The following is a 57,671-nucleotide window of genomic DNA, read 5'->3' on the forward strand; positions in this document are numbered from 1 at the left end:
TCTACGATAAGCAGGGCAATGTTAAGAAAATGATTACCTGTTGCGATGTTGGCTCTTCTCAAGCAGATACATGGAGAATGGTTTACGGGCACGGACTATCCGGGAAACCTGCCGTATCTGTACAATGCCAAAACAGGGAAAATTACCAAGAAGTTTCCCGACGCGGATCATCCATTCTACTTAGCCGAACGGACTACGAAAACGTTTGATCCGTACTACTTGCCCTATGGTGAAATGGTAAAAGACGCAAAAGGGAACGAATACTACAAGATGGGCATGCGAACTATTCACGGAAAAATACTGAGCAAGCCATTTTTCGATGAATATTTCGGGTATGGTGAAGGCTGGCATCGAGTAAAAATAAATGGACAGACGCATTTTATCAGCAATGAAGGCAAAATTATGCTGAAGTCTTCTCGTAACTATAAAGTTGAATCGAATATGCACAGTGGAGCATTTATTGTCTCAGGCAAGCTGGGGAACGAAGAATTTTATGTGCTGATGAATAAAAAGGGACTCATAGTTTCCAAAAAGTATGCGTTTATCCACCCGACATCCGATGGCCATTTTCTGGCTGTGACGAAAACCAACAAGCAATATACCTTTACTAAAATAAATGCAGCAGATAAAGTCGTCTCCCCTCAACAATATGTGCTAAATAAGCCAGAACAAATAAAAGAGCTCAAGCAGACGGGACAATTATTCCATACGGATACCCAGGTCATTGCGAACACAGCTAACAATCAAAGCTTCAACTTTCCACATCAATTGCTGATCACTCCTACGAATGAGACAGTCGCCATCGAGTACACCATCTCGGGAACCAAAAAGATTGGCGTGTATACGCATGACGGCAAGCTGATCTATGAGGAGATTATCAAATAAGTAGGTACCAGTGAGCCTGACTTCTCTTAAATTCTCATACTAACAAATAAAAGCACGACAATCTCCTGAAACAGGGGGATGGTCGTGCTTTTTCCTATTAAGTTCCTAGTACTCCTAAGTGATTATTCCAATCCAGCAGGCTTTTCCCTTCCATCTAACGGATACCAGCGAAGCACATCACGCGGAGGGCTTGCCAACCCTTCCTCCAACAAGACACACTTCCAAATTTCATCCCCCGGCCCATCGGTTGTATCGCCGTCATTGATAACAGGACCATTCTCGTATACATAGTTCGATATATTGCGCAAGAAACTCGCGACCTCATTCGGATCGTAGGCATCCCCATTAAATACCGCCTCATGATCGATCACATCCAACTGCTGCATGCCGACGGTATCCATCAAGAGCCATCCCTCTGGAAGATTGAACAACCGGACATTGGACCATAGCTCCAGCGGAAGGAGCTGGATTTGCTCATAACGTTGATTCAGCTCTTGCATCAGCTCGGCAGACGCGACGCACTCCCCATTCGGATTAAAAAAGCAAAGGGCTTCTGGCATTTTCAACAGCGACTCAGCGATGGCAGTGACCGTCATCAACTCCGGGAGCGCTTCATAATCTTCAGGCAGCACAGGAGCCTGATCGTCCGACTCCCCTAGCACGAAAGAAGAGCGAATACGGATAAACGCTCCGTGCTCAGATGCGGCTTGCCGCCCTTCGGGATATCCCCACGACTGCTGAGCTGCCCGCTCCAGGCTATTCGAGAACGTAAACGGTCCGAAAAAGCCCATCGACCAAGCGCCAAACAGCATCGTATCTTCTGCTGGGTCTCCCATTGCATCCGGCCAAGGCTTATCGACGACATCGACCTGAATATATCCGTTTACTTCTGGACGATACGGAATAAGCAAGCTAGGGCCGCTAAACACCCATTGGTCGAACGTTTCCATGATGTTCGCAATTTCGAATTGATTTTTGAGCATATCTGCTATTTTGTGAATCGGAACCGCCGTTGACAGCAAGACGGCAACTCCTTGAGAATACATACCTTTTGGCATATCGTCATCTTCTTTCCAATGTGGTTTTATGAGTCATGGCGTCCTTTATGTAACGGTAAAACCGATTGCTTGAAGCTCCTTCATCGCCATTTCCAGATCAACTTCTGGATTCAGCCCCATCATCATTTCTTTAGTGATGGAAGTATTCGTAAATACATGACCAACTACATCAAGTGGGACCTTCACCTCGTAGTAGGCCTCCGCCCACTCTACATAGTCTTCTGGATGATCATATATCATCCCAAGCAAAAAATCTGATCCGTCATCCAGCCCTTGCGGATTATGTACGTCTCCCGTTTTCCATACGTGATCGGTAGATTCTCGCCAAAGGCAAAATGTAACTTCCTCCTTGGTTAACGCTTCGTCATCGAGTCGATGAAGCAAGGCAGGAGGGATTTGCTCATAGATACCAGGCCAGACTTCGTATTCTTCCCTGGTATGTGGACTCATTTCCGATTCATGATCGAATCCTTTTACAATAACACCCTCAGGGGTGAACAGGATGTAAAGATCGTCGCCTGAACCGTTGCTAACGCTCGCGAATGTCGTGTTTTCATCCCATTGCGGATCGAACTGATATCTGCGCAGCCACTCCTCTTCACACAATACAATATCCAGTGCGCTCAGGATAAGCAGACGCTGTTTTAATACTTCGGGCTCCAAGAAAGGCTTAGGCCAAATGCTCATGTTAGATTCTCCTTTCATTCCCAAGATACTGTCAATAACCCGTCTAAATACATCATTGGTAGGTAGCCCCTACCATGAACCAATCGAGAGCTTCTGAAAATTCATGTGGAAGCTCTGACACCTGGAGAAAGGTACACATCTCGCTTACGATCCGTTCTCTGTTTTGCCCGTATTGCTCTGTAAGTCGAGCTAGCTGCTCCCAATCACTGAGCTCCTTTTGAAAGGCAGCTCGGTCCAATGGCCGACCATGCGATTCCACGAAAAGGATTGCTTCAGACTGGTACGCTTGCTTCAACAGGCGCAGAAAACAGGAGGCTGTATAACTGCGCGGTCCTCCATAGACAGAGGGACCCAAGGCATCCCCTAGGAACAGCGTTTGATCTTCTTTTACGAACACATAGCACGAATCTTCCGAATGATCACCTCCGACATGATTCACCTGACATGTCACGCCACCAAGGTCGATCGTGATCGATTCATCGAATAGGATATCCGGCTCGACTATTCGGATCAAGTCCCGGTTCATTCCGTACTCTTTTCTGATGTTCGCCATCGTGCTGGCATTGATGATCTTCTCCTTGCAGAGTTGTTCCATGACTTCATCCGACCATTCCAGCCCCATCAACTTACTCAATGAATGTGCGGTTTTTGCCTGCGCGATGGTAGGTAGATCCCATGTTGACATTCCAAATGTATGATCCCAGTGCCAATGAGTCAATATGAGCAGATCTGGAAGACGAACACCTAGCCTTTGCAACTCCTGACGAAACAACGCGGCATGCGCCGGTGAATTTCCAGCATCGATCAAGAGGGTTTTTCTTGCCCCCGTAATGGCTGCTAGGATCGGGCGATCTGTGTCATGACTTGCATGCATAATCAAGATATGTTCGGTAATCTGTTCGATCGTGGCCATTTCCTTCTCCCCTTTCCAAATACGCCAACAGAAATATTTTCCATGTTATCACACACCAGTACCTCCTCGCACAAACAAAAACGTCAGTGTTACCATGCGTTTTTGTAGATACCCCTGCGATACAAAAATCTCTGACAAAATCATCACTCCCCTCTTAGAAACAGAGAAAGAGATAACAGAAGAAATTCTTATGAACATCAGTCAAAAGAGGCAAAATGTAGTGCAGTCATCAAGCGTGCCAACAATGAACCTGAAAATGAAAAAGTCGTACGCGGTCCGCACGAGGGATTTATTGAAGACATCAATCTGAATCTACAGATGGTCCGCAAGCGAATTGCGAGCCGGCAGTTGGTCATTCGCTATTATAAACTTGGGACAGATACAAAAAGTCGCACAGCCTTAGTATACCTGCAAAATATTGCGAACCCTAAACTTATTCAGGAAGCTGATAAAAGGATTCGCTCCATTTCTGCTGACAATGTAGCATATTTAGGGATGGTAGATGAAAATTTGGAAAGCAAATCATATAGTCCTTTCCCTCAATTGCTTACTACTGAAAGGCCTGAGAGGGTGGTGAACAACTTGATGGAAGGGAGAGTAGCCTAAAAGCTCTTGAGGAAGCAAGGGATTGCTCTTTTTGACGGTGATCGTATGAGTGGCGAGTTAAATAAAGACGAGTCAATCTTATATTTGCTAATGCTAGGCAAAAAAGGGAAATCTACTGCTGGATTTACGCTGAAAGTAAACAACTCAAAGCAAGCTAAAGTGGCAGAGTACATATCAATCGATGTTAAAAGAGCAAAGAGTAAAATGGACATAATCGTTGGAGAAAATCGAAACATAACCGTACAACTTCGGGTAAATTTGCATGTTATTGCGTATGAGTACGCACAAGATCATCTACGAGAACAACGCATTTTGAGAGAAATAAATCAAAGGTTATCAAAGAAATTTACCCACCAAGCAAAAATTGTCCTCCAAAAAATGCAAAAAGCTAATCATGACGGACTGGGAGTGTAGATGTAAAGATTTCCGGTAGCGGGTTATTAGATTAATGCTTACGAGTCTGTATTGGCAGCTTTGTTGACGATAGCCCCGTTCTGTTTTACTTCATTTGGAGTCCAATGTCACAGGCATCGAAGATAAAATCCTCGCGAAGGCGTATCTACACGTTCCTGTTAAAATATAGTGTTTCGGGATTGGGAATGAGGTGAAAGAGGCAGCCGCTAAAAAACGGCTGCCATTCACTTATCTACTCGTGGATACCTTCCACATCGCCAAGCATTGCGCCAGCAATCGTCAGAAAATCTTCGAAACCGACTTCAAAGTGACCATAGCGGAAGTGATATCCCCAATTTCGATTCCCGCGCGTGAAGGTAAGCTGATCCAATAGAGAGGCAATCTTCACTTCGCGACACGGAATATAGCGGATATTCCGACGATATGGCACAAAGGATTCGGACATCGGATATTCGTAGATTTTGTCATCTACAACTTGTCCAATAGCGGTAAATGCTTGAAGCACTTCCCCCTTAGACAAGTCTGTTCGTGGAGAATAGTATATCAACCAATCACCGGGAGACATCCGACGCAACGGTGCCGACTTGCCATGGCAGAGCTGGGCGAATCCACCCAGCACCCCCCGTTTTACATGTGAAGCAGATACAACTCCAATCCAGTAGCGACTTTTCTGGATTGTTACCTTGATCGGCATCGTTCCTATCCCTTCCTTCTTTAAAATTTATACGTTTCTTGCTAATTACAACGTTTCGTCTTCAGAATAGATGACGATTGTGCATTTCAAGAACGTATAGTATTTGGCATAAATGTTCCTTCATATATCATCTCAACGTGACTATATAAAAACGTTACTGACAACAGTATGTCAGTAACGTTTTATCATTTTTCCAATGGTTTTAGTTCTACTCTCTCCAAATACAAAACCGAATTTATTAAAGATTATTACGATCACCTTGTAAATGGGAGAGGAATGAGCAAGCGATAATGTGTTTCAAGATAGCTACTGTCAAAAGAAAATAAAGTATTAGACACTAGTCAATATTACATCGAGAAAACTTGGATAAGATACCGAAAAGGATTTTATCCTCCATACTAGGAATTAGTATAAACAAATATTCGGATATTTAACTTCAAACATTCCAGGAAAGGCAGTGAATGAAATGGCCATACATACGTTTCAACCGCAACGGTATTACATCAATTTCGGCTCTTATGAACCGGCGCTGGTTATAAACGACGGCGACACGGTTATCACCTCTACCATCGATGCAAGAGGATGGGATCACATGGGAGAAAGCGTTGCCCCCAGAGGAAATCCGATGACGGGTCCCTTCTACGTGGAAGGCGCACAACCAGGTGATGTGTTGGAGGTTAAGCTGGAATCGATGACGCCAAACCGGGACTGGGGATGGACAGCCAATGTGCTTGCGCCTAACGTAGTCGATCCGCTGACAGCTACAACATTGCCCACTCTGGAAATCGTCCGCTGGCAGGTGGATGCTGCGCAGGGTATAGCGAGGTTAGAGCAGCCGACACCCGGTTTAGAATACCTGAACCTGCCGATTCGTCCGTTTCTCGGCTGTTTCGGTGTAGCCCCTTCCCGAGATCAGGCCATATCATCGGCGACAAGCGGCAATTACGGCGGGAATATGGACTACAAAGCGTTAGTTGCCGGTGTCTCTGTCTACTTTCCAGTGTTTGCGGAAGGCGCGCTTTTTCATCTTGGCGATGGACATGCGGTACAGGGATGCGGCGAAATTGTTGGCACGGGTATAGAAATATCGTTAGACGTCCGTTTTTCCGTCCGTGTGCATAAGGGCAAGACGATAAAATGGCCGAGGGTGGAGTCCGACACTCACTTGTCTTGCATCGGCAACGCCAGACCGCTCGAACAAGCGCTCCAGCACGCAACTACTGAAATGCTCTCCTTGCTAGTCGAAGACTATGGACTCTCGGTAAATGAAGCAAGCCTGCTGCTCGGCCAAGTCGTCGAATATGAGGTGGCCAACGTGTTCAATCCCGCTTACAGTGTCGTCTGTAAAATTCCAAAAGCCTATTTACCTGTTCGCAAATCCTAGCCCGCTCAAGGATTAAGAGAGGACGGATAGCCCCCTTCTTCCCATACCACCATATATGCAGTCCACATACGGCGGTAGTCATTGACAGAGGAATTGATATTGGAAGACTTAATTAGAGCCTCTATCATTTTTTCGAATGGAAAGTAATTGAATCTATTCCAATAACGCGTGGCTGGTTAAACTTAAATTGGAACGGATCAAAAAACAGCGAGTGCTGTTTCAGCACCCGCTATTTTTTATGGAACCATCCATGACAGTAAATTGGACTGTAAATACGTGATGATACCGATTATTACAACCAAGAATAAACTGTGTTTCACCGTAAAGCGGAATAAATCAGATTCTTTTCCGGCGAGTCCTACCGCAGCACAGGCAACGGCAATCGACTGCGGCGAAATCATTTTACCCGCTACCCCACCGCTCGTATTGGCTGCTAGGGCCAACACAGGTTCCATTCCCACTGATGTTGCTGTGACTTTTTGCAGGTTTCCAAACAGCAGGTTGGAAGAAGTATCTGAGCCAGTTATAAACACCCCTAACCAGCCAAGGAACGGAGAAAAGAACGGAAATAACGCCCCTGTGCCCGCCAACGCCATCCCCAGTGTGGTACTCATTCCGGAAGCGTTTGCAACATAGGCAAAACCGACAACAGTCGCAATCGTGAGCAGCGGAAATTTCAGCTCGATCAATGTCTCGCCAAAAGTGGCAAGCCAATCTTTCCAAGAGATGCTAACGATGAATTTGGTAACAATGGCAGCAAGCAATATCGCTGTTCCGGCTGCTACCAATACTTCTAATTTGAAAAGAGCAGCAATCGGTTTTCCATTCCCATCGATAATCAGATTATGCAGACCAGGGACCTCAGGCGTGAAGCTCAATGCTTTCCCAATCGGATTGAGCCAGTTAAATAAAAGGTTAGCCCCTTCATATTTGCCGACCAGCGCTTTTTTCACAGTCGGAATTCCCCAGATAGAGATAAAGGCGGTCAATACCAGGAAGGGAGACCATGCCTTGAAAACTTGTCCGGGTGTAAAGAGAGCTTTGCTGTTCTTGATAGCTTGTGCAGAGGCAGCTACTTCCGCGGTAGCTGCTTGTTCCCAGGGAAAACGGAAAATCGTTTTCGGTTTCCAAACCTTTAAGAACAAGGTTAACGCAACCAAAGAAACCAGTGCAGATAAAATGTCAGGTAGCTCCGGCCCCATAAAATTAGATGTCAAGTATTGTGTCAAGGAGAAAGAAATGCCGGAAACTAGGATCGCCGGAAGCACTTCAAGAGTCTTTTTAAATCCAGACATGATTACAACCAGATAGAAGGGAACAAAGACAGATAGGATAGGCAGCTGGCGGCCGACCATTTTGGATATTTCCATGGCTGGAACGCCAGTGGGACCTTCCATGGCGATAATCGGAATTCCAATAGCACCAAAAGCAACGGGTGCCGTATTGGCAATTAAGCAAAGACCCGCGGCATACAAAGGATGAAAACCCAAGCCGACAAGAAGCGCAGCAGAAATCGCTACAGGAGCGCCAAAACCGGCTGCCCCTTCAAGAAAGGCTCCAAAAGAAAAGGCGACAAGAAGTGCCTGCAGACGGCGGTCTTCCGTGATTGATAAGACAGAGCTGCGGATAATATCAAATTGCCCTGTTTTCACCGTGAGCTTGTACAAAAATACGGAGGAAATGATGATCCAACCGATGGGCAGAATACCATAAACGGCCCCTTGCACCGAAGACATTATCGCTATTCCCGCGGGCATGCGATACACCAATACAGCAACTAGGATCACCATCAGTAAAGTGGTCAGCCCTGCCATATAGCCCTTCATACGTTTGATCGCAAGCGCCCAGAAAAAATAAAGAATGGGAATAAGCGCAACAAGCGCAGAGATTACGAGACTCCCCCCAACCGGAGTAAAAACTTGCGTCCATGTCATGGTTTCCACCTCTTTTTTATTCTTTTTATTTGAAAGCGGTTTCGAAATTTTAAATGTAAAATGGCTTGATATCCCCCTTACGAACTTGTATTTACCAGACAGTCAAAGTGTCACCATCTGATATGGTCATCTGATGTCTTCTTTTCGACAGTTCTCATTATATGTACCCTGGTTTTTTTTGACAAGTATTTTTTGAATATTCGAAACTAGTTGTTTTAAAAGTTGAATTATGTACCCTTTCCCTCGTAACCTATGCCAAAAAGGATGCAGCCTTGACAAATAACTGACAATTCAGGTAGGATGAACTCATCAGATGACCCTAAGAAAGTAAAGGGTGAATGCAGAATGAAAGCGGTGCCACAATTCAAAGTACGCAAAACGTACGAAGAAGTATCTGACTATATCAAAGATCAAATTATCAATGGCGTTTACAAACCTGGAGATCGACTGCCTTCTCTTCGCGAATTCAGTGACCTTTTTGGAGTCGGTCAGTCAACCATGCGAGAGGCAATCAGTGCACTCAAAACGTTGGGTCTTGTGACCATTCGTCAGGGTGAAGGTACGTTTGTCACCCGCTTAAATCCAGAAGAGGTATTGTCTGGATTTGAACCGATTCAACCTGTCACGGAACAAGACATCATGTCACTCTTGGAGGTTCGGAAGATCATTGAGACGGGAATCGTTCAACTAGCCGCCGAGAGACGGTCTGATGAAGATTTGCAACGTATCGAGGATGCATTGAAGGAAATGGAAGCAGCAGTTTCAAATGGAGATTTAGGAGAAAAGGCCGACTGGAAATTTCATTACGAAATCGCCAAAGCATGCCATAACTCGGTTCTGGAATCAATCATGCAATCCATATCTGAGACCATGAGCAAGGCATTAAAAGCAAGCCGCGAAAAAATGTTTCAAACGAAAGGAAATCCGGAACGGCTCCTGGCTGAACACAAGGAAATTTTCAAGGCTATCGCTAACAAAAATTCCAAAAGAGCCGAAGAATCCATGCTCTACCACCTACTTGGCGTAGAAAAAGAAATGTTTGATTAAGATCAAGCATTTTCTTTTTTAAACAAGTCATCAGATGACATCATGATCATATATTTGGATGGATCATGATGGCTAATAAATTCGAAAGGAAGCTGGATGAATGAAAGTATCAATGTTTATTACCTGTCTATCGGATGCTTTTTATCCTGAAGTGGGCGAAGCAATGGCACGACTTCTGGCTAGATATGGCATCAAGCTGGATTTTCCCGAACGGCAAGTGTGTTGCGGCCAACCAGCTTTTAACAGCGGGTATTGGGATACCGCTAGAGAAGGAGCAAAAACAATTATTCATACATTCGCAGACAGCGATTTTGTGGTTGCTCCATCCGGTTCTTGTATCGGGATGATTCATCACCACTACCCTACTCTTTTTAAAGAAGATCCGAAATATCTGGCACTTGCTCATGATCTCATTGGTAAAAGCTATGAGTTCTCGCAGTTTCTTGTTCATGTGCTCGGGGTGACTGATATTGGTGCCCTCTTCCCCCACCGCGTCACCTATCACCCCTCCTGCCACGGTAGCCGTTTACTTGGCGTAAAAGACGAGCCTCATATTCTGCTCTCCCATGTAAAAGGTTTGGAGTTTGTGCCCCTTCCTTTCGCGGAGGATTGCTGCGGATTCGGAGGAACTTTTGCCATAAAGGTCTCCGACATCTCCGGTGCAATGGTTACAGAAAAAGCAGAACATGTGCTAGAAACCAATGCAGAGGTCCTGGTCGGCCTTGATATGGGCTGCCTAACAAATATCTCCGGGCGTTTGCACCATGAGGGACATCCGATTCGCGTAATGCATCTGGCAGAGCTATTGTATGAAGGAGTGAAAGGAGTATGAGCGCAAAAGCATCCTCAACCGCAACTTTAAATGAACGCGCACAAATTGCACTAAACGATAATTTTTTGCGAAATGCCGTAAAATTCACAACAGAAAAACTAAGAACAAACAAAGTTACAGCAACTGACGAGTTGGGCAACTGGGAAGAGTGGCGTGAACAAGGACGGCAAATCCGCCTGCATACAATTGCACATTTAGACTACTATCTGTCGCTGTTCGTAAATAATGTGCGCGCGTTAGGTGGGCATGTACATTTCGCCTCTGATGCCAAAGAAGCTATAGAAATCACAATGAATATCGTGAAAGAAAAACATACTCGATCCGTTGTCAAATCAAAATCGATGCTTTCTGAAGAAGTGCATATTAATCAAGTGTTTGAACAACACGGAATCGAAGTGGTAGAAACGGACTTGGGAGAATATATTATTCAACTCGCCGGTGAGACTCCCTCCCATATAATCATTCCCGCCATTCACAAAAACAAAGAGCAAGTAGCAGAGCTATTTTCAAACGTGGCTGAAAAGCGCTTACCAGCAGATACTGCTGTTCTGGCAGGCTTTGCCCGATCAAAGCTGCGGGAGAAATTCCTTGAAGCCGAGATTGGGATGACCGGATGCAACTTTGCTATCGCGGAAACAGGCTCCATCGCATTGTTTTCCAATGAAGGAAATGCCCGCATGGTAAGCACGGTTCCTAAAACACAGATCACCTTCATGGGCATGGAAAGAATCATTCCCTCTTTGGAAGACCTTGAAGTAATGGCTACCTTGCTGCCGCGTGCCGCTACAGGGCAAAAGCTGACGGTATACATGTCGTTGATAAATGGGCCTCGCCGCTCAGATGACTCCGACGGACCAGAGGAGTTACACGTAGTAATTATTGACAACGGCCGTTCAAAGCAGCTGGGAGATCCCGAATTTCAGGAGGTTTTAAACTGCATCCGCTGCGGAGCATGTCTAAATGCTTGCCCTGTCTATCGACATGTAGGCGGACATGCGTATGGTTGGGTGTACAGTGGTCCGATTGGCGCCGTACTGACTCCTCTCCTGCATGAAGACAAGGAATTGGCGAATGCATCCAGCCTATGTGGGGCCTGCTATGAAGCCTGTCCCGTTAAAATACCGCTGCATGATATGCTCGTCTACCAACGCAGACGAAATGTGGAAGAAGCTTTGACAAAGAAAGCGGAACAACTGGGAATGAAAGCCTTTAAATTTATTTCTTCCAACCACAGACTGTTCCGTCGAATTCTGCGAATCAGCCAACTGGGACAAAAGCCTTTTGTCAAAGGTGGAGTGATCACAGCCAAAATCGGACCTTTAAAGGGTTGGAATACCTATCGTTACGCACCAAAACTTGCCCAACACTCCTTCCGGGATACGTGGAAAGCGCTTGTCACTGAACTTCAGTTTGAATTGCAGGAAATGGGTCCGGAAATGAAAGATCGTCTAACCGACATCCTGAAAAAACGGGGGAACACACATGAGTCACAGTGAAAAAGAAGCACAATTCTTCAACACGATCGCAAATCGGTTAGGCAGAAACCGGATGACCACTCCTCCCCCACAACCCGTTCGCGGTGTTCCGGACTTTTGGAAAATGTACCATCTCAGCTCTGATGAAAGAATAGACCTATTTATTAAAAATTGGGAGATGCTTGGTGGTGTCGCTAAACGCTTTTCTTCTCCAGAAGCTCTTTGCTCATATATCGCTGAAGTAGTCCAAACCTTTGAAGCAAAACGAATCATTCACGAAGACCACGTCCTTTTTCAAAGCATGTACCAGGACAGCTCGTTCAATGGTGTAGAGATGACGATATGGCGGAAACAGGAAGAATCTGATTTGCTGAGTAAAGCGGCGCATGCTGATATTGGGATTTCTATTGCAGATTTTGCCATTGCCCATACTGGCACAGTCGTGATGACTTCGGCAGCGTCAAAAGGCCGCTCTCTCAGCTTGCTACCCACCATTTTTATGGCTGTCATTCGAACTGAAAATATCAAAACACGTATGGGTGAAGCTCTACAGGAAATCAACAAATGGAATGACGGCAAAATGCCTGCGGGCGTTCACTTTATTTCCGGTCCCAGCCGTTCCGCCGATATTGAGAACGACTTAACTATTGGCGTTCATGGTCCAGGAATTGTTCACGCACTTATCCTTGAAGAAGAGATCAAAGGATAAACGGAATCACATACGAATGTCCGATGGATTTCAACTGGCCACCATCGTCCGAACCACCAGAAGGGTGGGGGTTCGCCTCCCCCTTTTCTATCATGCTCCCATTAATCTCAAAGCTACTTTTCTGAATTAGAAGGTTTTCTCCGCCTTAGGAGTATCATAAAAGCTGTTGACGATTACCTGTAAATGGAATATCCAGTGCTTCTGTATATGGTACACCTCTTTTGGCGTGCGAGCTCTCCTCTCTCATCACGTTTGTTCCCAACAGCCAAGCGTTAACAAAGATATGAAAAGCATAGGTAGGATCAAATTAGAAAAAATTACGACTTCGGTTCCGTATTCATGAGGGATGAACCGCTCTTTTTTCTATAAGCCCTTGACTTTCACATTAGCGTGAACGTTTAGACTACATCCAGAAAGAGATCTCATTCGCTCAAGGAGGAACAAAAATGAACTACTACACAGGGAAAAAAGCAGTCGTAACTGGAGGAACACATGGTATGGGCTTGGCTGTGGCAAAAGCTTTGCTGACAGGCGGCGCCGAGGTCATCGTCTCTGGTCGTAATCCGAAAAATGCCGAGGAAGCAAAACGTGAGCTGGGCGAACGGGCACATGTTGTGGTGTCTGATGTATCGAGCATGAAGGATGTGCAAGCATTCGGGGACTATGTTGAAAAGCATTTTGGCAAGATCGATTTTCTCCATGTGAATGCAGGTACTTCTATTCTGGAACCGTTTTTGGAAGTCACTGAAGAGACCTACGATCGGATTTTTGAGGTAAATACGAAAGGGGCATTTTTCACCGTCCAGCGCTTGGCGCCGCTAATTCATGAAGGAGGTTCCATCGTATTTACATCTTCCGTAGCGGATGAAGGCGGCTACCCTGGCATGAGCGTATACAGTGCATCTAAAGCGGCATTGCGTTCCTTGGCCTCCGGGTTTGCGGTGGAGTTGCTAGACAAGGGTATTCGCGTCAATGTCGTGAGTCCCGGTTTCATTGATACGCCTTCCATGGGAGTTGCCGGTTTCACGGATGCAGAACGCGTTACCTTCCAGGAGCTTGGTGACAAGATTACACCCATGAAACGTCATGGTTCGTCAGAAGAAGTGGCGAAAGCGGTGCTTTTCCTCGCCTTTGACGCTACCTTTACGACTGGTGCGAGGCTAACTGTGGATGGTGGCATCGGGCAAAACTTGCATTCCTTGTAAAAAGACGGCCCCGGAGCAGCTGATCGCTTCGGGGCCGTGACCATGAACTAACTCGTAACCTTTTTACCACGTGTAATAGCTATTTGCCTCTCCAGCGTTTTCTTCCACTCTTGGAGTGCCTCCATCTGTTCGTTCACTTTTCTGAGCTTTTGTTCGTAGATCGCCAGCATTTCCTCGCAATATTCGTAATCGTCGGGAGCTGCCACTTCCCCTCTGAAGACCGTCCTGATTTCATCTGCGGTCAACCCCAGCTTCAAGTACAGTTGAATCATTTTGACACGTTTGACTGCCGATTCATTAAAATAGCGGTAATCGTTTTCCAGTCGTTCTGCCTGTAGCAAGCCCTTTTCTTCATAATGACGGATCGACCGGGTACTGACATTCGTTAATTGGGATAATTCGCTTATTTTCACGGAGCATAGATCCTCCTCGTAAGAAATTGCTATCCCAATTATATGCCAGAATGTCAATGTATCCATATCGTTTTTGATTACGAATCTATTCTTGTATTTTCGTTGATCTTTGACCTGCTTTTGACGAAAAGCAATGTTGCTCCCATCAGCATCACAAATAAACCTACTACGGCAAAAGGCAGATACTTATTCAACTGGTAAAGACTTGTGCTGAGAATCGGTGCGATGACAGCGGAAATTCCTTGGACCGATGCCACAAGCCCCGCAACTCCTCCTTGCTGTTCATGATCAACGGCAAGCGAAGCTCCTGCCATAAATCCTGGCATCATGAGCCCAGTTCCTACACCAAACAAGAAAAATGCCGCGGCATAGACGATCACATGGATGAAGAAAAGAAAGAGAGACAAGCTGATGATTAAGAGCACCGCCCCGAAAAGTATGAGTGATCTTGGTTGCCATTTAGGATTTTTCATTTGTAGTCCTTGTGTGACAATCATCGCTATGCCAGAAATCATAAGTCCTACTGATAACATTCTGGCGGTTTCCTTTGTTGTTAAAGACAACTGATCCTGAAAATAAAACCCTCCAACGACTTGTAAGGTGATAATGCTGAGCATCGTTGCCAAACCGGCAAACAAATATAGGGGAAGGCCTTTTTGAAAAGGACTCACCTTGGGAGGTTTTTCGTGAATGATGGGTTTTTGAGCCGGAATCAAGAAGTACACGATGCCCAATGCGACCAGCGGCAACAGTGCGCCTATGTATAACGGCCAAATCAGACCGATCAGTGCAAAGGCTGCAGCAATCGCTGGACCCAGAACAAGCCCCATCCCATTGGCTGCACCGATTAAAGCCATTCCTGCCGCCCTACCCTTTTCGTTAGTTACATCCGCTATGTACGCCTGCGCAGCAGATGGAACTGCCGGGATAAACATACCGATCAATCCGCGTGCCACAATGAGCAATCCAACGAGAAGCCCGCCACTTATTACCTGTGATAATCCTGCATACATGGTCGCTGTGAACAGGACATAACTCATAAACATTCCGAAAAAACCAATGACAATGACAGCTTTCCTTCCTTTCAGATCGCTTAACCGCCCCCAGACAGGTGCCATCACAGCCATTGCAATTGAACCGAGTGAAATAATGATGCCAGAGTGAATTTCACTGAGGCCTAATTCACGGATAAGCGGCGGCATTACGGGAGCAATAATCATCAATCCCACCATCGCCACAAATACACTCAAAAATATACTAAAACGGATTCGAAACATCGCACATCCTTCTCCTTCCATAGAGCACGCTTTTCATCAAAATCGTAAGAGAAATGCGTGACCGCTACTACCTGAGAACGGAGAGTTTATGCTCCGTAACGGATTTTGTTTGTCGCTTTGTTTAAATAAATCCTTTCCATCCATCGTCACAGCTGACCTCACTTACTTCCTGCGTTTCATTTCATATTTAACATTTTTTATCACGCCTAACAAAATGAGACTACCAGTCAGCATGTAATCACGCTACCGGAAGTCTCATCTGCCCTTCTTCTATGTTTCTTTTCCTACAGCTTTACTACCATTTTTTCTTAGGTGGACATATCGGTTTGCAAGGTGGCGGAAATGTCGGTTTTGGTGGGGGTGTCGGTGGTGGGGTCGTTGGAATAGGAACTTGTTGATCCTGCAAAACTTTTAGACCAATACGCAGAACGATTTTTTCACGAACGGTCGAGAATGTTTTGGTTGTGTCCTTGCACCGCTTACTTTCCAAACCGATATCTAATTCGGTGAATTCCGTGAATAACAGCTCACAATACGGTCTCTCATTGTAAACTTTTCGGTTGCCAAACAAACCTACGTTAATCTTTGCCGCGTGACCTGATTTATTCAAATATTCTCCGTGTGACTCGAAATCTGGTGCCAGTTGCAAAGTCGGTCCTGTAGCAGGAAAGGTCAGATCCGTACAGAAATCGAATGGTATCAGTGCTGTTGTATGTCGTACATCACCGCAAACAGCAGTTCCCGTTACTTGATCGACTGTGGTGTACTCGATATTTTTTCGAATAAAACCGCTGACGAACAGCTTTGCAGACAGCGGGTTAAATGTGGGAACCAGCTCACATTGTTCCAGAATGACACTCTTCAATACCCGAATGATCTCAAGGGCAGGCCTCTCTAAATGGACATTAGCCTCGACACATACGACAACAGCCGTTTCTGCCAACGTTACAGGTACTTTAATCGTTTTAGGAAAAGTGGTTTCGGTTGAAGCCATTCCGAACACTCGGGCATTTTCCACTGTACAGCTGTTTTGCGTCACTTGAGTTTGGCCACATTTACAGCCATCGCCATGTATACCCATTTTACTCTCACTCCTTTATCAGCCACCTACTCTCTTTATATTATATGGACTAGACACAATATGGATTTGGCTGATGCCAAGCGTTATCTGCCCTTTTTTCTAGAAAAGACTGTTTACCTTTTTCGTTATGTATGGAGGCGGAACGGGAACCAGCTGCTTCCGATACCACCATACACGACCGCTAATGGTTGCCAAGCCGCTGAACTCCTTCCATTCTGATTGCGAATGGGTGAGAGGATCTGCTGTGAGGTTGATTTGCCAGTCCCCTGTCTCTACCCATCTATTCGTCGGACAAGCTGGTGCTGTGAGAAGAATTGCGCTTGTTCCTACATTTTCTTTGGGCAAAGAAGGGCGTAATACTGTAGAAGTAAAGGGTATGCGAATCGTTTCATGCTCTACTTTTTGCGAATGGACAGTGACCCCCACCCCCTTGATTTCCAACTCACCTGACAGCCAGACAATCTTTTTGCTATCATCGTGTCGAACGTGCTGGATATGGATCTTACTTTGGCATTCCACTTCCTTCCACTCGAGTTTCCAGGGGACACGTAAGGAATGTACCCACTCTACGTCCCAAATTTCTTCTAAAAAAGCAACCTGCATGAACGATTGACCCGCGTTTTCAACGTAGACTACTTTTGCTTGAATCAGTTCTTGTTGAGAACTGTTGTTTTCTTGCGTACGATCCTTGGCATTCATAGGGGGTGGGGTCGTAGCTGCAACAGGTGGCACTTGTTCGGTAGTCATCTGCTTGACCGGAGGTGGAGGTGCTTGTTTTCGCTTGCCCTTTGGTTTCTTGGAGCGATACATTTTCTGCTTATCTGTGGCACCTTCCAGAGACCGCATCTGTTCCTTCGGTGCGACAAAGAGGAGCGGGAGTGATGCTCTCGACTTTTGCAAGGAGCCTCGCTGGTTTGGCATTGGTCTTTTATTCTTAGGATTTTTCTTGTCGATCGGCATGTCCTCACTCCTTTCCATCAAAATACGCCTCTCTTTATCCATACGTGATCGCCCGTCTGGTTGTATAGACACTTGCCCTTTGGGTATACAATTCGTCTTCCCATGGCAAACCTTATCCCGCATAACCCGCAAAATTATGAATCACCGACCAATCAACTCCTTGCTTACAACAAAAAGACATCCGCCCTTGTAACGGATGTCTTGCTACCTACGATTCTTCATTGCTGAGCTTTTCTTTAATCAGGTAACGGCATTTTACTTGACCTTCCGCCATACACGAAGTACGCTCTACATGCGCGTCTACTAGCGACTCAAACAAGGAGAGCTCGCATCGACATGCTTGGCGATAGCGAATAGCTACCTGTAAGAGAGGGCAATTCGCTTCTTCAAGCGTATACAAACCATCCCCGACTTTTTCCAAGTGAGGCATGTATCCTTCTTCATTTTGTATGCTTGCCAATGTTTTCACTCGCTGGTCAAAACCTTGTCCTCTCATTACCTCCCGATAGTTTTGTAACATCCGTGCCATCCGCTTCTCAAATAATTGATCGACAAAAGCTTCCCCATACAAATCCTGAATGCCCGTCAGCATCTCTGTAGCCAACTCGCTGTAGTGACGCGGAAATAATTGTTCAGCAGTATTCGATAGATGATACACATAGGCTGGTCTGCCTGTTCGCTGACGAACCAATCGAGACTCGATATACCGTTCCCTATGCAAAACATCTAAATGCTTACGTACTGCGACTTTTGTTATGCCGAGATATTTAGACAGTTCCTGGACATCGACCGAACGGCGCTTCTTAAGCAACACCAAAATTTCTCGACGTTTTTCCTGTTCTTGAAAATAAACTGCGTGTCTGTTCATTAATGGACCTGCCTTAGCGGATTGCTTCGTTATACAAACGATTGACTTCCTCCCAATTGACTACATTCCACCACGAAGAGACAAAATCAGGACGTTTATTTTGGTACTGCAAGTAATACGCGTGCTCCCACACATCTACGACCAATATAGGCGTTTTCTTCTCCATAAAAGGAGTATCCTGATTAGGCGTGCTCATCACTTCCAACTTGTCTCCGTTGACGACGAGCCATCCCCATCCTGATCCGAAACGACTGACAGATGCTTTTGTCAATTCATCCTTCATTTTCTCAAAACTTCCGAAATACTTGTCGATTCCTTTCGCAATATCCCCTGTTGGTTTCCCGCCGCCAGTGGGACTCATGATCGACCAATACAAGCTGTGTCCATAATGCCCGCCCCCATGATTTCGAACTGCCATGCGAATGTCTTCCGGGATATCCTGCAAGTTACTGATTAGTTCTTTGACCGAGGCATTCCTGAACTGCGAGTGGTTTTCTAAGGCTTTATTTAAGTTAGCCACATACGTAGCATGATGCTTTCCGTGATGAATTTCCATCGTTTTCGCATCCAAGTAAGGTTCCAGCTCATCATAACGATATGGCAGTTCCGGTAACGTAAAGGCTTCCATTTCCTATTTCCTCCAATCTTGATTGTCGATTACAAGCCTAGTTTACAAGATGAAAAATATTTTGTATACACCCAAATTTGTTTCCTTCATGCAAAATTTATTTCACATGAGGCTTGCATTGCAAACAACACCTCTCTGTTGTAAAATATCGACAAATCATCTTTCCTTAAGGAAACAATTTTTCCTCAAGTAAAATCTTTCGTGCAGGAAGGAATATGATTCCATGAACGTCGTATTGGCAAAGGAACCGCCATATCCAGTTTTTCAGCCCCTGGTGCATCTGGCGACAGGACATTTTTTCGGGTACGAAGCACTTCTTCGCTCCTCTACACAGCACTCACCAGAATTCCTTTTTCGAAAAGCTCGTGAAGAAGGACACTTGTTTGAATGGGATACCATGTCGATGAAAAAAGCGATTGAATCTTACTTTACGAATGTGACTTTCAACGATCATGCCCCATATTTGTTCATCAATGTGTTTCCTTCTACGTTGGTGAACCCCGCTTTCCTATCGTTTGTTACCGAGGGCCTATTTGGATCGTGGAACCGTCGAATAGTCTTGGAAATCAATGAGACCAATGAAGAAGACAAGATGTGGGAGTTAAGATTGTTGGGGAAAAAAATACGTGAGCTGCGTCAGCATGGGTTCCTGATCGCATTAGATGATGTCGGCTCAGGTGCCGCGTCATTAAAAAAGATCGTGGAATATGAACCAGATATCGTTAAGCTCGACAGATACTTCGGCAATCAACTGTCCTCCATGCCCAATAAGCAAAAGCTCGTCTCGCTTTTCGTCCAATACTGCCAAGATCATATTCAGCTTGTACTGGAAGGAATCGAGGAGCCAGAGGACTTAGCTGTCGCTTTGGCACTTGGGGTACCTGTAGGTCAAGGTTTTTTGCTGGGGTACCCCGAACCACTTCAAGCAACACAAAAAAGACGATGATAACTTTCTCATCGTCTCTCGTGTCTGACTATTTTCCTATCGGCTCCAAGGAAGCGTTCAGTGCATGAGCAACATATTCTTCTGCACTATGTTGAATTTGCTCATCCGAAACCCCCGATACCCCTTGGAATAAGAATGGTTTCAAGAATTTCATTCCCGTTAAATTTGCCATCGCTTGCAACGGTTTGATCAATTCGCTGATGGAATAGTAGTTGTATCCATCACGTTGATAAGCTTCCTCGGGTCCGCCCGTAGAAATCGCGAGGAGAAGCTCTTTTCCATGCAGCTTGTTTCCTTCAGATCCGTAAGCCCAACCATACGTCAACACAACATCCTGCCACTGTTTCAACAGGGCCGGTGTGCTGTACCAGTAAAGCGGAAATTGAAAGACGATACGATCGTGCTCTTGCATCAGCTTTTGCTCTTGTTCAACATCGATCTGAAAATCCGGATAGGCAGCGTATAAATCGTGAACCGTTACACTTTCTTCTTGTTGTATTCTTTCCTTCCATGTTCGATTGATTCGAGATTGAGACATGGTAGGGTGTACTGCGATGACGAGAGTTTTCATGGAAATCCTCCAAAAATTTGGTTTGTACATACAAATTGACAAAAGTCTAGGACACTGTCAACTATCCCGCACCTTACAAATGCTGGAATCCAGACTCCGACTTGCTCCCTTCCAGCATTTCGACTGTTTCGTGAATCATCTGTGTGACTGATTTTACCTGATCGACAAAACGAGTAATCGTTGATGGCGTCATGTGAAGAATTTGCGCCAATTGAGTCGGGGTTACCTTTTCCTTTTCGTTAACAGTCAACATGAGATACGCATGAGTAGGAGAAAATCCTATACGCGATATTTCGGTCAAATGTAAGCGAAAGAAAATCCCTCACAAGGAGGGATTACAGTCGAAACATTTGCTGTTCCGCGTATTGTACCAAACGCTTCGTCATCTCTCCGCCGACAGAGCCATTTTGGCGTGCTGACGTATCTGCTCCCAACTCGACTCCAAATTCAGCAGCGATCTCGTACTTTAATTGATCTAATAGTGCACGAGCTTGTCCATACACCAGGGAATTCGAACGTGCCATTGCTGTTCACCTCAGGTTTTGATTGTTTTCGTGAATGGTAGTATGTGCAGATTATGGTAGTGTATTCAAACATGCTCCGATTGTCGATTAATCCAGATCTATAGCCCAACTGACTAACTCTTCATCTTCAATATTAGATGGATTCTTGTAGATATAAGAGTAATTTTTTCTTCCATACGATGCTCCACACCTATCTCTTTCTTTGTATGACATACCAGAGCAATCATCATCCCTAAAAACAATCAGACTCTCGAAGTATTCGAGTGGCATTTACTTACGAGGAATAACAGTCGAATAAGCATTGATGATATCCGGTACATACTCTTCCGTCAATCGTATGCCTCCAAGAATCATTTCCTTTTCTTCCTCTGACACGCTGAAACACTGATCACCGCATTTTTCGCAAGCCATCACCCATCGCTCCCCAAGCTTCTGCAGGCGATTCATATCCCATTGCACGTCTTGCTCACATGTTGGACAGGCTATGATTTTCATCGTCTTTCCCTCCTGTATCCACAGCTTCCTTTTCTTGTATTTTACTAGAATGGACAAAAAAGACACTAACCTCGTGTTAGTGTCTTCTCACATGATCTTTGCGAAGGGTAGATTCCTAAGGTGACGAGAATCCCCCATATATGTAAAGCTTATCTCCCGAACCTGCACCTGTTGCCTGCCAACAGGGCTCTCCAGCACAACAGAATCGTGTGGAGCCGCTAGCAGCAGTTGCCTGCCTATCGGCGATAAGAATGAAATTCTGTTGTTATCCGGGTCAATGTCTGTGGGATAAACCACAGTAAATGACTCCTCAAATTGATCTTCTTCAAATAGCACTTTAACGCTGCTGCCTAATAACGTAATTGCTTTAAGCGATTGAAAGAGTGCGCTGTCTTCTTTTGCCAAAAGGCTTTCAAGTGTTTGCTTGTAACGCTCGACAATCTCATCGATGGCTTGCTTTTCTTTCCCATAATTGCGTACATATTGATCGTAAAAAAGTGAATACTGCTCGTCAAAAAAGACAAGCTGGTTGATCAGATGATTTCTGGTGCCGTTCAAAATACTAGGGTTCATAGTAGATTTCACCCCCCAGTTGCTTTTCATAAACATGTTTGATGAGCGTAATGTTCTTCATCATCGGAAAAACCCTCCTTAAAAAAATAGCCCCCGAAGGGACTCTTATCATTGTATCAATAATTTCAAAATGATTCCATCGACTGTTTAGAAATGCTTTACAAAGGATGGTCAAAACGCTCGCGAACTGGCATGAAGAGTGCTTCTTCCATTTCCGCTGCGGGTAGTGGGTGGCTAAAGTAATACCCTTGGATTTCCTTACAAGCATTCTCTGTGAGAAAATCTAACTGTCCCTGCGTCTCGATTCCTTCCGCAATGACATTCATGTTTAGATGCTTCGCCATGGAAATGATCGTTGCGACGATCGCCTGATCACTCGGATTCATCGTGATATCTGTAATAAACGAACGATCAATTTTTAGTTTGTGAATGGGTAGCAGCTTGAGGTAGCTGAGCGAGCTGTAACCTGTTCCGAAGTCGTCCAGACTAATTTTCACGCCATATTCGTGCAATTCCTTTAAAATTTCTGTGGAAAGCTCTGCGTCCATCATCATGCTTTCCGTTATTTCCAATTCCAAGTACTGCGGTTCGAGTCCAGTCTCCACAAGGATTTGTCGGATATAGCCTACGAGATTGGGTTGGTGGAACTGACGAGAGGACAGATTGACTGAAACGGGAATCAAGGGTCCACCCGCCTCATGCCATTTTTTCATTTGCTTGCAGGCTTCCTTTAATGTCCACATGCCTATCTCAAAGATCAAGCCCGTTTCTTCCGCGATCGGGATAAACACGCCAGGTGACAGGGTTCCTTTTGTCGGATGATTCCATCGGACGAGCGCTTCCACGCCAATAAGCTGATTGATCCCCGTTTGAATCTGTGGCTGGTAGTACAAAACCAGCTCGTCATTCTTTACCGCTTTTCTCAAATCCCTCTCCAGTTCAATACGCATCAACACTTGGTCATCGAGCTCATTGGTAAAAAACTGAAATCCGTTCTTCCCGTTTTTCTTCACTTCGTACATGGCAGCATCAGCATTTTTGAGCAATTGCTCCTCACTGCATCCATGATCGGGATACACCGCGACACCAATACTCGCCGAGACATAATAATCTTTTCCCTGCAAGAGATAGGGGATCTCGATTTCCTTGACCACCCGTTCAGCCAACGTCGAAAACTCGTAATCATCTTCGACATTTTGGCAGATCAGTGTGAACTCATCACCACCCATACGGGCAATCGTCACATCGAATCCTTCCGCGCTTTTTTTGATCCGATCACTCACTTCTTGCAAAAAGCGATCCCCGTACGTATGGCCCAAAGAATCATTGATCATTTTAAAACGATCGATGTCAAGTACCAGCACCGCAAATCGCGTACCCTGTTCGCTATTGCTGCCAATCGCCTCCTGCAAGGCTTGATGGAGCTTTCTTCTGTTCGGCAAGCCGGTTAGTTCATCGTGGAACGCCTGATATTCGATCATCGACTTGGCACGCTGCTCCAGCATACGTGTCTGGTCTTCGTAAGCCTCCAAAACCAATTGCTGGTCAAAGCTGAGCAGCTTTGTAATAGCATGAACCAATTTTTTTGAGTCAGGATAAACGTCTTTCCGATCATCTATTATTCGCATGAGTGTACCTAATAGGTTTTGAAAAGAACCCATGTACCATTTGGGAGGAAGCCCGATTTTTCGATGGACCATCGCAATCTTCATGCGTTTTTCAATGAAGGCAGGATCCATCCGGCCGTCAAACATCTCGATTAAATGATTTTTTAAGGTTTGACGTAATCGTTCAACGGTAGTGTGCTCCATCACAATTTGTTTCAAAGAGTCCACATGGAGAATCGATTCATAAAAAGAAGAAGTAATCTGCTCAATTTCAGTCTCAATGACAGGGCGAAACGCTGCGATTAACTGCAAATCCTCTTCCGTCAAGTTAATCATGTTCATTTGTGCGATAACTTCGGTGTTTCCTTCTATTAATATCCGTGCAGAATCGTTTGCCGGCGAATTCGACGGTTGGCAGCATGCAGCGCTGTTTTCTTTGGACGAATTTGATGACTTCTGCATTTACATAGATTCTCCTTTTCCATAGAACCAACGTGCGTATAGGCTCATGCTTATTCACAAATATACATTCGACATAATTCTACATTGTCCTCCCATGTTTATCCATGGCAATGATGAATCTCCCTCTCGGTGAAAAGGAAAAAGTCTGGACGATTTATGTACAGACTTGAATGTTCCCGCTACTTTTTCATGATTTTCAAATGCGTCAGCTAAACGCTCAATTATTTGCTCCGCTGTCGCTGGATCATCTCGCCAGATCACCTTCATTCTAAAAACGGGAAAAAATAAGCACAGTGGAAAATGAATGTTCCCACTGTGCCATCTCTTCCCGTCTTTTATTGTCTGACCATACCCGGTTGATGCTCACCTTTTCCGTATGGATTATTGCCAATTAATACGATCTTATCATCTTCAGTAACCAGCACATGATAATGCGAGCCTGGTCCTTCGATACCATAGTTGTACGAGGAGGAAATTAGTCTAACGGGAGCCGCCACTTTTTGCTTTTGAAGTGGTTCCCAATCATGCTCGAATATTTGCCCATCCTTGGTAATTCGCAAACGTCCGCTCATCATGGCAATGCCTTCTTCCGATTTGGGTTCCAGCTTCACTTTGATAGCTCCTGCATCTTTTCCTTCGCTCTCAGGGTAAACTTGAATTTCCTGAACCTTGCCTGCATCATTGATTGCCCAAACTGATGCGATATCCTTTGTATAACGGACAAAATACTCCGGTGCTAGCTCACGAATACCTTCCAAACCTGCTATTTGTGCAAATGAAGTGAACGGCTCATCATTCTTCCGTTCTGCGTATAATACCTGGCCATTTTTCGTCACAGCAAAAAACGTATAAAGATTAGCATAAAGCTTGGTCACATCTGCTGCCATTTTTGAATCAATTTGGAGGGTTTCCACTTTTTGTGGGCGCAAGTTCGTGATGACATATACCCCTCCACGTTCTGCGGAATCGAAGCTGAATTCTACCGTCAGGAATTGGTCATCTTCCGTACGCAATAAGAGATGCTCCTCCCCACCAACAAAATCCTTGATGCGAGAAGGCAACGCCAATGTCTCACAATTGCTAAATTTACTGGTCCACAACTGGATTTGTCCGTTCTCATTCAAGGTAACCGGAGAATCCAGGATAGTATCCATCGTTTTTACTTTGGTAGGTCCTTTCACTTCATATGGCACTCGATCTGCGCCAAAACTCCATACAGAACCATCCTTCCGAACGAAGTACGGTTGATCCAGCTCAGTTACTACCTGTTTTACATCACGTAATTCGCCAAATTCTGTCCATTTGTCAAAGGTAACAGGAATTCTCCCCAGCTGTCCTGTCATATTGCTGCCAAATGAATAGACGTTTCCTTTTTTATCGAGAGCAATCACATGGTCGGTACCAGCTTTTACGTCTGTAATATCTGAGAGACCTGCTATTTTGACAGGCTCCTCCAGATCATTTTCCAGATTCGCACCGAGCATTCCAAGGGTATTATGTCCCCAACCCCAAACCGTTCCGTCCGCTTTTACGATCAAATACAATCCTTCTCCACCAACTGCCATCCGCATCGCACCATCTGCATGAGCAGCACGCACAACTTTTTCATTTTCTTTTGCATTGTAGCTGTACATTTCGCCCTTTTCTGTTTGGATCAAGGCGCGATCCGTATAATCGATGGCTACCTGTTTGACTTTCCCGGGGATATCCATGACCTGCAGATTTTCTGTGTTCAGCTCTCCGGATTTGCCATCGAGATAAAGCAGTTTCCCTTGGTCATCTACTAGAAACAAGGAAAAAGCTGAGCTATACATTTCACGGATATTCGAGAGCTTCGTCACCTTTTCGGCTGCTTTCGCTCCTTTTTCCCATTTCGATACAGTACCGTCTTCTTTCAGTAAAAAGAGTACGCCGTCATGAAGGTCGATCTGCTGAATGTTCTTGATTTTGTCCAGACCGGCCAGTTTTTCTGGTGCTTTCTTCTCATCGATCTGCCATACTTCACCGGCGCTCGTGAGGACATAATCCGTCATGACTTGCTTAGCATCTTTGATCCCGGCTAGCTTGTGCGGTTCATACTTCTTGTCAGATTGAAAGCCCCATTTCCACACTTCCCCATCCTCGGTGAAGGCATAAGAAATGCCTGGCCTCCACCCATAGCCTGCTTCATCAAAAATGACGCCTGTTGCAATCGAAGTAATCCCTTCCAGTACCAGCTTATTTTCCAACGGTTTCCAGAATTTCGTCGTTATGCTCGAAAGATCCGCTTTCGCATTATCTTGACTGCAAACCTGTAGCTTCACCTCGGTATTGCCCTTCGCATCAACCGAAGCTTCTACTTTATGGGAAGCTACCTTCGCAGGGGATGCAGCAAAGACCCCACCCGTCGTCAATAGGGAGAGTACCGCGGTATAGCTCAACAGTGCTACCCATTTCTTTTTTCGTACCATCATGAATCTCCTCGCCATCGTCTAATGTAAACAATTGTAAGACGCTGGCAACTCGAATTGCGTCACTGTTTTTCGATTACTTTAGTACGCTTCCCACTGTTTCAGTCCAGATTTCCCTCTGATCTAGCTCAATTCCCATCAGCATGTAATTACTGATATTATCGACGACGAGTGCTAGAATATGAGCTTTTGCTACGACACGATCAGGTTTGACGACACCTAACTCTATCCCTCGCTCCAGTAAGGAGGTAAAGCCCTGCAAAAAATCTTCTTGCATCAGACGCAGCTTGTCTCGGTACTTCTCTTTTTGACTGACAGACAGCAGAAATTGATTGAAGACACGTAAAACCGCATAATCCTCTTCCTCGCTCGGCAATAGCTTCAACCCAGTTTCGATAAGGAGTTCCGCGAAATTGTCAGCTGTAAAATCAGTAACGGTGAAAAAATGGGAGAATGTATAGTTTCCAAACAGTTGATCAAACAAATAATCGAGAAGTGCTTCCTTTGATGCAAAGTGGTAGTAAATCGCAGGCTTCGTGATCCCTACTTCAGTAGCAATCATCGTTAGACTTGTCTTTTCAATCCCATGCTCCGCAAACAATTGAAAGGCTGCATCTACAATATGTTGATGTGTTTTATTATCTTTTGACATGAATGACGTCTCCTTTGGTAAATCAATCCGATACGTTTTAGCCTACTGATTGTTAAGTAAAATTGCAACAGGATACAAAAAGAGCTTTGCCATGGATTTAGCAAAGCTCCACTGTTCATTCGGTAATGTTGTTCTCGGGTCATCAGTAAGGCTTGGACGGACGGGACTGTTGTTCGGCTTCCTTGACAGCCGCTCCAGGATTTGTTGCCCCCATCGGTCCGCCCATCTCTTTGCTATTTCCGCCATTGCCCTGTGCAACTCCAGCTTTCAAACGCTGACCGTACTCTTCGTCACATTGCGAGAAGTAGCCAAGCATTTTCTCTTGAATACGAGGATCACAGGAGAGAAGTGCATCCGTCAGATTGGCAATGAGGTCTTCTCTTTCCCAGTCTTCCATGAGGCGATAACGTTCTCCCGCTTGTTTGAAATCGTTGGTGCGATCAATTTTTTGACGAACGACCTTCCCTTCCACTTCTGGCTGATGATCAGGAGCTGCTTGCTTGGCTTCCTGCAATCCGCCAATCGTTGATGGCTCATAGTTAATATGCCGCTGCGTCCGATCCACTCGATACAGCATTTGGCCGCCTTCCTGATTGGTAGCGACATGCTTTTTGGGCGCGTTGATCGGAAGCTGCAAATAGTTGGCGCCGACCCGATAGCGTTGCGTATCGGAGTAAGAAAAGGTCCTTCCTTGCAGGAGCTTGTCATCAGAAAAATCCAGTCCATCCACTAAAACACCTGTCCCAAAAGCTGCTTGCTCGACCTCTGCAAAATAGTTATCCGGGTTTTTGTTCAAAACCATTTTGCCTACCGGAAGAAACGGGAACTGATCATCGGGCCATATTTTCGTTGGATCAAGCGGATCAAAATCGAGCTCAGGATGATCGTCATCACTCATGATCTGGACGCACAATTCCCACTCTGGATATTCTCCTCGCTCAATCGCTTCATACAAGTCTTGTGTGGCATGATTGAAGTTTTTCCCTTGGATCTCTTCCGCCTGTTTTTGTGTCAAATTCTTTATCCCTTGCGCTAACGGCTGCCAATGGTACTTGATCAGGACCGCATTGCCTTCATGGTTTACCCACTTGTACGTATTTACGCCAGAGCCTTGCATTTGCCGATAGTTCGCTGGTATTCCCCACGGGGAGAACAAAAACGTAATCATATGCATAGCCTCAGGCGTGTTCGAGATGAAGTCAAAGATCCGTTCCACGTCTTGGATGTTTGTGACAGGATCAGGCTTGAATGCATGTACAAGATCAGGAAACTTCATCGCATCCCGAATGAAAAAAACTTTGAGGTTATTGCCAACCAGATCCCAGTTCCCATCCTCTGTATAAAACTTCACCGCGAACCCACGTGGATCGCGTAATGTTTCGGGCGAATGCGTGCCATGATTAACCGTAGAAAAACGCACAAACACAGGCGTTTTTTTCCCACGCTCCGAAAACAGCTTCGCCCTCGTGTATGTAGAAACTGGCTCATCACCTACGGTTCCATACGCTTCAAAAAAGCCATGTGCTCCTGCACCTCGACTATGCACGACACGTTCAGGTGTTTTCTCTCGATCAAAATGCGTGATTTTTTCAAGAAAGTCGTAATTCTCCAGAACGGTTGGCCCGCGATTTCCAACTGTCCGCAAGTTCTGGTTGTCTGTGATCGGATGGCCTTGACGATTCGTCAGGATATTTTCTTCTGCCTGGTTGATGGACTTTCTGCTGTCATCCATATGAATCCTCCCTGTCCAGTTTTTCTCATGTGTGGTTCATAACCATGGTTACCGAATGAGGGATTCTTTATGCGAAAAGACTAAATCGCTTCGTACGCAAAATCATCGTTAAGCACTGGAACTGAGCCACTCTGATTCCATTCCGCTGCCAGTGAGACATCTTCTAGGTAGCCCATACTGATCAGTTCTTGGCCGGAAGCACATTTCTGCAAGTAAGCGGGAAGAAGACCTTGAGCAGATCGAAAGGCTGCCACCGCCATTTCAGCCTCTGGTGACAAACGATACCTCTCTAGTTCGTGAAGCAGCGCACCTGCCGCAATCATATCCTCAATAGCGGGTCGCAATGCTCCATTTCCCCACCGTTCACCGCAAGCAATGACCGTTATCGTTCCTTTCTGCTGCTGTATGTATCTGGCTACGGATAGCGCATTACGCAAGCACGCAGCGACCACCCTCGCCCCTGTTTTCTTTGCCAACACGGTACAGGTCGATCCGTTTGGTGAGGGTAACACCACTCTACTTCCCACCGGAACCGTTTTCAGACAGGCTGGCGAAAGGGAGATTGGTTCGCCGCGTTTTCCAGCGAGCAGCGCTGCTTTTTGTTTGGCGAATGCAATGGCTGACTCATCCTGTACCAGATAAGGATAGACGATACCCCCACGTCCCGTTACGATATCTACACACGTACTGAACGAGAGTACATCGATAATAACGATCATATCCGAGGCTGCTCCGACCTGTTCCACCCCTCCGTATCCCCAATCAAATCGAGCCGTATAGTCTAGTTGCTTGTATACAGGCATTTCTCCCAAACCCTCCACCGTCCTCTATCAAAAATAGTTACTCGTCCCCTTACGTTCGCCGTTACAAATCAAGACAAGAAACAATATCGTATTATTGTCCCACTAGATTACACAAGAATGGAGTGAACATGGATGTCTGAAATCGAATACGACGACGATCAAGGTAATACTGAAAGCAGAAATCACAGACGCCCAAGAAGAAATACGGTGAGAACGACTGGTATTTTGCAAAATAACCTCGCCCGAGCTGTCACTGCTCACCTCGACCTGGTAAACCTGAACACAGAAGAGGTTGAAGTACGTGTGCAAGTATTGAACTGGGGTAACGCCGTTACGCAAACGAATCCAGTTAGCACCTTGCTTGACATTACGCAATTTATCCCTGCGAATACTCGCACTGCTTTCAATGCGCTTGTCCCCGCTTCTTTCCACTATGAAGTTCGCCTTACCGTAGCAGAAAACAACAGAAATGTCCTTCTCACCACTTATGGCCGTACTTCTATCGGCGGCGGTCAAGTTGTTGGTCTTACCGTTCTTGACAGTCAATTCCAAACTGTCGATATCGAAACTTGTATTTAACTATTTTGCAGGAAGAAAATGAGGAATTATGGTGGGACGCCATAGTTCCTTTTTTAATGATTCGCATGCACGAATAGGCGCTGGGGAATATCCCAACGCCTTTTTACTTCTATGTTCTACGACAAAAAAACTGCCCTCGAAAGGACAGTTTCTTTTAAAAGGAGACTTACAGTTTTACTACGTTCTCAGCTTGTGGGCCACGGTTGCCTTGAACAATGTTGAATTGAACTTTTTGACCTTCGTCCAAAGTTTTGAAACCGTCACCTTGGATTGCGCTGAAGTGTACGAATACATCGTCTCCGCCTTCTACTTGAATGAAACCGAAACCTTTTTCTGCGTTAAACCATTTTACTGTTCCGTTCGTTTGCATCTAAAAAAACCTCCAAAAATTCAATTTGAATATGCTAGTCATATTTACCGAAGCAAATAAAGCTCACATATCATGAAGAAATACCAAATCATGTGCTGTGATACGCCTTCATGATATGTGAATTTTACTTACTTAGCAAATATATGAATGTCATAGGACGGAACTGCAAAATTAAAAACTAAACCTTTTGAAAACCTAAAACAATGAAAGCCCTTCCTCTCTTCCATCCTTGCGGCTCCGATGACCGCGCCAGTGTGAATCGGGGATTCAAAAATGTTATCCATCAGCATACAAACACCTCGATGAATGATTAGGTATCAATTTTTCAAGTAGCAACCTCATTCTACCATGGTTGTCCAATAAAAGCAACCGTTCAGCCTTATTCTGGACGAAGCGGTACTCTGTTACAATAGGATTGGGAGGGATTACATTGGAAAATCATATTTTGACAACCATTCAATTATCCGAAATGCTTGAAAAGAAAGTGCCTGTACTTTTATTGGACGTACGCGACGCCGAGAAATTTATTTCCGGCAGCCTCGTTCACGAAAACGCGTCGGCGCGAAACGTCCCTTATCTTCTTATGAAGGAACAGGACAAGCCACTTGATGAAGAAACCGAAAAACTCGCGCAAAATGTGCAGATCGTTACCTTATGTACAACAGGTAACAAAGCTCAAAAAGCTGCGGCTCTGCTTCGTGAGCATGGTTTTCATGCGAATGCATTGGAAGGCGGCTTAACTGCATGGAAGGAACAATCAAACAAAGCGAAATGAGCCTAATTTATCAATGATTCTAGCTAGTTGCCATATATTACTCCTTTATTTCGATTGGGATTGTCTGATATCGTTGTTCATGCCAAACGAAATAAGCCGAGACTTCCTCTTGAAAAGGAAGTGCGGGGGACTTTTTTGTGGATGAGTTATTCCACATTGGGGTGAATCGCCGAACTGGCGTAGGGTTGTTTCCTCAATCCGAATCCGACAACTAACCTCGTAGGCCAAAAAAAGGAGAGATTTGTTTAATGAAACGTTTTGGTTCTGTTACAATCGCGATGACTCTTGGTCTGGGCTTGGCTTTGACAGGGTTTGCTTCTTCTGCTTCCGCAGCATCTAACTGCCCATTGAAGAACGGACAATTCCAATTCAATGCGGGTCAAAATATGGGACAATTCCAAAAAGCACCAAATGCACAACAGTTCTTTAACTTTTTCCAAAAACAAGGCTTTGTTCCTGGCCAGCCACAAGCAGTACAGCCAATGCAACCTGTTAAGCAAGGACAAGCAACACCTGTACAACCTTGCCCGATTCAACCAGGAACTTTCCAACCAGCACCCGTACAACAAGCTCCAGCACAACCAGCACCAGTTCAAACGGCACCAGCACAACCTAGCAATAATGTCACTCAGCCTGCCGCTCCGGTAAATCAAGCGGATGAAGCTAAAACTGGTGATTTTGCGAAACAAGTCGCGGATTTGGTGAACCAAGAACGTGCAAAAGCAGGTCTCAAACCTGTTCAAATGGATGCGGCACTGTCCAAAGTAGCGTTGGCAAAAGCACAAGATATGTCTGCTAACAACTATTTTGACCACAACAGTCCAACGTACGGTTCTCCATTTGACATGATGAAGCAGTATGGCATTCAGTACTCGACTGCAGGCGAGAATATCGCCATGGGTCAACAGAGTCCACAAGAAGTTATGCAACAATGGATGAACAGTGAAGGCCACCGCCAAAACATTATGAACCCTGATTTCACAAAAATTGGTGTAGGCTTCACAAATGGCTACTGGGTACAAGAATTTATTGGGTAGAACACTGCTTGATAAACGAAAAGCCGGTGTCTCGTAATCGAGACCCGGCTTTTTCGTGTACGCGTTACTTTCGCTTCGCTTCTGCCGCCTGTTTTTTGGGGGTACAGCAGCTTTCCTGCTCATTGAGCAAAGCAACATCCTTTTGATTCATTTCTTGCTTCGTTGGGTAAGCAGATACTTGCTGCAGCTCGACATTGACATCAGACGATTGTTTCATCCGTATGGCCCCCTCACCGTTATTGGTGGTACATCCCTAGTATGCACGCGGTTCTAAACGACTCATTCCTAAGGAACACTGGAAGCACATGCAAATGAACCTATCTGCTTATAATATGTTCAAGGTCTTTTAAGGCAGCCGCCGCTGCCGCCACAGGATCTGATTTTCCTCCAACGACCAATAAATCCCCCATGACATCTGTTTCTACCCGTATGGCTTTTGTCGTACCAGATACAGATGCAAATGGATGGGTAAGATCCACCGCACATAAATCTACTGCGACAGATACCGTGCCATTCGCTTCCTTTTGGATCGTTCCGATCAGCTTGGGAATCTTCGAGTGCTTTTTCCACGCCTCGATTTGTAACGAGGTTATTTCGCGAATACTTGCGCGTGTTATATCGGTTAGTTTTACTTGCGCATCAAAAGCAGCGTTTGCCAAGATCGTGAGCTTCGAAGCTGTATCCCATCCATCGATATCATAGGAAGGGTCCGGTTCGGCAATCCCCATCTTCTGAGCGAGCTCGACTGCTTCTGCACAGGTGAGCCCCTCTTCCATCATTTTTGTGAGCACGAAGTTTGTCGTTCCCGTAAAAATACCTTCGACGCGTTTTACTTCACAGCCTGCCAAGTTATACTGCAACAGATCGATCGTCGGCAGAGCTGCTGCTGTTGCTCCACTCACTTTCAATGCGACGCCATGTTTTTTGGCAAGAGCGGCTAAGCCAGCATAATCGACTACAAGTGCGCCTTTTGAAATAGCGATCGCATGCATGGCATTCTCCAAAGCATAACGAATAAAAGTAAGACCGGGTCCGCCCTCTTTTTCAGATGGACCTGCCTCGATGAGCACGTCTGCTTGAGCTGACTTGATAAATTCCAGCGCGTTCCAAGATGGGTTCCTTGTTTGTTTTGTATGAGCATAGTCTGCCCATTTTCCCGAATCGATTCCGTTCTCATCGTAGAGGCCGGAAGCTGAACGAACGACTCCCACGAGTCTGACATCCGCTTGATATAGCTCGCGGTACCTCTCCCTTCGCTGCTCCAGCAGTCGAGCCACCTGCTGTCCTACTGTTCCGAAGCCTGTTAACATAATGTTCCAACGTTTCATGAGTCAATCTCCTTGCTGTTTATGCGTCGCTTATTTCCACCATTTTTTCTACTTTTATCTTGTATCCGGAGCAAATCCTTGCGATTCAGTTTCTTTCCTGTTTTCGCTGAGTAGATCTCTTCCGTATGATCAATAAACAATATTCCTTCCAAATGGTCCATCTCGTGCTGAATACACCGAGCCAGGAAATCTTCCGCTTCGATTGTCTTTGTTTGTCCTTGGCGGTTCAGCGTCTGAACTTTGACATAATTCGCCCGACGAACGATTCCAAAAACACCTGGTATCGAAAGACAAGCTTCTAGCCCTACCTGCTCACCGGATTTTTCCACCAACACCGGATTGATTAGTTCAATCAAGCCGCTACCGCAATCCATCACGACTAAACGCTCCGGGATGCCAATCTGGATCGCAGACAAGCCTGCTCGACCTTTCGCAGCGTAAATCGTTTGGGCCATATCATCCAATATCTTTTCGACCTGCGGAGTAATGGATAGTACTCTTTTTGAAGTTTCACGCAAGACAGGGTCCCCCAGGCGAACGATCCTGCGTTCAGCCATTTGCTTCTCCCTCCCGCATTAGTCAGTTTTCGATTTCAAGGTAGCAAATCAGGTCCTCGCTGTCAAAAGGAACCTCGCAAAATCTGAAATATCCCGTTGGGCAAGGGTGACAAATGCATGTAGATACGCTATCTTTATTGGTAAAGATAGATGTTTGTATATGAAAAGGGAGGCTACCATGCATTCATTAGCATCAACGCTGAACGAAACCATCCAACGAGAAAACCCGCACGTGTATGAAATGCTATCCAATATCGCCAAGCTGATTTATTTCCCTAAAGAGGGGATTCTCAGCCAGTCGGCAGAAGCGAAAGCAAAAGCAAAAAAGTACAATGCAACCATCGGGATTGCACTGGAAAATGGTCAACCGATGCACCTTAAGGTCATCCAGGATAACCTGTCTGCTTACCAGCCAAAAGACATTTACGAATATGCTCCCCCAGCAGGAAAGCCTGAGCTGCGTGCAGCATGGCGTAAAAAAATGATCGAGGAACAGCCTGCACTGGCTAATCATACGTTTAGTAACCCAATCGTTACAAACGCATTGACCCATGGTCTGAGCATCGTATCTGACTTGTTCGCTGACAGCGGCGACAGCGTCATCATCCCGGACAAAAACTGGGAAAACTACGAGCTTACGTTTTCGATCCGCCGTGGTGCGAAAATGGTCTACTACCCATTGTATAACGACGAGATGAAATTTAATGCTGCTGCTTTGCGTGATGCCATTCTCGCACAAAAAGACAAAGGCAAAGCCATCGTCGTACTCAACTTCCCGAATAACCCAACTGGCTATACACCAGGTCCAGAGGAAGGAAAACAAATCGTCGCTGCACTAAAAGAAGGCGCAGAGGCTGGGATCAACATTGTTGCTGTAACGGACGACGCGTACTTCGGCTTGTTCTTCGAGGATTCGATGCACGACTCTCTCTTCGCTAGCCTGTGCGACGTTCACCCTCGCATTCTGCCTGTAAAAGTAGATGGGGCTACTAAAGAGGATTACGTATGGGGCTTCCGTGTTGGCTTCATTACGTATGCATCCCCATCCAGCGACTTGCTCAGCGCTTTGGAGCAGAAGACAATGGGAATCATCCGTGCGACTCTTTCCAGCGGATCACATCCTTCCCAAACGTTCGTCCTGCAGGCAATCACTGCACCGGAGTACAAAGCACAGAAGCAAGAGAAATTCGATATCATGAAAGGCCGCGCCAACCGCACCAAGGAAGTGCTCGACAGCGGTAAATACGATGACGTGTGGACCTACTATCCATTCAACTCCGGCTACTTCATGTGCCTCAAGCTAAAGACTGTCGAAGCGGAAGCATTGCGCCAGCACTTGCTGGAACAGTATGGCGTAGGTACAATCGCTCTCGGTCAAACCGATTTGCGTATCGCTTTCTCTTGCATTGAAGAAGAAAACATTGCGGACTTGTTCGAACTAGTATACAGCGGTGTGAAAGATTTGGAAAAGGCATTGACCAAATAAATGTAGCTTGCTCTATTGAACAAGCGTCTGGACCTCGTGTCTGGGCGCTTTTCGTTTTCTTTCAAAAAGGCCCCGAATACCCAAGAAGTATAAATACGAGGGTTTCCGAGACCTGTTCCATCATGCTATTTTATTAGCTTTCAATCGACGAACGCATACGACGAGGCTGCTGTGTTCCGATAAAAATGGAGGCGAGCACCAGGATCATCCCCACCCCATGCATCCAAGTAAATGCTTCGTTCAAGAAAAAGGCAGCCACGAGAGCAGCGCTTATCGGCATCATTCCGGTGAACAGGCCCGCTTTGGAAGCCTCCACCTTCTCCACTCCTTTGTACCAGAGAAAGAAAGATAAGACGCTGGCCGTAAACGCATAGTACACAAGAAGCCACCATACATGTGCAGGTACGGCACTCCAATCAAACCGCAAGCTTTCCCAGATCGCAAACGGAAGAAACAAGACAAAGCTGATGACATTAATCGCAGTCGTCATTTGAAAAGGCGTAATTTTCCCAGACAGTCTTTTGGCGAAAATCGTGAAAAGCGCTTCGCTGACGACCGCAAAAAACACGAGCAAATTTCCAAGCATGCTTACCCAGTTTTGCTCCCCTCCGCTTCCTGTGAACGTAATGAAGCCGATGCCGCCCACAGAAAGACCGATCGCCACTAAGCTGTTGGCGTGTAATTTTTCCTTGAGAATCCAGAACGAAAACAAAGCGATGCAGGCAGGTACCGTACTCGTAATGATACCGGCGGCAGTAGCAGTCGTCCACTGAACGCCATACAACATGCAAATACTAAACAAAAAAACGCCAAAAAACGACTGCCAGAATAACACCTTGCCTTCCTCACGGCTCCAAGACATTTTCCATTCGCCACGCATAGCGAGCAACGGCAATAGGATGACAATCGCGAGCAAAAAGCGCAGCTCCGAAAACAAAAACACGGGAACATGGGAAACAATTTCTTTTCCGATGGAGATGTTGCTTCCGACCAAGGCCATAGCCATGGCTAACTGTATGTAAGCTAACAGCATGACGTCTCGCTTCTCCCTTCAAGCTCCAACAATTCTCTGCATCTGGCCAAACTGCCTGCGATTACCCTGCGTTTTGCCATTCTTTTTGAGAGGACGGGACTTTTTTTGTCTTTTTCTCTGCTGCCCCCACTAGCCAGGAACCAAACGGCAGTTTTCCGAGCCCATATGATACGGCAAATGAAAGAATGGAGCACAAGACGAATGCTACCATACTCCCCCACACGCCCGTGTGAAAAAGCTGAAGCTCGCGCAAAAACTTCATCAAGTATGTCAAGATCAGCGCATGAATCAAATAAGCTCCGTACGAATACTTCCCAAGGAGTCCTAGCCAATGTGTCCATTTGGACTGCTTTTTGCTCACCCATAGGCAGAGAGCGTACACAGCCAGCAAGCAAGCCATCGTATAGAGGAACATGGACGGTTTCAAGGATGTCGCTTCGTTTAAATTGATTTGGCCTTGCCCTGATTCACGGAAAAGCTCATAGCCAATGACTGCGTACAGGACACCAACTGAAATGATGATCCAGTACCAGTATCTTTTTAGCATGGCACGAAATGCAGGCAACGTGAAGGCGACCAAACCACCGAACAAAAAGTAATAGAAATAATAGAACGCATTTCGATCACGGTATTTGATGAAATACGTATCAAGCCAATTCATATCGAACCGAAAACCGTGCGCCGGGATGTACCGCGCTGAAAACCACATGAGGCCCCCATAAATCAATCCGGTGACACCAAGAGCGAGAACGAGACGAAAGCGGCTTGTCACGAATCTGCGGAAAAGTTCAAATACTCTTTGCCAAAACGGATACAAAAGATAGAACTGAAAAATCATCACGACGAACCACAGATGATACGAGGATGTACCTGTCAGGAAATTTTTGCTTACATTCCAAACGAACGCTGCTCCCTCACCCAAAGGCTTCTCCATCAAGTAAAGATAGACCACCGACCATATTCCATACGGGACCAAAATCTCGGTTATCCGTTTACGCGTGAAGGAAATATAGTTCACTTTTTCAGCGTAGTTGTAAAACAAAACAAGACCCGTGATGAAAATGAATGCTGGTACCGCGAATTTTAGCAAATGAAACATCATTCCGTAGATGATCGACACCTGCTCTGTCAGACCCGGCTCACGGATGTACACACCAATGACATGCTGATAAACCACAGCCAAGAATGCAAAGGCCCGGATCAGATCCAACTCACCAATTCGTTCTTTTCGAGCCATAACCAAATACCAGATCCTTCCTGTTTTTACGAAAAAAAGTGCTACCTTCCATCTTACCGACCAAAAGTCAGTCTGGCAAGCCTCAAATCAAAAAGACTGATACCCTTTGGAGCAGTATCAGTCACTACTATCCACCTTGATCCGGAGATAGATCCGCTAGACTTCGAATCGGCCAAATCAGACTTTGTACCCCACGTGAATACAGTGCTAGATGTGGAGAATCCGTGAGTGGGATCGACAGGTTTTCGGTCATCGCGTTTTCACGAATATGAAAGGATGTCTCCTGTAGCTGCCACGGCTCGTGTACTACATCCGCAAACATCAATTGCTTCGTTCTGCTACACCTGCAAAAGAGCGTGTATCGCTCTGTTAGCCAATGAACCAGCGTTCCCTCTTTGGCCAAAAACTTGTCACTGAGAGGCTGGTAGTTGCCTTCGAACGAGGGTGACTGAGGTAGACCAGATAGTCGTCGAGAGGTAAAATCGATCACATCCCCTTGGCGTTGAAAAGCCATTTGGGCCCGATAATACGGCAGTCGGTACCAAAATTTTGCAATCTTGATCACTAAAGGATTCGACGCATCCAGAGAAAGAAAATACACGCCCGTCTTCCCTTTCCCCTTCACATACGTTCTAACATTGATTTCAGGAAAAGTCGTCGTGAATGGTACGGATGGCATCCTACGCAGACGCACGCCACTCAGCAAAAACGGGATAATACTGATCCAAGCCATGTTATCGTAGGTATCGAGTTCAAGTCCTGCTGGAATCAGTGCTCGAATAGACGCTGGGGAAATTGCCCAATGTAAAAAAAGAAGATGCTCCCACGTCTGCGTCATGGTCCATCCGTTATACTGTGCGGGCGATTTGATTTGGATGATCTTCTGTTCGATACGAATCCCTCCCATTCGTACGTCGATCAAGCGATTCTAACTGGAAGAGGATGAATGATAGGCAAGGGGTACTTTCGTCACTTTGCTCGTCATCTCATCGAGTGAGACGAGATCCGCAGCGGTCACTTCACGAAGAGACGTTTTCCCCAGCGCGAGGATGGCAATTTCCATCTCATCCACAAACGAAAGAAAAAAGTTAGTCAAATATTTCGCGGCTGATTCGGGGTCGAATTTGTTTTTCAAGCTTCCTGGATAGGTGGTTAGCTCTGTCGGTGGTTCCCACGGTATGGCTTTTGTCACCTGATCATGAGTCATCGCCCACAAAACAGCCGTCCCCATAAAGATGCCGTCTGCTCCCAAAGCAATCGCTTTCAAGCACTCCCCCGGGGTATTATATCCGCCCCCGGACAATAAGGTAATTCGTTCTTTTACACCTTTTTTCTTCAAATAGCGTACAGCGCGGGTAAGCGCATAAATCGTCGGCAAACCGAAATCATCCTCCAGGATGGGAGGTCCTCCTTTTGTCCCTGCTTGCCCGCCATCAATACTGATAAAATCTACACCGGCTTGGATGACAATCTCCAGGTCTTTTTCAAGAATGGCACTAGCACAGATTTTGACGCCGATCGGAACGCCGTCTGTTATGGTGCGCAGCTTGTCTACGAGCTTCTTTAGATCCTCCGGCTTTGTTACTTCCGGATGCCGCGAAGGAATGACGATCATTTCTTCATCCTGAACCCCCATGATTTCAGCAGCTCTTCCCTTGATATATTCAGCGGGGATAAAGCTCGCGGCAGCTGCAGTCGCCCCCTGCCCAAAATGGATTTCGATGGCGTCCGCCTGTCGCAAAATTTCCGGCTCCTTTGCCCACTTTCCCGAGTTGTATTGGAGAATCAGATGTTTGGCGAATTTCCTTTCTTCCGGCAGTAATGGACCTTCACCCGTATTCGTCAAACTCCCCACGGCGGCCGTTCCTTTTGCAATCGCGATTTTCACATCCTCACTTACACCGATACCGTATCCCATGGCCCCTGCCATGAGCGGAATGTCCAAAGTTAACGGCTTTTTTGCCATCGGTCCAATCGTGATTTTCATATCCACTTCTGTATCCTCACTCGAAGGCATCTTCGCCAGCTGTGCAGGCGAAAATATCAAGCTATCGAAGTTCAAGAACTTGCGTGGACTTCCGAAAGGACGCTCGATAGCTTGTCCAGCAGCTGCTCGCAAGCTGTTCTCCAGGACGTAACGTGGACTGACTTTGGTCATTGCAGAGACCATCTCAAAAATATTTTCCGGATAGCGGTCTGACATAATGCGCTTCATAAACTTGGCGAGCACCCACTGGGTAAGAGGACGAAAAAGACAGATCAAAAGCAGTCCCACCACGATGAGTGCTGCCATCGATCCTACAAAGGAGCCGATCAAAAACGGAATCCAGTTGCCCGCCATCCTCTTTCTCCTTCCTACTGTCAGAGCGCTGCTATTACTTACTCGGGTTATGAGATAGGAAAATTTTGCCCCAATCCTTCCACTTTTATCCGATGCTCTGCCCTGACGCTGAAGGTACAAAAAAACGTCCAAATTAACTGGACGTTTTCGAGCCAAGCCTTCTCCACAAATAAAAATAACAGGACGTCAGCACAAGCACGACAGCAATTGTCATGAGAGTGTCAAATCGCATGAGATCCTCCTTTTCTTTTCATTGGTACAAATTTACCGTATGTCAAGCAGCGCCAAAGCCATTCTGCCGGACCAAACTGATAGTTGGCAAGCCACCAGCGACTAACGAAGATTTGCACAGTGAAGATTACCAAGCTAAACACCAATCCGAGAGCCAACGCAGGCGTTCCGTAAAAATGTCCAACACGCACAACCAACACGGCGATGATGGTTTGGCTCAAATAGTTGCTTAACGCCATTCTGCCGACCGGTTCGAAATGCTTTAGCATGCGCTTGCCGCTCTCTTTCCGATAAAGAAGCAGCAGTGATGTGATGTAAAAAGCGCATAGACTAAGACCGCTCCATGTAACAAATGTTTGAACGGTGATCCAGATTGAGGCAGGAAATTTTACAACGCCAAACTGAACAAGAGGAATCATTGGTACAAGCACAACACTCAGGCCCAGTGCGAGCCACCAAACGCGGCGGATGGCTGGAATAAAATCTTCCGTCCTCTCGAATACTCCCCGCTTGGCTGCCAAGAATCCGAATAAAAAGAGAGGAAATACCGATAGAATGACAAAAAACTCAAAGGAAAGAACGAGCGGAATTTCGTAACCAACCCGGAATTGCAACCACTCGATCATCGACCCATTGGTATAAGCATCGATAGCTTTTTGAATGAGCAGTGATTGATCTGGTATAGGAACGAGCTCCTCAGGAACGGTCAGAGTCAGAGCAGAGAGGGCCTGCATACCAATCAAAAGCGTCCACGCCCATCTCTTGATCGTACTTTCTTGCCTGTGGTAAAACAGCAACAAAAGAAAACCAGCTAAGGCGTACGTATTAAGAATGTCTCCGTACCAGAGGAAAACAAGATGGACCATCCCCACAATCAGCAGCACGAATAATCTGCGAGTAAACAGACTCCGATAAGGCAACTGTTTGCTCTCGGCGCGATGCATAAACAGAAAAAAACCTACCCCAAACAAAAACGAAAAGATGGTGTAAAACTTCGCCTGTACAAACATGTTAAACAAAAGCCGTATCCAACTATCCATTTCCGAATGGGTATTGACCATCCCTGCATCTGGCAAGAACATGATGGGATATAAAAATGACGGCATATTCACCAGCACAATCCCCAGAAGAGCAAAGCCTCTAATCCCATCTAGCTGTCGAATGCGCTCACCTTCCGCTACAGGTGCTACTTTCACGTTAATGAACCTCCTCAACTGCTGCTTAAGCTTTAACACTTTTAATACGGATGAACCTCGGAAAAAGTAACAAATGCTTCTTCCACAACAAAAAGAGCTTCGCAAAAACGAAGCCCTCTCTACATGCTGCCTTATTTTGATGGGGAAGTTGTTGTTGTTCCTGTTCCTGTGCGGTTTGTCCTTTTCCGAAGGTCGAGCAGAACACCGACAAAACCAGCAAATATCGCTGGCATGATCCAACCGGCACCTTCCTTATAAAACGGAAGGACACCCAAAATATCGTTCCAGCCCTGATTAAAAAACGTAAGATTCATCAAATCTACGACACCAAAACCCGTCACAACTGCGACAGTCGTCATATACACAGACGAATGCGCAGGTATCCAGCGCTCCAGCAGCGCCAGCAAAATGAGTACGATAGCAATCGGGTAAATAGCTCCCAGAATGGGGACAGATACACTTAAAATCTCCGATAGTCCCAGGTTTGCGACCCCCATACTCAGGACACAGAGAATAATCGCCCATCCTTTGTAAGACAAACCTTTGAATCGTCCATGAAAGTATTGGCTGCAAGAAGTTACGAGTCCAATGGATACACAGAGGCACGCAACGGTAAAGATGACACCAAGAATCAGCGTACCGCTTGTCCCAAATAGCTGCCTCATGATTGCTGTCAGGAGTAGCCCGCCATTCTCCGGTCTTCCTAAAGAGGCACCGGATGAACCAAGCAATCCCAAAATGACATAGATGAATGTCAGCAACATTCCTGCTCCGAGACCTGCTTTAATCATATTCGCAGACAGTTGCTTCTTGTCCTCGATTCCCTTGCTCCGCAGTGTATTGGCGATCACGATTCCAAATACGAGTGCAGCCAAAGCATCCATCGTTAAATACCCGTCCAGAAAACCTTGCACAACCGGATTGGTTGCATATTTTCCTGCTGGTACCCCCGTTGGACCAAGTGGTGTGAATAAGCTCTTGACGTAGATCAAAGCAATCATTGTCAACAGTGTAGGCGTCAATATTTTCCCAAAGCGATCAATCAATTTGGAAGGAGTCAGACTGAACCAAAAGACAATGCCAAAGAATACGAGCGTATAGAGGAAAAGACTCCAAGGGGAATTCACGGCTTGCGCCGGCAGAAATGGCGCCATTCCCATCTCGTACGCGAGGCTACCTGCACGCGGGATGGCAAGTGCGGGTCCAATCGACACATAAATCAAAATAGGAAAAATAAGAGCAAAGTTTGGATGAACACGACTTGCCAATTGGTAAAAGCTCCCTGCCTTTGCGATAGCAATCACACCAAGAATAGGAAGACCAACAGCAGATAGTACAAAGCCTGCAATCGACAGCCAAACAAGGGAACCAGCCTCTTGACCCAGATAGGGTGGAAAAATAAGGTTTCCTGCACCAAAAAACATCGAAAACAGCATAAAACTGACCAGCAGCATCTCTTTCTTAGACAAAGTTATCATCGACGTGTATATTACCTCCCATCTTATTGAGAGGCATTCTATCAACTTTTGCGCTCCTTCGCTAGTAGCAACGCCATAGTTGTAATTGAAAGATTTTTCACACTTCATTCGTAATAGAAAAAAGAGGAAACCACCTGCCCATATCTTACCGTTTGAGCAACCTCGACAAGTGGTCTTCCTCTTATCGTTTTCGCATGGAAACAATTCGTTTGTAAAAGGTCTTATCCTCCAGCTTTTGAAAGAGAGAAAGAGAAGGGCGGAAATTGGCCTCAATAATCCACGGTTTGCCATCCACATCAATCCCTAAGTCCAAACCGATCTCCCGGAGTGTCGGATAGGCTCTTCCCAATCGATTCGCTACCGCCGTAGCTATCATGCGGATATCACGCAAGAGGTGCGGGCCTGCTTCTATATTGGACAGCTTGATTGCCGTCTGGATAGGCAAAACTTTTCCACGGCTGCGAGCCACATTTGTCACGACATAGCCCGGACCTGCTAGCTTTGCACACCACCCTGTTATCACCCAAGGCTCCTTGTTGTTCCTGCGCTGGATCATGACACGTACATCAAAAGGCTTGCCGTTGATTCTACCGAGTGGGATACGTGGCTGGAGCAGGTATGTTTTTGGTCGAAACAACGATTCCACGTATCGGATCGTGGCCTCCTTCCCCTCTACGAGACGCTGACGACTCCCGCTATGGACCAAATACTTCTCTTCTCCACGTGCCGTTACTTGAATAATTCCTGCCCCACCGCCGCCTCCCGAAGGCTTCAGCATCACGTGTGTAAACGCTTCTGCATACTGCCATAGCTCTTCAGGAGAGTACACGCGGGTTTTGGGCAAATACTCCTGCAAAAGTTCGTCTTTAACCAAGTGCTTATGCTTGCCCCATTTTCCAACGTTTGGCGGTTTTATGGCAGTGTCTCTCCATTCTTTATCAGATGATGCTCCTCTATTTTCGTGATACGATTCTGTCCGTCCACAAACACGACCTTGGGAACGAGCTGTTCGACCTCGGATTCATCGTACATGCCCATACTCAAAATGATGACGAGATCTCCTGGCGAGAATAAGTGGGCAGGCGGACCGTTCAGACAGATGACTCCGCTACCCGACGCTCCGGGTAACGCGTATGTTTTCCAGCGCGTGGCATTCCGCAAACTGGTTATTTGCACGATTTCATAAGGCTTGATATCTGCCGCATCCATGAGAGCAACGTCAATTGTGATACTCCCCACGTAATCCAGTTCGGCCTGCGTAACTGTCGCCCTGTGAATTTTGCCTTTGCACATGTGTCGCTGCATAAGCGGTTCACTCCTTTCCAAACCGATGACATTAGTCTATGTCCGATGGATTGTCCAGGAAACCTCCTGCGAAAGGAAAGTTAGGGGGTATGATACGCAGCGCGCAAATCGACTCCATAGGTGCGGCATAATTGGCTGAGTTCTTTTGTCAGATTCGGATCGAACGGGATACCGTTTTCCAAACGTTCTTGCTTTTTTCGGCTCTCGATCTCCCCAGGAATGAAAATTTCGGATACACCTTCTTTCGTAGGTACGCTTTTCACCTCACGAATGTAGGCATCCATATTGGCACAAAAATCGGGGAGTGGCATAAATCGTTCAATATCCACTGTCAAGAATAGATGTCCAACATTTTGTGGATCGTCCCAATTGTCATACAGGCTTTTTACATGTGGCCCTGTCGCAGCACCCGTGAGCAGCCCACACAAGATATCGATGAACATCGCCAATCCATAACCCTTTGCTCCCCCGATTGGCAAAAGTGAGCCTAGCAAGGCTTGTGTGGGATCAGTCGTTTCATTCCCATTGGGGTCGATGGCCCAATCCGCAGGAATGGATTCTCCTTTTTTAACGGCTAAGGCGATTTTTCCTCTGGCAGCGACACTTGTAGCCATATCTAGCAAAAAGGATGGTTCTTTCCCTGCCGGTATCCCCACTGCAATCGGATTCGTTCCGAAAAAAGGGCGAATCCCTCCTGTTGGCGCCATGGCTTCGGGGGCATTGGAAAGGACCAGAAGAATCCTCCCTTCTGTTATCGCTCGTTCTGCATAGTACGAACAGGAGCCAAAGTGGTTGGAATGACGAACACCTACTGCCCCGATTCCCATCTGCTGCGACAACTTGATCGCTTCCTCCAATGCCGCAACCCCGACGACCGCACCCAGTTGGTTTTTGCCGTCTACCAGTGCTGTTGCTCCTTCCTGTTTCCATACCACTGGTTCATCATTCAATTCAATCAAGCCTGCTTCGATTCGTTGGATATAGATCGGCAGCCTCGCTAAACCATGGGATTCGATGCCGCGCAAATCAGCATGGACGAGAGATTCTGCGACAAGCCTTGCGTGCTTATGTTTGGCACCTGCCTGAACAAGCACTTCTGTTACGACTTGCTCCAAACGCTTCCAATGAAAGAGTGCAGGGTGCATCTTCTCTTTTTCCCCTCCTTCACCGTTGTTCTGTACTTCGCCTGCTTCCTGATCTGAATATAGATATGTCGCCTGCTGATTGACCGCTACAGGCATTGACCCAGTTCAGGGGACGCCAACAGAAAAAGGAGCTCCCGGAATTGGGGCTCCTTTTTTGCGTGATTCCTATTCATAATTGGCTAGTACCGTAATGATCTGGTCCTGCATCTTGGTAAACAGCTCTTCATCCTCGACATACCCATTGAACATAATCGATACGATGAGCTTCTCTTTGCCTTTGGTCGTGATATAGCCCGACAGCGTGTTCACACCTGTCATCGAACCTGTTTTCGCATGAAGATTATTCGCAGCGGCTGTGTCCTTCAAGCGGCTTTTCAGTGTCCCATCTATTCCCGCTATGGGTAAAGATTCATCATAAGCGGCAAAATTCGATTCCGTGGTCATCCCCTCAAGTACAGATGCGATCTGCCGAGCAGAAATAAGATTGTAGCGGGTCAATCCTGAGCCATCCATCATGTCGAAGGTGGTATTTCCGCCGAGCGAAGCTACGGTTTCCTGAACGACCTCTGCACCATTGGCTGCACTCCCTATCCCTTTCTTTGCAGCTCCGAGCGTCTTGAGGAGCATTTCTGCGTAGTAATTGTCACTTCGTTTATTGAGGTACTGTACGATTTCCTTTAGAGGCAGTGACTCAAATTGTGTCCATTTTACTGCTGCTGGAGGAACTGGCTGAATCAGCACTTCGCTTTTCGGAGCAAACGCAATTCCTTCTTGCTCCAGCGTCTCTTTCAGCACGGTCCCTACGTACTTGGCTGGCTCTTCCACAGGGACTCGCTCGTAATCCCCTTCATGATCAAGCGGGAGGTTCCCTGACAGTCGAATGGTATTTGTTCCACGGTCACGCAGAATAGCAAATGTATTTTCCTCGCCTTTTTGTACGGTCTTGGCTTCATTGATCACTTGCACATAAGCCGTTTTGGGAAGTACGTTGATTTTCACTGGTTCTCCAGCATCGTTAGCGGGCTTGAATTCGATCATGACCGTCCCACGGTTCATGGCAAGAGCCCCTATGGTCGGGTTGTAATAGTAGCTCTCGTCATCCCATGCCCAGCCGAGGCCAAGCCGTTGTTGGTCAAAGTAGCTGTCATCCATCACGAGGTTCCCATTGATACGCGTGATTCCTTGTTGCTTGAGCCACCCTGCTATTTTTTCAATCGACACACCTTCCTGCGCTTTTAGCGCATTCTCTGTGTGCAAGGTAGGGTCACCGTATCCTTTCACATACAGATTGCCTTGTTGTATGCCTGTAGAGGTGATCGGGGCGTCTCCATACACTTCCGTTTTGAATACGTAATCCGAGCCAAACTGGTTCAACGCCGTGGCAGTCGTCAGCAGCTTCAGATTCGAAGCAGGGGTAAGCAGTGTGTCCGCATCCCGTTCGTATAAGACAGGGTCACCTGTTGAATCCAACGATTTGATCATAACTCCGGCCGTTACCCCTGCTGCTTCCGGGGTATCTAGGATGGGATCGATCATAGCAGAGAGTGGGTACGTCTTTTTCTCTGGAGGGCTGAATCCTTCCGGTGCTGCGATATCCGGGTAGGTTGTTAACAAAATTCCGATTCGATCCTGCAGCTCCCTTGCATACTTCGATTTATAAATGCCGTTGATCAAAATCGAAAAAGCGAGCTTATGACCATTTTTTGCCGTTACATAACCCGACATGGTATTGACTCCGCTTAATGAGCCTGTCTTTGCTACCAGGTTCTTTTCCGCACCGGTTCCTTTCATGCGGTTTTTCAAGGTGCCGTCTACTCCTGCGATTGGGAGTGATTTTTCCAATTCCGTTCGATATTCTTGCTCCTGCAAAAAGATGAGTGTTTCGATTATCTGTTCCGGAGTGATCATATTAAATCTCGATAACCCCGAGCCATCTACCTGACGGAAGCCTGACTCAATGCCAGCTCGCTTCATCACGTCTGCTACCGCCTCACTGCCTGCCTCAAAGCTCCCCTCACCTTTCTGGGTAACGCCCAGTGTCTTTACAAGCATCTCCGCATAGAAGTTGTCACTATCCTTGTTGAGCTCCACCGTGATCTCACCCAACGGTTTGGACAAGTGAGTATAGAGCGGTACTCCGCTTTGCAGCACGTTTTTTTTCACTTCTGTCTTCGGATGTAAGGCAATCCCTTGTTTCAGCAACTGATCCTTCCATAGATCGCCCACATACAAAGCCGGGTCTTCCATCGTGACATCTTCAGCATAAGGAGCTGCTTCCATCCCAATCGTACCGGATACGATGATTTCATTTTTTCCGCGCGGACGCTCAATGAGCACATTGCTCTCCTTGCCCGCTGTCGTTTTCAACTGGTTTGTGACTGTTATGTATGTAGTAGCTGGGTTCATGGTCAGGACGGGAGCATCGTTCACCGTTTTTCCAGGGATTGCGGTTAGAGTCGCAACGTTTTTATTTACGGCTAATCCACTGATCTGGGCGCTGTACCCATACGGTTCATCATCCCACATCCAGCTCGTACCCAATCTGGTCTCATCGAAATAGCTGTCATCGAGAAGCAGATTTCCATTGATTCGCTTGATCCCCAAATCTTTGATGGCTTTTGCCATTTGCTGCAAATCTTCTGGCTTCAGACTAGGGTCCCCATAGCCTTTTAAAATCAGATCTCCTTGCAAAACTCCACCGTTATTTACCTTTCCCGAAACAAACACCTCGGTCTTCCACTGATAGTCTGGCCCTAGTTTATCCAGACCTGCAATTGTCGTAAACAGCTTCATGTTGGAGGCCGGGATAAAATTACGTTTGGCATTGTGCGTATATACGTACTTTTTGTCGGTTAGATCGTAGACCGCGATTCCAGCGTACATTCCCTTGCTATTCTCATCGTTTTTCAAATCGGCGAGGAATTTTTCTATGCTGAGTGCAAGAGGACTAGAAGAAGCGGCCTCTTCCTTGGCTAGCGCAGGCGAAGCTGCTACCTGCAACAAGAGAGCCAACACGAAAAACCACGTACCGACACGTCGAAAAGCAAATAAATGATTCATGATAACCTCCTTGTCATAGTCTGGGCGATTTCCACCAACAAATCACAGTACGCCATCATGATAGCACGTATTCTATTTATTCGGAATATTACCATTATACTAAAAGTCTACAGGCATGAAGGATAGCCATTCCGTTCATACTACCTTCAAGACTTCTTTCGTTTGGAGGAAATGGTTTCATGTTCTATCGATTGCTCCTCTGTCTGTCCCTTCTCTGCGCCTTTTCATTCCCCGTCCATGCCCAAACCGACATCGGGCGCGTACAAGTAGATCCCTCCCCCTATTCTTCCCTTGCGGAGCTCGTCAAAAAGTGCGACTTAATCGTCATCGCACAGGTAGACAGTACCCATCGGGCTTATCCCACGGGACGCAACATTCCCCAAGGCAAGATCGTGAACTACACACAAAAACTACAGGTAAAAAAGGCCATAAAAGGCACAGCATCCAGACGAGTAACTGTGCTAAGCACTGGCGTAGAGCCGCTTCCCGATGCCTCCAGTCCGCTCAACCTGCAGTATCCTGGGCCGCTGGCGGAAGGGAATTATTTATTATTTTTACGAAAAGTGAGCGGATCACAGATGTACAGTACAGCAGGTCTCTGGCAAGGCGTTTATCCAATCTATCAAGGAAAAACCATTGCTCTTTCCAACCTTGGCTTTACCGAGTTGAATCAGCTATCACAAGAACAAGTCATCCGAAAAATAACGGCGATATCCCGCTAATGAAATAGCAAAAAACCGCTCTCGTTAACGAGCGGTTTTTTGACGTTACCATCATGTGCTGTCAGTTGCGCATCACGTAGATGAAAATCACCATAGACACAGCACAAGCGAGTACACTGAGAATAAACCCCCAGATCACCCATTTGCTATTCGTCTTGTTTATGTGTTTGTCGTCCATGGAAACTTCTCCTCATTCAAGCATTCACCTTCTATTATAAGGTTGTTTGGCAGGAAAGGGAAACCGTTATTATGGTGAAAACTGTTAAAGACCTTCTCTCGTAAGACGACGAATCCCCAGCACACAACCGCTCGTCACGAAAAGTACACACATGACTACAAACGCCCCCAGCTCTCCTAGCGTCAAACTCTCTTGACTGAGCACGCCCATGCCAATCGTTAAAAGTGACTGAGGAAATAACATCCCGAGCCCCGACACATACAAGCCCAACCCTACAAAAACAGAGCAAACACTAATGCCGACAGGTACAGCAAAGCTCGGTATCCGCGTGGAAAGCCAAAGCTGGAAGGCGATGATGGTGAGCGAAGCCAGCCAGCCTCGCATGATCCATCCGAACACTTCCAGAGGAAACGTAAAATGTGTGTGCAGTCCAGCCATGAAACCTGCACAAATATATAGCACAAAGAAGAAAAGCTGCACAATAAAAAGGAGAACACCAACTACCACCAGCTTCGCGAAAAAAATCGTTGGAATTGATACTGGCGCTGTCAGGATTACATTCCAGTTACGATTTACATGCTCCAGTCTGCACACAAACGAACAGCAGATCGCGATGAGAATGGGCAAGAAAAATTCTCCGTAGAACAAACTCACCTGCGTCCACAGGCTGTACCAGCCATTTTGCAGGATCGCTTGGTTCATCCAGTAGTTCGCAAAGCCGATCAGCGTACTGAAAACAGGTAGCACAAGCAAAACGAGCCATATACGAGAACGGCGAAGCTTTACCCATTCTGCTCCCAAACATCTGAATATCATGCAAGGTCCTCCCTATACGTCCTGCCGGGATATGTGAATACTCCCAGCAAGGAAAAATGCGATGCCCATGAGTACGACGATGATCGGCAAATGAATGCCGATTTCACGGTTGGTAAACAACATGGTTTCGTTCACGTACTGATACGCAACGGGCGAAAAGTCTACATAGTACGACCAGATGAAAAGACGTCCGACTTGTGGCGGAAATAAGCTCGCTGTCATGCCAATGAATCCCCCGATCATCCCGAGGCATAGGCTGAACGCCTGATTTTTGATGGCGAGAGAGACCCATTGTTGCAGAGCAATCACCACGAGGTTTGTCAGTGTGGTCCCTACGACAATGCAGAGTAAAAGGCCAATCGGGACTGGCTCTGCTAAACCATAGCCAATGCCAAATGCCACGATCGCCATAGCCTGTAGAATGACTGCACTCCCCATCAAAACAGCCGCAGAGACGAATTTTGCCGCATAAACCGCTTTTCGGCTAACAGAGGCAGCCATCAGCAGCTTCCATGTACGCCCCTTGTGTTCCATATCACAAATTCGTGAAACAATGACAGCCGAACCGATCGGCAAAAACAATCCGTTCATGGCTGTAATCGTAACCAGTATGGCGCTCCACGTCTGCGCATCTGGATTTTTATTCATCGACGTACTAACAGCCATAAACCCCCATGCCAGTTCGATACTCAAAAGAATAGCGAGCATGAGAAACAAACGCTTATGTCGAATTTTATAAAACTCCAGCCAAAGCGTCCGCATTACAAACTTCCCTCCCTACCAGTAAGAGAGAGGAAAATGCTCTCCAGACTTTGCTTGTGCACTTCAATGCGATAAACATCAATGCCCGCCATCATCAGCGTCCGGTTTGTCTGTGCTACTTCCCTATCTTCCATACCCTCCATGACAAGAAAGCCATCTTGGAGACTTGGAGAAAGCTCCATTTCTTGAAGAACTCTTCTCGCTTTTTCATTATCCTGCGTTTTCATCCAAACATGAGGCTGGCTGTTCCGTTGCAACTGCTCCATACTTCCTTGAAACAAGAGTTTCCCCCCGTGGATAATGCCAATGGACGTCGCTACTTGCTCGATTTCCGAGAGCAGATGGCTGGAAATCAACACGGTCATTCCATACTGATGTGGCAATGATTGAATCAATTCCCGAATTTCCCCGATTCCCGCAGGATCCAGACCGTTTGTCGGTTCGTCGAGGATAACGAGCTTTGGAAAATGCAGCAAAGTCATGGCAATTCCCAGTCGTTGCTTCATCCCGAGCGAATACTGATCTACCTTTTTGTTCTTTTGTTTTTCCAAACGAACGATTTGCAAAGCCTTCTCTACATATTTGTCCGGGACATCTCGCAGCCGCTGCATGACACGCATATTTTCAAGGCCGGTAAGATGACCGTAATAGGAAGGAGCCTCGATCAAGGAACCCGTCTGACTCAAAATTTCAAGTCGGTTTCTGCAAAAATCCTTCCCGAATACAGATACACTCCCTTCCGTCGGCCTGACTAATCCTAGCAGCATTTTTAGAGTCGTCGATTTTCCTGCACCATTTGGACCGAGGAAGCCATAGACCTCCCCTTCTCCTACCGCAAGATTCACACGCTGGACGCAATAGGCTCCTCCATAGTGTTTTGAAAGGTTTTCCGTTCGAATCACCGTATTCATGTTTTCTCGCTCCTATCTGTTGGTCTCTCAAATGAAATCATAGAGTCCCAACCCGTCAATAAGCTGACAGGAATCTTACGACAACCTTAAATCGACTCCAAGTGGGTAGAACAGACAAATCGAGCGAGTATAATGAATACGGGTGATTCAATATGGAAGAGTGGAAACAGAAAAAAGTGCTCATCGTGGAAGATGAGCTTGAAATCAGAAATATGATCGATGGATTTTTGCGTAAGGAAAGATTCTCTCGTATTTTTCATGCGGGTAGTTGTAAAGAGGCGCTAGGGATATTCGCTTCGGACAAGCCAGATGTCGCCATTCTGGATGTCATGCTGCCTGATGGAGATGGATTTGGACTTTTGACTTCGATCCGTCGTTTCTCGCAAATCCCTGTCATTTTTTTGTCAGCGAGAGGGGGAGATGAAGATCGATTGCTCGGACTTGGCCTGGGCGCTGACGACTATATCGTGAAGCCATTTTTATCGCGTGAGCTCGTTCTTCGTCTTCTGGTCATTTTACGACGCGTTTACGCTCCTCCCCAAATCGAACGTCTGCCCGTTTTCCAGCTTGGTGACAGTATAATCGATTTGGAGGCAGCAACCGTGACGAGAGACCAACAAGAATACGCGTTGACTGCCAAGGAGCACGCCCTCTTGCGAAAACTCTATGAAAATCGGGGACGAATCGTCACGAGTGATGCCCTTTGCCAATCCGTCTGGGGTGACGATTACTACGGGTATGAAAACACACTGATGGTTCATATGCGGCGCATTCGCGAAAAGATCGAGCCATGTCCGTCCACTCCTGTATATTTGCTGACGGTAAGAGGACTCGGGTACAAATTACTCGTAAAGGAAGAGTCGTAGATGGATGGAGCCGCACGAATTTTACGTCGTTATACAGGTGCTTCTATCCTAATCGCCGTCTTTTTGCTCATCGTCAATTACATCATTCTCGGTACATTTGTTTTCAAAGGCATAAATGAAGGCTCTCCTCCCATTTACGTCACACAAACTGTCGCAGAAGGTCTTCACGTAAACGGTTCCCACTATACGTTGGAACCAAATGCACGAGAATGGTTGCAAAAAAGCCAGGCTTGGGCCATGCTGATTGCGAACGATGGGAAGGTCCTCTGGGACTACGCCATACCAGACCAATTGCCCCGCACCTTTTCCTTAGCAGAAGTGGCGCAGTTCTCACGAAATTATTTACAAGACTATCCTGTTTTTGTTTGGGAACATGAGATGGGGCTGGTCGTCGTGGGCTACCCGAAGGACAGTCTCGCCAAGTACCAGATTCATTTCCCGATCAGTTGGATAAGTGATTTGCCATATCGATTGCTGGCTTTACTTTTCGGAAATATACTGCTCGCCGCTCTTCTCTCGCTATTCATCGGCTCTCGACTCATTCGGTCAATCCGTCCACTGATTAGGGGGATTCACGCTCTGTCAGAAGATCAGCATACACATGTCGAGGCAAAAGGAGTGTTCAGCGGGATTGCCCGAAGCATCAATCATGCTTCGGCGCTTCTGCAGGAGAAGAACGCTTTGCTAAAAGCCAGAGACGAAGCACGCTCGAACTGGATCGCAGGAATTTCCCACGATATACGCACGCCATTATCGATGGTGCTCGGGTATGCCAGTGAATTGGAAGAAAGCGACGTGGTGCCTTACGAACAGCAACAAAAAGCAAGCATTATTCGAAAGCAAGGGGAAAAGCTCCGGTCTTTGGTCAGCGACTTGAATCTCGTCTCCATGCTGGAATACGAGATGCAGCCCATCCATCCCAAACCAATTCGGCTATCGACACTAGCCCGGCAAATTGTCACTGACTTTTTGAATAATGATTTGGCAGAGACGTTTACCATCGAGTTGGATGTCACGACTGAACAATGCTTCGTGATGGGCGATGAAAAACTCCTTGTCCGCGCCATTACGAATTTGATCCAAAACAGCATCGTGCATAACCCATCAGGCTGTCGCATCCACGTGCAAACGACCCTGTCACCCAACCAGCGCAATGCTCTCCTGACTATCACTGACAACGGAAAAGGCATTGAGCAAAGCATGCTGCCTGACTTGGTGGAATTGCCGTATTCGTCAAAAAGAAAATCTCCGTTACACAATGGTCATGGTCTCGGTTTGCCAATGGTTGCACGTATAGCTGCCGCTCATCATGGACACCTGCTGTTAACAAGCGATACAGGAAAAGGGATGACAGCAGAGCTTTGTTTCCCCCTCTCTTCCTAAAAGAAAGACAGCATAGAGAAAGCACCCCTTGACTCGCCAATGGAGAGTAGACTCTCACAAGCGTGCAAATGAGGTGCTTTTAATGTTCCTGCGTCAATTACTTCACGAGATCGCGCATGATCTCTTCTGCTTTGACGTCAGTGGTTATCAGCTTCTCTTTTTTCATCCAATCAATCAGTGTTTGCCAAGATTCGGCCGTCTGGTATGCGAAAGGCTTTTCCCCCGCATCCATCAACGGAATCAGGGTATCCAAGCTCTTGGTCTCAATGTCTTTTTCCAGCGGGAAATCGGCAGCCTGTTTGGCAAGCAACAGATCGAGTGCCTTTTCCTTATTATTTTTCACATAGTCCTGGCCCTTGCCAATCGCACGCAGGAAACCTTCCACAGCTTTCTGCTTTTTGCCCAAAGTCTCGTCACTTGTTGCCAATACGAGCTCATAATAGTCTGGAACACCAAACTCAAAAGGCTTGAACACATTGACTGGAATGCCGTGCTTCTCCAAAATCAGTTGTTCATGGTTGATATAGCCACCTACCACTGCATCGACCTTTTTGGCCGTCAACGCTGGGACGATGTCAAAGCCGATATCTGTGAAGGTCAATCCGGAATCATCGCCACCACTATGCTTCACAACTTGACGTACGATCGATTCATCCAGTGGAAGTGATGGATAACCGATATTTTTTCCAGCCAACTTTTGCGGAGTATCGATTCCACTGTCTTGGCGCGTCATGATCACGTTTAACGGATGACGAACGAGCGCACCTACAGATACGACAGGAACGCCTTCTGCACGAGCTTGGATGAGCTGTGGTTGATAGCTGATCGCCAAATCCACTTTGCCCGCAGCCGCCATCTTCAACGGATCATTGCTGTCCGAAGGCATTTGCATGGTCACCTTGAGGTTCTCGTCTTTGAAATACCCTTGCTCCTCTGCGGCATACAAGAAGGAATGTACAGCATTCGGATACCAATCGAGCGCAATCGTCAACTCAGTCGGCTCCGTTCCTTTATCAGCAGGGGCTTGCGTCTGACCAGCATCCGAGCTCGCCTGATTGCCGCATGCAGCAAGACCCGTTGCCAATGTAAGTGCCATGAATGCTTTTGTCCATTTGTTGAAAGGTTTCATTGTTGTTCTCCTTTGATTTTCATATGCGGGGAAAAATGACGTTCGATTCGTCCAACTAGCCAAAACAGCAGCATGCCGAGAATGGAGAGTAACAGGACCGAGGCAAACAACGCGGGTGCCTGAAAATTGCCGGATGCCCGTCTCCCAAAGTACCCGAGTCCCTCGCTCGCTCCCAGCCATTCCCCAATCGTCGCCCCAGCCACACTGTAAGTAGCTGCCACTTTCAGACCACTGAAGAAATGGGGTAAACTCGACGGGAGTTGCAGCTTGGTGAAAATTTGTCCGTTCGTTGCCCCCATTGTTTTTAACAACTGGAGCATTTCCTTGTCAGTCGAGCGAAGTCCATCATACGTGTTGACAACGATCGGAAAGAAAGTAAACAGAATCGTTACAGCGATTTTTCCAGATAAATCATACCCGAACCACAAAATAAATACAGGTGATAATGCGATGATTGGGATTGTTTGGGAAATAACGATGTACGGATAGACCAGACGCTCCACAATCCGACTGCGAATCATTGCAAAGGCAAGTGAGATTCCAAATACAATCGAGATCGATAGCCCCAGTAACACTTCCTTTAACGTCGCCCAAAGATGTACACCTACTAAAGAGGTACGTAAATCCCACAACGATACGACCACAGCGCTAGGTGGCGGTAAAATGAATGGCGGCACCCCTAGGAAGCGACATCCAGCTTCCCACGTCAGGAGAAAAATGGCGATGGAGATGCCAAACCAAATGCCTCTCCCCATCATGCTTCTCTCCTCAAGGGCTTCATTGCTGATTGGCGATCCTGTCGAAGCAATTCCCAAATTTGCTCACGCAATGCCAAAAATCCGGCTTGGTTGCGGCTGCTCGCCGTTCGCGGTCTGCTCACCGGAACGGTTAATTCGATGGGCTTGGTGATCGGACTACCTGAAAGGACGATAATCCGATCTGCAAGTAGAATAGCTTCGTCGATATCGTGCGTAATCATCAGCATCGTACTGCCTGTTTCCTGCCACTTTTCCATCAGCCACTCTTGCATGTCCATTCTCGTAATTCCATCCAACGCACTAAACGGCTCATCCAACAGCATCATCTCTGCGCCTGAAAACAACGCACGCAAAAAGGAAACCCGCTGACGCATGCCACCGGAAAGCTGGGCTGGATAGCTGTCAGCCCAATCCTGAAGCCCGTACCTTGGCAATTGCTGTCTGACACGCTCATGCGCTTCTTTTTTCGTCATACCTTTGATTTCCAGCGGCAAAGCTGCATTTTCGACAATTGTACGCCATGGCATGAGCAGATCGCGTTGGGGCATATAGCCGACCTGCCCTAAACGATTTGCGACTGGTACACTGCCGAGCCTGATTTCGCCTTGTCCCGGCTCAAGAAGACCTGCGATGAGCTGAAACAAGGTGCTTTTCCCGATCCCGCTCGGACCGATCAAGCTGACGAATTCCCCTTTTTCCACACGCAGATCAAAATGATCGAGAATCTGCCTGTCGCCATACGAAAAGCTGACGTCGGCGAAAGCTAGTTGTTCTCCCACGGCCACATTTCCTCTCTGTAGGACATGTCCCAGAACATGTACTCCATTTTGGAGGTGTTGACGAAATACTCCTCCAGTTTGGCCAGTTCTTGCTCGCTCTTACCTTCCGCCAATTGGTTCATGATCTCAATCAGCCAAATCGCCAACTGCCCAAATTCATCAGAGCTGTACATACGTACCCATTCGCCATACAGTTCGTGATCCAGCGCTCCTTCTACTTGTGCCAAGCGCTTTCCGATTTCCCAATAGCTCCATGTGCATGGGAGTAGTGCACTCACCAAGTCGGCCAACGACCCTTGATGAGCGACACGCAGCATGTAGCTG

At 46.4% G+C, this 57,671-nt stretch carries 59 protein-coding genes and 1 riboswitch (1 of these 60 running past the window's edge); of the genes, 17 read left to right on the forward strand and 42 right to left on the reverse strand.

Annotated elements, in window-relative coordinates; all coding sequences use genetic code 11:
• Positions 1-45: 45 nt before the first annotated feature.
• A complete protein-coding gene (locus FO446_RS15165) occupies positions 46-885 on the forward strand; it encodes a hypothetical protein (RefSeq protein WP_229088069.1) in 840 nt (279 codons plus the stop codon).
• A gap of 122 nt (positions 886-1,007) precedes the next feature.
• On the opposite strand, the gene FO446_RS15170 is transcribed toward FO446_RS15165, so the two are convergent.
• Genes FO446_RS15170 through FO446_RS15180 form a run of 3 tightly spaced genes read right to left on the reverse strand, consistent with a single transcriptional unit; the run spans position 1,008 to position 3,543 of the window.
• Positions 1,008-1,943, reverse strand: a complete 936-nt coding sequence (locus FO446_RS15170; protein WP_221868490.1) for a DUF4261 domain-containing protein — start codon at positions 1,941-1,943, stop codon at positions 1,008-1,010.
• 45 nt (positions 1,944-1,988) lie between these two features.
• Entirely contained in the window at positions 1,989-2,630 is a 642-nt protein-coding gene (locus FO446_RS15175) for a hypothetical protein (protein ID WP_221868491.1), read from the reverse strand.
• Between the two features lie 52 nt (positions 2,631-2,682).
• Entirely contained in the window at positions 2,683-3,543 is an 861-nt protein-coding gene (locus FO446_RS15180; protein ID WP_237898417.1) for an MBL fold metallo-hydrolase, read from the reverse strand.
• A 228-nt stretch (positions 3,544-3,771) separates the two neighbouring features.
• On the opposite strand from FO446_RS15180, the gene FO446_RS29095 reads away from it, so the two are divergent.
• Positions 3,772-4,149: a spore germination protein gene (locus tag FO446_RS29095; RefSeq protein WP_419466150.1), complete on the forward strand. Its 378-nt coding sequence runs from the start codon at positions 3,772-3,774 to the stop codon at positions 4,147-4,149.
• A 6-nt stretch (positions 4,150-4,155) separates the two neighbouring features.
• Positions 4,156-4,563 (forward strand): Ger(x)C family spore germination C-terminal domain-containing protein, encoded by a 408-nt coding sequence (locus FO446_RS15185; protein ID WP_237898418.1) that lies wholly within the window; start codon positions 4,156-4,158, stop codon positions 4,561-4,563.
• A 232-nt stretch (positions 4,564-4,795) separates the two neighbouring features.
• Here FO446_RS15185 and FO446_RS15190 read toward each other — a convergent pair whose 3' ends face one another.
• A complete protein-coding gene (locus FO446_RS15190) occupies positions 4,796-5,257 on the reverse strand; it encodes an EVE domain-containing protein (RefSeq protein ID WP_237898419.1) in 462 nt (153 codons plus the stop codon).
• 466 nt (positions 5,258-5,723) lie between these two features.
• Here FO446_RS15190 and FO446_RS15195 point away from each other — a divergent pair, with 466 nt between their 5' ends.
• Positions 5,724-6,641 (forward strand): acetamidase/formamidase family protein, encoded by a 918-nt coding sequence (locus FO446_RS15195; RefSeq protein WP_237898420.1) that lies wholly within the window; start codon positions 5,724-5,726, stop codon positions 6,639-6,641.
• Between the two features lie 236 nt (positions 6,642-6,877).
• On the opposite strand, the gene FO446_RS15200 is transcribed toward FO446_RS15195, so the two are convergent.
• A complete protein-coding gene (locus FO446_RS15200) occupies positions 6,878-8,575 on the reverse strand; it encodes an L-lactate permease (protein ID WP_237898421.1) in 1,698 nt (565 codons plus the stop codon).
• Positions 8,576-8,920: 345 nt separating this feature from the next.
• Between FO446_RS15200 and FO446_RS15205 the strand changes: the two genes are divergently transcribed.
• From FO446_RS15205 to FO446_RS15225, 5 genes are all read left to right on the forward strand, one after another.
• Positions 8,921-9,622 carry a FadR/GntR family transcriptional regulator gene (locus tag FO446_RS15205; RefSeq protein WP_173607694.1) on the forward strand — a complete coding sequence of 234 codons (702 nt, stop codon included), beginning with the start codon at positions 8,921-8,923 and terminating at the stop codon, positions 9,620-9,622.
• 100 nt (positions 9,623-9,722) lie between these two features.
• Positions 9,723-10,454, forward strand: coding sequence for a (Fe-S)-binding protein (locus FO446_RS15210; RefSeq protein WP_237898423.1), 732 nt, complete (start codon positions 9,723-9,725; stop codon positions 10,452-10,454).
• Positions 10,451-11,950 carry a LutB/LldF family L-lactate oxidation iron-sulfur protein gene (locus tag FO446_RS15215; protein ID WP_237898424.1) on the forward strand — a complete coding sequence of 500 codons (1,500 nt, stop codon included), beginning with the start codon at positions 10,451-10,453 and terminating at the stop codon, positions 11,948-11,950. The genes FO446_RS15210 and FO446_RS15215 overlap by 4 nt, the downstream gene beginning before the upstream one ends.
• The gene (locus FO446_RS15220) at positions 11,937-12,638 is read left to right on the forward strand and encodes a LutC/YkgG family protein (RefSeq protein ID WP_173607697.1); all 702 of its coding nucleotides are present in this window, start codon (positions 11,937-11,939) and stop codon (positions 12,636-12,638) included. Before FO446_RS15215 ends, FO446_RS15220 begins: the two co-directional genes overlap by 14 nt.
• A gap of 446 nt (positions 12,639-13,084) precedes the next feature.
• On the forward strand, positions 13,085-13,843 hold the full coding sequence (locus tag FO446_RS15225) for an SDR family oxidoreductase (RefSeq protein WP_173607698.1): 759 nt from the start codon (positions 13,085-13,087) through the stop codon (positions 13,841-13,843).
• 47 nt (positions 13,844-13,890) lie between these two features.
• On the opposite strand, the gene FO446_RS15230 is transcribed toward FO446_RS15225, so the two are convergent.
• The 6 genes from FO446_RS15230 to FO446_RS15255 form a co-directional block, all read right to left on the reverse strand.
• Positions 13,891-14,256, reverse strand: coding sequence for a MerR family transcriptional regulator (locus FO446_RS15230; protein WP_173607699.1), 366 nt, complete (start codon positions 14,254-14,256; stop codon positions 13,891-13,893).
• Between the two features lie 77 nt (positions 14,257-14,333).
• On the reverse strand, positions 14,334-15,533 hold the full coding sequence (locus tag FO446_RS15235) for an MFS transporter (RefSeq protein WP_173607700.1): 1,200 nt from the start codon (positions 15,531-15,533) through the stop codon (positions 14,334-14,336).
• Between the two features lie 295 nt (positions 15,534-15,828).
• A complete protein-coding gene (locus FO446_RS15240) occupies positions 15,829-16,614 on the reverse strand; it encodes a CsxC family protein (protein WP_173607701.1) in 786 nt (261 codons plus the stop codon).
• 99 nt (positions 16,615-16,713) lie between these two features.
• The gene (locus FO446_RS15245; RefSeq protein ID WP_237898425.1) at positions 16,714-17,574 is read right to left on the reverse strand and encodes a hypothetical protein; all 861 of its coding nucleotides are present in this window, start codon (positions 17,572-17,574) and stop codon (positions 16,714-16,716) included.
• A 208-nt stretch (positions 17,575-17,782) separates the two neighbouring features.
• Complete coding sequence (locus FO446_RS15250) at positions 17,783-18,442, reverse strand: helix-turn-helix transcriptional regulator (protein ID WP_173607703.1); 660 nt, start codon at positions 18,440-18,442, stop codon at positions 17,783-17,785.
• A 13-nt stretch (positions 18,443-18,455) separates the two neighbouring features.
• Positions 18,456-19,070 carry a superoxide dismutase gene (locus FO446_RS15255; protein WP_173607704.1) on the reverse strand — a complete coding sequence of 205 codons (615 nt, stop codon included), beginning with the start codon at positions 19,068-19,070 and terminating at the stop codon, positions 18,456-18,458.
• 223 nt (positions 19,071-19,293) lie between these two features.
• Between FO446_RS15255 and FO446_RS15260 the strand changes: the two genes are divergently transcribed.
• Positions 19,294-20,016, forward strand: coding sequence for an EAL domain-containing protein (locus tag FO446_RS15260; protein WP_173607705.1), 723 nt, complete (start codon positions 19,294-19,296; stop codon positions 20,014-20,016).
• 28 nt (positions 20,017-20,044) lie between these two features.
• On the opposite strand, the gene FO446_RS15265 is transcribed toward FO446_RS15260, so the two are convergent.
• The 10 genes from FO446_RS15265 to FO446_RS15310 all read right to left on the reverse strand — a co-directional run bounded on the left by FO446_RS15265 (position 20,045) and on the right by FO446_RS15310 (position 29,885).
• Complete coding sequence (locus FO446_RS15265; RefSeq protein ID WP_221868500.1) at positions 20,045-20,587, reverse strand: NAD(P)H-dependent oxidoreductase; 543 nt, start codon at positions 20,585-20,587, stop codon at positions 20,045-20,047.
• A gap of 73 nt (positions 20,588-20,660) precedes the next feature.
• Complete coding sequence (locus FO446_RS15270) at positions 20,661-20,840, reverse strand: helix-turn-helix domain-containing protein (RefSeq protein ID WP_173607707.1); 180 nt, start codon at positions 20,838-20,840, stop codon at positions 20,661-20,663.
• An 82-nt stretch (positions 20,841-20,922) separates the two neighbouring features.
• Positions 20,923-21,111, reverse strand: coding sequence for an alpha/beta-type small acid-soluble spore protein (locus FO446_RS15275; RefSeq protein WP_173607708.1), 189 nt, complete (start codon positions 21,109-21,111; stop codon positions 20,923-20,925).
• Positions 21,112-21,381: 270 nt separating this feature from the next.
• Positions 21,382-21,606: a hypothetical protein gene (locus FO446_RS15280; RefSeq protein WP_173607709.1), complete on the reverse strand. Its 225-nt coding sequence runs from the start codon at positions 21,604-21,606 to the stop codon at positions 21,382-21,384.
• 87 nt (positions 21,607-21,693) lie between these two features.
• A complete protein-coding gene (locus FO446_RS15285; RefSeq protein ID WP_237898427.1) occupies positions 21,694-22,179 on the reverse strand; it encodes a GreA/GreB family elongation factor in 486 nt (161 codons plus the stop codon).
• 158 nt (positions 22,180-22,337) lie between these two features.
• Positions 22,338-24,248 (reverse strand): putative bifunctional diguanylate cyclase/phosphodiesterase, encoded by a 1,911-nt coding sequence (locus FO446_RS15290; RefSeq protein WP_232772940.1) that lies wholly within the window; start codon positions 24,246-24,248, stop codon positions 22,338-22,340.
• Between the two features lie 335 nt (positions 24,249-24,583).
• Positions 24,584-26,698 carry an RCC1 domain-containing protein gene (locus FO446_RS15295; RefSeq protein WP_419466151.1) on the reverse strand — a complete coding sequence of 705 codons (2,115 nt, stop codon included), beginning with the start codon at positions 26,696-26,698 and terminating at the stop codon, positions 24,584-24,586.
• Between the two features lie 76 nt (positions 26,699-26,774).
• Positions 26,775-27,350, reverse strand: coding sequence for a TetR/AcrR family transcriptional regulator (locus FO446_RS15300; RefSeq protein WP_237898430.1), 576 nt, complete (start codon positions 27,348-27,350; stop codon positions 26,775-26,777).
• A 142-nt stretch (positions 27,351-27,492) separates the two neighbouring features.
• Entirely contained in the window at positions 27,493-29,082 is a 1,590-nt protein-coding gene (locus FO446_RS15305) for a catalase (protein WP_232772943.1), read from the reverse strand.
• 80 nt (positions 29,083-29,162) lie between these two features.
• Positions 29,163-29,885, reverse strand: coding sequence for a 2-phosphosulfolactate phosphatase (locus FO446_RS15310; protein WP_237898431.1), 723 nt, complete (start codon positions 29,883-29,885; stop codon positions 29,163-29,165).
• Between the two features lie 207 nt (positions 29,886-30,092).
• On the opposite strand from FO446_RS15310, the gene FO446_RS15315 reads away from it, so the two are divergent.
• Positions 30,093-30,464, forward strand: coding sequence for a hypothetical protein (locus FO446_RS15315; protein WP_229088072.1), 372 nt, complete (start codon positions 30,093-30,095; stop codon positions 30,462-30,464).
• 166 nt (positions 30,465-30,630) lie between these two features.
• Here FO446_RS15315 and FO446_RS15320 read toward each other — a convergent pair whose 3' ends face one another.
• A complete protein-coding gene (locus FO446_RS15320; RefSeq protein ID WP_007729289.1) occupies positions 30,631-30,834 on the reverse strand; it encodes a cold-shock protein in 204 nt (67 codons plus the stop codon).
• Between the two features lie 430 nt (positions 30,835-31,264).
• On the opposite strand from FO446_RS15320, the gene FO446_RS15325 reads away from it, so the two are divergent.
• Complete coding sequence (locus tag FO446_RS15325; protein ID WP_232772945.1) at positions 31,265-31,609, forward strand: rhodanese-like domain-containing protein; 345 nt, start codon at positions 31,265-31,267, stop codon at positions 31,607-31,609.
• Between the two features lie 84 nt (positions 31,610-31,693).
• A riboswitch (cyclic di-AMP (ydaO/yuaA leader) is annotated at positions 31,694-31,850 on the forward strand.
• A 7-nt stretch (positions 31,851-31,857) separates the two neighbouring features.
• Positions 31,858-32,646: a CAP domain-containing protein gene (locus FO446_RS15330; RefSeq protein WP_173607716.1), complete on the forward strand. Its 789-nt coding sequence runs from the start codon at positions 31,858-31,860 to the stop codon at positions 32,644-32,646.
• Between the two features lie 64 nt (positions 32,647-32,710).
• Here the strand turns inward: FO446_RS15330 and FO446_RS15335 are convergent, their stop codons facing one another.
• The 3 genes from FO446_RS15335 to def all read right to left on the reverse strand — a co-directional run bounded on the left by FO446_RS15335 (position 32,711) and on the right by def (position 34,531).
• The gene (locus FO446_RS15335) at positions 32,711-32,863 is read right to left on the reverse strand and encodes a hypothetical protein (protein WP_237898432.1); all 153 of its coding nucleotides are present in this window, start codon (positions 32,861-32,863) and stop codon (positions 32,711-32,713) included.
• Positions 32,864-32,963: 100 nt separating this feature from the next.
• Entirely contained in the window at positions 32,964-33,974 is a 1,011-nt protein-coding gene (locus FO446_RS15340) for a homoserine dehydrogenase (protein ID WP_221868504.1), read from the reverse strand.
• The gene (def, locus tag FO446_RS15345) at positions 33,971-34,531 is read right to left on the reverse strand and encodes a peptide deformylase (RefSeq protein ID WP_232772946.1); all 561 of its coding nucleotides are present in this window, start codon (positions 34,529-34,531) and stop codon (positions 33,971-33,973) included. Before def ends, FO446_RS15340 begins: the two co-directional genes overlap by 4 nt.
• Positions 34,532-34,709: 178 nt before the next feature.
• Between def and FO446_RS15350 the strand changes: the two genes are divergently transcribed.
• Positions 34,710-36,017 carry an aminotransferase class I/II-fold pyridoxal phosphate-dependent enzyme gene (locus FO446_RS15350; protein ID WP_237898433.1) on the forward strand — a complete coding sequence of 436 codons (1,308 nt, stop codon included), beginning with the start codon at positions 34,710-34,712 and terminating at the stop codon, positions 36,015-36,017.
• A gap of 133 nt (positions 36,018-36,150) precedes the next feature.
• Here FO446_RS15350 and FO446_RS15355 read toward each other — a convergent pair whose 3' ends face one another.
• The 10 genes from FO446_RS15355 to dacB all read right to left on the reverse strand — a co-directional run bounded on the left by FO446_RS15355 (position 36,151) and on the right by dacB (position 49,043).
• Complete coding sequence (locus tag FO446_RS15355) at positions 36,151-37,050, reverse strand: DMT family transporter (RefSeq protein WP_221868506.1); 900 nt, start codon at positions 37,048-37,050, stop codon at positions 36,151-36,153.
• A 61-nt stretch (positions 37,051-37,111) separates the two neighbouring features.
• Positions 37,112-38,287 (reverse strand): acyltransferase, encoded by a 1,176-nt coding sequence (locus tag FO446_RS15360; RefSeq protein WP_237898434.1) that lies wholly within the window; start codon positions 38,285-38,287, stop codon positions 37,112-37,114.
• Positions 38,288-38,414: 127 nt separating this feature from the next.
• Positions 38,415-39,209 (reverse strand): YqjF family protein, encoded by a 795-nt coding sequence (locus FO446_RS15365; RefSeq protein ID WP_237898436.1) that lies wholly within the window; start codon positions 39,207-39,209, stop codon positions 38,415-38,417.
• Positions 39,210-39,215: 6 nt separating this feature from the next.
• Positions 39,216-40,628, reverse strand: a complete 1,413-nt coding sequence (locus tag FO446_RS15370) for an FMN-binding glutamate synthase family protein (RefSeq protein ID WP_237898437.1) — start codon at positions 40,626-40,628, stop codon at positions 39,216-39,218.
• Between the two features lie 221 nt (positions 40,629-40,849).
• Positions 40,850-42,055: a DUF418 domain-containing protein gene (locus FO446_RS15375; RefSeq protein ID WP_237898439.1), complete on the reverse strand. Its 1,206-nt coding sequence runs from the start codon at positions 42,053-42,055 to the stop codon at positions 40,850-40,852.
• A 131-nt stretch (positions 42,056-42,186) separates the two neighbouring features.
• Positions 42,187-43,533 (reverse strand): branched-chain amino acid transport system II carrier protein, encoded by a 1,347-nt coding sequence (gene brnQ / locus FO446_RS15380; protein ID WP_237898441.1) that lies wholly within the window; start codon positions 43,531-43,533, stop codon positions 42,187-42,189.
• Positions 43,534-43,714: 181 nt separating this feature from the next.
• Positions 43,715-44,407 carry a YheC/YheD family protein gene (locus FO446_RS15385; RefSeq protein ID WP_217366845.1) on the reverse strand — a complete coding sequence of 231 codons (693 nt, stop codon included), beginning with the start codon at positions 44,405-44,407 and terminating at the stop codon, positions 43,715-43,717.
• A gap of 38 nt (positions 44,408-44,445) precedes the next feature.
• On the reverse strand, positions 44,446-44,838 hold the full coding sequence (gene panD, locus FO446_RS15390; RefSeq protein WP_173607726.1) for an aspartate 1-decarboxylase: 393 nt from the start codon (positions 44,836-44,838) through the stop codon (positions 44,446-44,448).
• Positions 44,839-44,918: 80 nt separating this feature from the next.
• On the reverse strand, positions 44,919-45,983 hold the full coding sequence (locus FO446_RS15395) for an Ldh family oxidoreductase (protein ID WP_237898443.1): 1,065 nt from the start codon (positions 45,981-45,983) through the stop codon (positions 44,919-44,921).
• 165 nt (positions 45,984-46,148) lie between these two features.
• Positions 46,149-49,043: a D-alanyl-D-alanine carboxypeptidase/D-alanyl-D-alanine endopeptidase gene (dacB, locus tag FO446_RS15400; RefSeq protein WP_237898446.1), complete on the reverse strand. Its 2,895-nt coding sequence runs from the start codon at positions 49,041-49,043 to the stop codon at positions 46,149-46,151.
• A gap of 179 nt (positions 49,044-49,222) precedes the next feature.
• Here dacB and FO446_RS15405 point away from each other — a divergent pair, with 179 nt between their 5' ends.
• Entirely contained in the window at positions 49,223-49,765 is a 543-nt protein-coding gene (locus FO446_RS15405) for a hypothetical protein (RefSeq protein ID WP_232772954.1), read from the forward strand.
• A 262-nt stretch (positions 49,766-50,027) separates the two neighbouring features.
• Here FO446_RS15405 and FO446_RS15410 read toward each other — a convergent pair whose 3' ends face one another.
• From FO446_RS15410 to FO446_RS15420, 3 genes are read right to left on the reverse strand one after another with little or no spacing between them, the layout of a single operon-like run.
• Positions 50,028-50,759, reverse strand: coding sequence for an ABC transporter permease (locus FO446_RS15410; RefSeq protein WP_232772955.1), 732 nt, complete (start codon positions 50,757-50,759; stop codon positions 50,028-50,030).
• 12 nt (positions 50,760-50,771) lie between these two features.
• Positions 50,772-51,521: an ABC transporter permease gene (locus FO446_RS15415; protein WP_221868514.1), complete on the reverse strand. Its 750-nt coding sequence runs from the start codon at positions 51,519-51,521 to the stop codon at positions 50,772-50,774.
• Complete coding sequence (locus tag FO446_RS15420; protein ID WP_221868515.1) at positions 51,521-52,432, reverse strand: ABC transporter ATP-binding protein; 912 nt, start codon at positions 52,430-52,432, stop codon at positions 51,521-51,523. The genes FO446_RS15415 and FO446_RS15420 overlap by 1 nt, the downstream gene beginning before the upstream one ends.
• Positions 52,433-52,584: 152 nt before the next feature.
• Between FO446_RS15420 and FO446_RS15425 the strand changes: the two genes are divergently transcribed.
• Together FO446_RS15425 and FO446_RS15430 are read left to right on the forward strand one after the other, a co-directional pair.
• Complete coding sequence (locus FO446_RS15425) at positions 52,585-53,298, forward strand: response regulator transcription factor (protein WP_232772956.1); 714 nt, start codon at positions 52,585-52,587, stop codon at positions 53,296-53,298.
• Entirely contained in the window at positions 53,299-54,681 is a 1,383-nt protein-coding gene (locus tag FO446_RS15430; RefSeq protein ID WP_173607734.1) for a sensor histidine kinase, read from the forward strand.
• A 97-nt stretch (positions 54,682-54,778) separates the two neighbouring features.
• Here the strand turns inward: FO446_RS15430 and FO446_RS15435 are convergent, their stop codons facing one another.
• The 4 genes in view from FO446_RS15435 to tenA are tightly spaced (each overlapping or abutting the next) and all read right to left on the reverse strand, a layout consistent with a single transcriptional unit that may run on beyond the window.
• Positions 54,779-55,810 carry an ABC transporter substrate-binding protein gene (locus tag FO446_RS15435; RefSeq protein ID WP_173607735.1) on the reverse strand — a complete coding sequence of 344 codons (1,032 nt, stop codon included), beginning with the start codon at positions 55,808-55,810 and terminating at the stop codon, positions 54,779-54,781.
• Positions 55,807-56,565: an ABC transporter permease gene (locus FO446_RS15440; RefSeq protein WP_237901068.1), complete on the reverse strand. Its 759-nt coding sequence runs from the start codon at positions 56,563-56,565 to the stop codon at positions 55,807-55,809. Before FO446_RS15440 ends, FO446_RS15435 begins: the two co-directional genes overlap by 4 nt.
• Positions 56,565-57,347, reverse strand: coding sequence for an ABC transporter ATP-binding protein (locus FO446_RS15445; protein WP_232772958.1), 783 nt, complete (start codon positions 57,345-57,347; stop codon positions 56,565-56,567). The genes FO446_RS15440 and FO446_RS15445 overlap by 1 nt, the downstream gene beginning before the upstream one ends.
• On the reverse strand, positions 57,332-57,671 hold the 3' portion of the coding sequence (gene tenA / locus FO446_RS15450) for a thiaminase II (protein WP_173607737.1). Its footprint extends 341 nt past the window's final position; the window shows 340 of its 681 coding nt (coding positions 342-681); its start codon lies beyond the right edge, outside the window — the gene reads right to left on this strand; its stop codon occupies positions 57,332-57,334. Before tenA ends, FO446_RS15445 begins: the two co-directional genes overlap by 16 nt.

The organism is Brevibacillus brevis, from assembly GCF_022026395.1.
In the GTDB taxonomy this organism is placed as follows: Bacteria; Bacillota; Bacilli; order Brevibacillales; family Brevibacillaceae; genus Brevibacillus.

Bases quoted from the DNA above. Each gene is read 5' to 3' on its own strand.
- def (WP_232772946.1), bottom strand. From the start codon at position 34,531: ATGGCTGAACGCAGGATCGTTCGCCTGGGGGACCCTGTCTTGCGTGAA.
- FO446_RS15255 (WP_173607704.1), bottom strand. From the start codon at position 19,070: ATGGAAGCCTTTACGTTACCGGAACTGCCATATCGTTATGATGAGCTG.
- FO446_RS15410 (WP_232772955.1), bottom strand. From the start codon at position 50,759: ATGATATTCAGATGTTTGGGAGCAGAATGGGTAAAGCTTCGCCGTTCT.
- FO446_RS15440 (WP_237901068.1), bottom strand. From the start codon at position 56,565: ATGGGGAGAGGCATTTGGTTTGGCATCTCCATCGCCATTTTTCTCCTG.
- FO446_RS15265 (WP_221868500.1), bottom strand. From the start codon at position 20,587: ATGAAAACTCTCGTCATCGCAGTACACCCTACCATGTCTCAATCTCGA.
- FO446_RS15190 (WP_237898419.1), bottom strand. From the start codon at position 5,257: ATGCCGATCAAGGTAACAATCCAGAAAAGTCGCTACTGGATTGGAGTT.
- FO446_RS15275 (WP_173607708.1), bottom strand. From the start codon at position 21,111: ATGGCACGTTCGAATTCCCTGGTGTATGGACAAGCTCGTGCACTATTA.
- FO446_RS15260 (WP_173607705.1), top strand. From the start codon at position 19,294: ATGAACGTCGTATTGGCAAAGGAACCGCCATATCCAGTTTTTCAGCCC.
- FO446_RS15225 (WP_173607698.1), top strand. From the start codon at position 13,085: ATGAACTACTACACAGGGAAAAAAGCAGTCGTAACTGGAGGAACACAT.
- FO446_RS15330 (WP_173607716.1), top strand. From the start codon at position 31,858: ATGAAACGTTTTGGTTCTGTTACAATCGCGATGACTCTTGGTCTGGGC.
- FO446_RS15340 (WP_221868504.1), bottom strand. From the start codon at position 33,974: ATGAAACGTTGGAACATTATGTTAACAGGCTTCGGAACAGTAGGACAG.
- FO446_RS15335 (WP_237898432.1), bottom strand. From the start codon at position 32,863: ATGAAACAATCGTCTGATGTCAATGTCGAGCTGCAGCAAGTATCTGCT.
- dacB (WP_237898446.1), bottom strand. From the start codon at position 49,043: ATGAATCATTTATTTGCTTTTCGACGTGTCGGTACGTGGTTTTTCGTG.
- FO446_RS15420 (WP_221868515.1), bottom strand. From the start codon at position 52,432: ATGAATACGGTGATTCGAACGGAAAACCTTTCAAAACACTATGGAGGA.
- FO446_RS15250 (WP_173607703.1), bottom strand. From the start codon at position 18,442: ATGAACAGACACGCAGTTTATTTTCAAGAACAGGAAAAACGTCGAGAA.
- FO446_RS15370 (WP_237898437.1), bottom strand. From the start codon at position 40,628: ATGGCGGGCAACTGGATTCCGTTTTTGATCGGCTCCTTTGTAGGATCG.
- FO446_RS15305 (WP_232772943.1), bottom strand. From the start codon at position 29,082: ATGGATGACAGCAGAAAGTCCATCAACCAGGCAGAAGAAAATATCCTG.
- FO446_RS15175 (WP_221868491.1), bottom strand. From the start codon at position 2,630: ATGAGCATTTGGCCTAAGCCTTTCTTGGAGCCCGAAGTATTAAAACAG.
- FO446_RS15205 (WP_173607694.1), top strand. From the start codon at position 8,921: ATGAAAGCGGTGCCACAATTCAAAGTACGCAAAACGTACGAAGAAGTA.
- FO446_RS15320 (WP_007729289.1), bottom strand. From the start codon at position 30,834: ATGCAAACGAACGGAACAGTAAAATGGTTTAACGCAGAAAAAGGTTTC.
- FO446_RS15280 (WP_173607709.1), bottom strand. From the start codon at position 21,606: ATGAAAATCATAGCCTGTCCAACATGTGAGCAAGACGTGCAATGGGAT.
- FO446_RS15430 (WP_173607734.1), top strand. From the start codon at position 53,299: ATGGATGGAGCCGCACGAATTTTACGTCGTTATACAGGTGCTTCTATC.
- FO446_RS15245 (WP_237898425.1), bottom strand. From the start codon at position 17,574: ATGCCGATCGACAAGAAAAATCCTAAGAATAAAAGACCAATGCCAAAC.
- brnQ (WP_237898441.1), bottom strand. From the start codon at position 43,533: ATGATAACTTTGTCTAAGAAAGAGATGCTGCTGGTCAGTTTTATGCTG.
- FO446_RS15200 (WP_237898421.1), bottom strand. From the start codon at position 8,575: ATGACATGGACGCAAGTTTTTACTCCGGTTGGGGGGAGTCTCGTAATC.
- FO446_RS15170 (WP_221868490.1), bottom strand. From the start codon at position 1,943: ATGCCAAAAGGTATGTATTCTCAAGGAGTTGCCGTCTTGCTGTCAACG.
- FO446_RS15195 (WP_237898420.1), top strand. From the start codon at position 5,724: ATGGCCATACATACGTTTCAACCGCAACGGTATTACATCAATTTCGGC.
- panD (WP_173607726.1), bottom strand. From the start codon at position 44,838: ATGCAGCGACACATGTGCAAAGGCAAAATTCACAGGGCGACAGTTACG.
- FO446_RS15425 (WP_232772956.1), top strand. From the start codon at position 52,585: ATGGAAGAGTGGAAACAGAAAAAAGTGCTCATCGTGGAAGATGAGCTT.
- FO446_RS15435 (WP_173607735.1), bottom strand. From the start codon at position 55,810: ATGAAACCTTTCAACAAATGGACAAAAGCATTCATGGCACTTACATTG.
- FO446_RS15295 (WP_419466151.1), bottom strand. From the start codon at position 26,698: ATGGTACGAAAAAAGAAATGGGTAGCACTGTTGAGCTATACCGCGGTA.
- FO446_RS15220 (WP_173607697.1), top strand. From the start codon at position 11,937: ATGAGTCACAGTGAAAAAGAAGCACAATTCTTCAACACGATCGCAAAT.
- FO446_RS15235 (WP_173607700.1), bottom strand. From the start codon at position 15,533: ATGTTTCGAATCCGTTTTAGTATATTTTTGAGTGTATTTGTGGCGATG.
- FO446_RS15350 (WP_237898433.1), top strand. From the start codon at position 34,710: ATGCATTCATTAGCATCAACGCTGAACGAAACCATCCAACGAGAAAAC.
- FO446_RS15395 (WP_237898443.1), bottom strand. From the start codon at position 45,983: ATGCACCCTGCACTCTTTCATTGGAAGCGTTTGGAGCAAGTCGTAACA.
- FO446_RS15310 (WP_237898431.1), bottom strand. From the start codon at position 29,885: ATGCCTGTATACAAGCAACTAGACTATACGGCTCGATTTGATTGGGGA.
- FO446_RS15355 (WP_221868506.1), bottom strand. From the start codon at position 37,050: ATGCTGTTAGCTTACATACAGTTAGCCATGGCTATGGCCTTGGTCGGA.
- FO446_RS15270 (WP_173607707.1), bottom strand. From the start codon at position 20,840: ATGTTGACTGTTAACGAAAAGGAAAAGGTAACCCCGACTCAATTGGCG.
- FO446_RS15415 (WP_221868514.1), bottom strand. From the start codon at position 51,521: ATGCGGACGCTTTGGCTGGAGTTTTATAAAATTCGACATAAGCGTTTG.
- FO446_RS15180 (WP_237898417.1), bottom strand. From the start codon at position 3,543: ATGGCCACGATCGAACAGATTACCGAACATATCTTGATTATGCATGCA.
- FO446_RS15165 (WP_229088069.1), top strand. From the start codon at position 46: ATGTTGGCTCTTCTCAAGCAGATACATGGAGAATGGTTTACGGGCACG.
- FO446_RS15360 (WP_237898434.1), bottom strand. From the start codon at position 38,287: ATGGCTCGAAAAGAACGAATTGGTGAGTTGGATCTGATCCGGGCCTTT.
- FO446_RS15300 (WP_237898430.1), bottom strand. From the start codon at position 27,350: ATGTCAAAAGATAATAAAACACATCAACATATTGTAGATGCAGCCTTT.
- FO446_RS15290 (WP_232772940.1), bottom strand. From the start codon at position 24,248: ATGCAGAAGTCATCAAATTCGTCCAAAGAAAACAGCGCTGCATGCTGC.
- FO446_RS15240 (WP_173607701.1), bottom strand. From the start codon at position 16,614: ATGGGTATACATGGCGATGGCTGTAAATGTGGCCAAACTCAAGTGACG.
- FO446_RS15285 (WP_237898427.1), bottom strand. From the start codon at position 22,179: ATGAACCCTAGTATTTTGAACGGCACCAGAAATCATCTGATCAACCAG.
- FO446_RS15405 (WP_232772954.1), top strand. From the start codon at position 49,223: ATGTTCTATCGATTGCTCCTCTGTCTGTCCCTTCTCTGCGCCTTTTCA.
- FO446_RS15210 (WP_237898423.1), top strand. From the start codon at position 9,723: ATGAAAGTATCAATGTTTATTACCTGTCTATCGGATGCTTTTTATCCT.
- FO446_RS15215 (WP_237898424.1), top strand. From the start codon at position 10,451: ATGAGCGCAAAAGCATCCTCAACCGCAACTTTAAATGAACGCGCACAA.